The sequence below is a fragment of the Streptomyces sp. NPDC093071 genome, assembly GCF_044754545.1.
Classification (GTDB): Bacteria; Actinomycetota; Actinomycetes; order Streptomycetales; family Streptomycetaceae; genus Streptomyces.
The window spans coordinates 166,464-222,723 of sequence record NZ_JBIVPH010000006.1 but is presented as its reverse complement, the minus strand read 5'-3'; the positions used below and the strand labels follow the sequence as shown (position 1 = coordinate 222,723).

Genomic DNA, 56,260 nt, shown 5'->3' with positions numbered 1-56,260 from the left:
GCCCGCCTCGATCGCCGCGGCAGGGTCGACCGTCCCGTACCCCTTGGCGTCGCTGCGGCCGTCCTTCGGGCGGCTGCGCGCGGTGTCGATGAGCAGGGTCTTGATCTGGGCCGGGGTGAGGTCGGGGTGGGCGGCCCGGACGAGGGCGACGGCGCCGGAGACGAACGCGGCGGCGGCGCTGGTGCCCCAGCCCTCGTAGTAGCGGCGGTCGGGGTCGGCGATGACGATGTCGACGCCGGGGGCGCTGACGGTGGCGTACCAGCGGCGGGTGGAGAAGGAGGCGCGGGTCCCGTAGCGGTCGACGGCCGTGACGGCGATGACGCCGGGGTAGGCGGCGGGGTACGAGACGTGGTCGCCCTTCTCGCCGCCGTTCCCGGCGGAGGCGACGACGGAGACCCCCTTGGAGAGGGCGTACTGGACGGCGGCGTCCTCGCCCGCGTCGGGGTGGGCGGACTCGGAGTCGTCGCCGAGGGAGAGGTTGATGACGTCGGCGCCGTGGTCGGCGGCCCAGCGGATGCCCTCGGCGAGGGCGGTGCCCCGGCTCTTGCGGGCCTTGTCGCGGGCCTTGTCCGAGGACTCCAGGATGACCCGTACGGGGAGGATCTCGGCCTCGGGGGCGATCCCCAGGACGCCGCTGCCGCCGTCGGGGCCGTGGCCGTGCCCGGCGATGATCCCGGCCATGGCGGTGCCGTGCCGGGCCCAGGCGCGGTCGCCCCGTTCGGCGCCGAAGCCGATGAGGTCGTGTCCGGGCAGGACGGAGCCCTCGAGGTCGGGGTGGTCGGCGTCGACGCCGGTGTCGAGGACGGCGACGGTGACGCCCTCGCCCTCGGTGGTGCGCCAGGCCTCGTCGGTGTGGAGGGCTTCGAGGCCCCACTGCCGGGCCCGGATGGTGTCGGCGTGCGCGGGCGCGGTGGTGGCGGGCAGGACGGAGAAGGCGGCGGCGAGCAGGACGGCCGCGCCGCCGCGCGCGTGTCGGCGGGCGGATCGGTTCACCGGGTCTTCTCCTTCGCCGCCGCGGTGGCGGTCGTGCGCAGCAGGCGCTCCAGGTGCTCGGTGATGCCCTTGGCCTCGTGGCCGAGGCCGGACTGGGCGACGGCGTCGGTACGGCCCTTGGCCATGGCCCGGTCGGCGGGCTGGGGGGCGTCGACGGTCCGGCCGTCGGCGAAGCCGGAGACGGCGGTGACGACGACGGGGAGGTCGGCGGGGGCGCTCGTCCACCAGCTCGCGCGCTGCCGGTCGCCGAAGCGGGCGGCGACGGTGGAGGGGCCGGGGAGGGCCGGGGGGACGTCCTGGCCGAGGCGGGCGGTGAGGCCCTGGCCGAGGGTGCGCTGCGCGGCCGCGTCGGCGCGGGTGAAGACGAGGCCGACGGTGATCACGCTGCTGGCGGTGGCGTCGGTGTACGTGGCGCGCAGGACGCGTTCGCAGCCGAGCGGCTCGACGGTGGCGAGCAGGCCTTGGGCGAGGACGGCGGGCGAGCAGGCGGCGTCCGGGGCGACGACGATCCGGGTCCAGGTGCGGGCGGCGGAGCCGGGGCCCGCGCCGGGGCCCGCGAGGGTACGGGGGAAGAGGACGTCGACGGGGGCGTTGTGCCAGAGCTCCCGGGCATCGGCGTACCCGGCGGGTTCGGCGGGCTTCCCGGGCTCGGAGGCCGCCAGCCACACCCCGGCGAGGGCGCCGCCGATGAGCCCGAACCCGAGCACGGCGCAGGCGGCGACCACGGCCGTCCGCCCGGCGCTCCTCCGGTCCCGCACGGGCCGCAGCCGCGTGGTGATCTCGACGGGCGCTTCGGGCGGCACGGTGGCACGGCCGTAGGAGGAGGTGAAGTGCGCGGGGGCGGCTTGCGCCGGGGCGGACGAAGGAGAGCCCGGGAGCACCGGGCCCGGCGAAGGCGCGCCGGGACGGAGCCGGGTCGCCTGCGGCGGGGCGGGTGCCGGGCGCGCCGGGCCGGGCCGTCCCTGCGGCGGTACGGAGGGCGCGGCCGGGGGCGCCTGCGGCGGTGCGGGCGGGCCGGACGCCGGGCGGGCGGGCCGTACGGGCACGGGAGGCGGGGACGACGGCCGGGGCGGGGTGGTCCGCGGGGACGCGGACGGCCCCGGCCCCGGGGCGGGAGGCGTGGGCCCCGGGCGGGACGGGGGCGCCTGCGGCGGCGCGGGGGCCGGGCCGGGCCGTCCCTGCGGGGGTGCGGGGGCCGTGGAGCGGGCGGGGCGGAGGCGGGCCGCCGTCTCGACGGTGAGCGGGTCGGCGCCGGGCGCCGCCGGACGGGGGGCGGCGGGGGCTCCGGGGGCGGCGGTCGTCGCCGGACGAGGGACGGCGGAGGTTCCGGAAGCGCCCGCCATCGCCGGACGGGGGGCGGTGGGGGCCCCGGGAGCGGCGGTCGTCGCCGGACGAGGGACGGCAGGGGTTCCGGAAGCGCCCGCCGTCGCCGGACGGGGGGCGGCGGGGGCCCCGGGAGCGGCGGCCGTCGCCGGACGAGGGACGGCGGAGGTTCCGGAAGCGCCTGCCGTCGCCGGGCGGGGGGTGCCGGGAGCCCCGGAAATGCCGGCCGTCGCCGAGCGGGAGGCGGCGGGAGCCCCGGAAGCAGCGGCCGTCCCCGGACGAGGGGCGGCAGGGACCCCGGAAGTACCCGCTGTCGCCGGACGGGAGGCGGCAGGAGTCCCGGAAGTGCCCGCCGTCGTCGGGCGGGAGGCGGCAGGAGTCCCGGAAGTGCCCGCCGTCGCCGGACGGGAGGCGGCAGGGGCCCCGGCAGGGGCGTCCTGTGTCCGGCCCGCAGGGGCGTCTGGGCCCGGGTGGGCCGGGGGGACGGGCGCGTCGGGGTGGGGCGGGAGGAGGTCGGTGATGCGGGAGGGCGGGGGGCGGTGCTCGCTGGTCATCCCCGTCTCCCGCTCGTGTCGACAATGCCCGTCACTCTACGGGCTGTTCCCGGCCGCGCGGGAACTCAGGGGCTACCCACCCGTAAACCTGTCTGGCAAGCTCGGGCCATGACTCCCCGTGCCGGCGACCGGGCCCGTTACGACCGGGCCACCGCTCACCTCGACGCGCCCGTGGCGATCGTCGACCTCGAAGCCTTCGACGCCAACGCGGCGGACCTCGTGCGCCGGGCCGGGGGCAAGCCCGTCCGGGTCGCGAGCAAGTCCGTGCGGTGCCGGGCGCTCCTGGAGCGGGCGCTGGCGCGGGAGGGCTTCGCCGGGATCATGTCGTTCACGCTGGACGAGTCGCTGTGGCTGGCCCGGGCCGGGTTCGAGGACGTCCTCCTCGCGTACCCGTCGGCGGACCGCGCCGGGTTCGGGGAGCTGGCGCGGGACCCGAAGCTGGCCGCGGCCGTGACCGTGATGGTGGACGACGTGGCGCAGCTGGACCTGATCGACGCCTCCCGCGCGGGCGGCACGGAGGAGGTCCGGGTCTGCCTGGAGCTGGACACCGCGCTGAGCCTGCTCGGCGGCCGGATCCGGGTCGGCGCCCGCCGCTCCCCGCTGCGGGAGCCCTCCCAGCTGGCGGAGCTGGCCCGCTCGGTGGTGCGCCGCCCGGGCTTCCGGCTGGTCGGGATCATGGCGTACGAGGGGCACGTCGCGGGGGTCGGGGACGCGGTCGCGGGCCGGCCGCTGCGGTCGCGGGCGATCCGGCTGATGCAGTCCGCCGCCCGCCGGGAGCTGGCGGAGCGCCGGGCGGCCGTGGTGCGGGCCGTGCGGGCGGTGGCGCCGGACCTGGAGTTCGTGAACGGCGGCGGCACCGGCAGCGTGCAGCACACGGCCGCCGAGGACGCGGTGACGGAGATCGCCGCCGGTTCGGGGTTCTTCGTGCCGCGCCTCTTCGACAACTACACGTCCTTCAGCGGGCGCCCGGCCGCGCTCTTCGCGCAGCCGGTGGTCCGGCGGCCGGGCATGGGCGTGGTGACCGTCCTCGGCGGCGGCTACCCGGCCTCCGGGGCGGCGGGCCCGGACCGGCTGCCCGTGCCGTACCTGCCGGAGGGGCTGCGGTACGACCCGCAGGAGGGGGCCGGCGAGGTGCAGACCCCGCTGCTCGGCTCGCCGGCCGACGACCTGCGGATCGGCGACAAGGTGTGGTTCCGGCACGCGAAGGCCGGCGAGCTGTGCGAGCGGTTCGAGAGCCTGCACCTGGTCGAGGGCGACCGGATCACGGCGACCGTGCCCACGTACCGGGGCGAGGGCCGCACCTTCTTGTAGCCGCCCTAGTACACGGTGTCATCCTGGTCCGGGATCACGCTGCCGTCGGCCCGGCGGACCGGCCGGGCCGTGCCGTCGTCCGCCGTGTAGCCGGTGGTGGCGCAGGGGTACGGGGTGGTCTTGCGGGCCTTCGGCTCGATGAACAGGGGGTTCACGAGCCAGCGCCCGTCGCCGTTCTCGTACGCCCGGCACATCAGTTCGTCCTTGTTGCGGTTGAGGACCAGGCGCAGGCCCGTGGCGTCCCGCAGGAAGGAGACGTCGGTGTCGGAGTCCCCGGCGGCGAGGACCTGGCGGCGGGAGGCGGGCTGGACGCGTTCGGCGGCGGGGCCCCGGACGCCGAGGATCTCCTGGTTGATCCAGCAGCGCTTGCCGTCGATGTAGGTGATCATCGTGTCCTCGCCGTCCCGGACGGTGCCGCAGCCCTTGAAGTGGGAGGTGAGGCGGCCGCGCTCGGTGGTGTTGCGGATGCCGATCGCGTGCGCGGGGTCGATCCCGATGCCCCGGGCCCAGACGTCGACGACGGGTTCGGGCGAGGCGGAGACGATCCAGACGTCGAAGCCGGCCCGCCGGAGCGTGTGGATGAGGTCGCGCTGCTGGTCGTAGTGGCGGATCCAGCCGGTGACGCGGGCGGTGCCGACCCGCTGGGTGGCGCCCTGCGGGGCGGCGAGGTTCTCGGCGCGGGCGGCGGCCGCGAAGGACTCGACCTCGCGGGTGGTCCAGCCGCGCAGGAGCTGGGCGAGCCAGGCGTACTGGGGTTCCGTGCGGCGGTGGTCGAAGCCGGCGAAGGCGGCCGCGCCGCCGGTGGTGGCTCCGTCGGAGTAGACGGAGCGGATCTCGTCGGCGCAGCGGGTGTCGGTGGCGGTGGGCAGGGTGCGCCCGCCGGCGGGACAGGCCGCGCGCAGGGCGGTCGCGGCGGCGGGGGTGAGGTGGCGGCTGGTGGTGGACCAGTCGTCGTTCCGGGGCGGCCGGACGCGGTCATTGCGCAGGAGCCAGTAGAGGGTGGCGTCGCCGACGTCGTTCTTGATGACGGTGTTGTCCCAGTCGAAGACGGCGAGGGGCTTCTCCCCCTTCCTCCTCGCGTCGGCGCAGTGGTCGGCGATCAGGCGGTCGAGCCGGGCCTTGTTGTCGCCGTACCAGCCGGTGGAGACGGTCAGGGTGGGGCACGGGCGGTGCTTCGCCTGTGCCGGGACGGCCGGGACGAGGGGGGTCGCGGCGAGGGCGAGCGCGACGGCGGCGGCGGACGTGCGGAGACGGTGGTTCACGGACACGCTCCTGTCGGTACGCGGACAGCCGGGCGCCTCGCGACGCCCGGCTGTCGGAGGGGTGGGCTGCTAGAGGGGCGTCACGTACGCGCCCGCGATGCCGCCGTCGACGAGGAAGTCGGTGGCGTTGACGAAGGAGGAGTCGTCGCTGGCGAGGAAGGCGACGGCGGCGGCGATCTCGTCGGCCTCGGCGAAGCGGCCGACGGGGATGTGGACGAGGCGGCGCGCGGCCCGCTCGGGGTCCTTGGCGAACAGCTCCTGGAGGAGCGGGGTGTTGACGGGCCCGGGGCAGAGGGCGTTGACGCGGATGCCCTCGCGGGCGAACTGGACGCCCAGCTCGCGGGACATGGCGAGCACGCCGCCCTTGGAGGCGGTGTAGGAGATCTGGCTGGTGGCGGCGCCCATGATCGCGACGAAGGAGGCGGTGTTGATGATGGAGCCCCGGCCCTGGCGGCGCATGTAGGGCAGGGCGGCCTTGCAGCAGAGGTAGACGGAGGTGAGGTTGACGTCCTGGACGCGCTTCCAGGCCTCCAGGCCGGTCTCCAGGATGGAGTCGTCGTCGGGCGGCGAGATGCCGGCGTTGTTGAAGGCGATGTCGACGGAGCCGTAGGTGTCGAAGGCCGTCTTGAACAGCGCCTCGACCTGTTCGGGGTCGGTGACGTCGACCCGTACGAAGGTGCCGCCGACCTCCTCGGCGGCGGCCTTGCCCGCGGTCTCGTCGATGTCGCCGCAGACGACGTTCGCGCCCTCGGAGGCGAGGCGGCGGGCGGTGGCGAGGCCGATGCCGCTGCCGGCGCCGGTGATGACGGCGGTGCGGCCGACCAGACGGCGGCAGATGATCTCTTCGGTGGTCATGCGGTTCAGGCCTCCGTGCTGATGAAGACGTTCTTGGTTTCGGTGAAGGCGGTCAGGGCGTCGGGGCCGAGTTCGCGGCCGAGGCCGGACTGCTGGTAGCCGCCGAACGGGGTCCAGTAGCGGACGCTGGAGTGGGAGTTGACGGAGAGGTTGCCGGCGCGGACGGCGCGGGAGACGCGCAGGGCGCGGCCGACGTCCCGGGTCCAGATCGAGCCGGACAGGCCGTACTCGGTGGCGTTGGCGAGCCGGATCGCGTCGGCCTCGTCCTCGAAGGGGAGGACGACGGCGACGGGTCCGAAGATCTCCTCGACGGCGCAGGGGGCGTCCTCGGGCAGGCTGGTGAGGACGGTCGGCGGGAACCAGAAGCCGGGGCCCTCGGGGGCCTTGCCCCGGATGCCGGGGAGGTCGTCGGGGACGTAGGAGCGGACGCGGTCGAGCTGGGCGCGGGAGATGAGGGGGCCCATCTGGGTGCGCTCGTCGGCGGGGTCGCCGACGACGATCTCCTCGATCGCGGGGGCGAGCAGCTCCAGGAAGCGGTCGTACGCGCTCCGCTGGACGAGGATGCGGGTGCGGGCGCAGCAGTCCTGGCCGCTGTTGTCGAGGAAGGACATCGGGGCGGCGGCCGCGGCGGCTTCGAGGTCGGCGTCGGCGAAGACGATGTTGGGGCTCTTGCCGCCGAGTTCGAGGGTGACCCGCTTCACCCGTTCCGCGCACTTGGCCATGATGGACTTGCCGACCCGGGTGGAGCCGGTGAAGACGATCTTGGCGACGCCGGGGTGTTCGACGAGGGCGTTCCCGGCGACCGGGCCGGTGCCGGGGAGGACCTGGAAGAGCCCTTCGGGCAGGCCCGCCGCCAGGGCGAGTTCGGCGAGGCGGAGCGCGGTGAGCGGGGTGGTCTCGGCCGGCTTGAGGAGTACGGCGTTGCCGGCGGCGAGGGCCGGCGCGGTGGCCCAGAAGGCGGTCGGCATGGGGAAGTTCCAGGGCGCGATGACGCCGACGACCCCGAGGGGTTCGAGGATCGTGACGTCGAGGCCGCCGGCCACCGGAATCTGGCGCCCGTTGAGGCGCTCCACTCCCCCGGCGGAGAATTCGAGCAGGTCGCGGACGTTTCCGGCCTCCCAGCGGGCGTTGCCGATGGTGTGGCCGGCTTCGGTGACCTCCAACCGGGCCAGTTCCTCGGCGTGTTCGTCGACGGCGGCGGCGAAGCGGCGAAGCAGCCGGGCGCGGTCGGCGGGCGCGGCGGCGGCCCAGCCGCGCTGGGCGGCGGCGGCCCGGGTGACGGCGGCGTCGACGTCGGCGGGGGTGGAGGCCTCGACGGTGGCGACCTCTTCCCCGGTCGCCGGGTTCAGTACCTGGAGCAACTCTTTCCTCACTAGCGTTCGCCTCACAAGCGTTCGAAGGAGCGGCGCAGTTCCCAGTCGGTCACCGCAGCGTCGAAGGCGTCGAGTTCGACACGGGCCATGTTGCGGTAGTGGGCGACGACCTCGGGGCCGAAGGCGGCCTTGGCGATCTCGCTGGTCTCCCAGAGGTCGGCGGCCTCGCGCAGGGTGGTGGGGACGTGGGCGTAGTCGGCGGCGTAGGCGTTCCCCGTACAGGGCTCGGGCAGTTCGAGGCGCTGCTCGATGCCGTGGAGACCGGCGGCGACCAGGCCGGCGACGGCGAGGTAGGGGTTGACGTCGCCGCCGGGGAGGCGGTTCTCGAAGCGGGTGGAGCGGCCGTGGCCGACGACCCGGAGGGCGCAGGTGCGGTTGTCGTGGCCCCAGGCGGCGGCGGTGGGGGCGAAGGAGCCGGGCTGGAAGCGCTTGTAGGAGTTGACGTTGGGGGCGTAGAGGAGGGAGAAGTCGCGGAGGGCGGCGAGCTGTCCGGCGAGGAAGTGCCGCATGGTCGCGGACATGCCGTGCTCGTCGTCCCCGGCCATCACGTTCGTGCCCTCGGCGTCCTGGAGGGAGAGGTGGATGTGGCAGGAGTTGCCCTCGCGCTCGTTGTACTTCGCCATGAAGGTGAGCGAGTAGCCCTCCTGGGCGGCGATCTCCTTGGCGCCCGTCTTGTAGACGGCGTGCCGGTCGCAGGTGACGAGGGCCTCGTCGTACTTGAAGGCGATCTCATGCTGTCCGGGGTTGCACTCGCCCTTGGCGGACTCGACGGTCAGTCCGGCGGCGGTCATCTCGTTGCGGATGCGGCGCAGCAGGGGTTCGACGCGTCCGGTGCCGAGGACGGAGTAGTCGACGTTGTACTGGTTGACGGGGGTGAGGCCGCGGTAGTTCGCGTCCCAGGCCTGCTCGTAGGTGTCCTTGAAGACGATGAACTCCAGCTCGGTGCCGACGTGCGCGGTGAGCCCGTGCTCCGCGAGACGTTCGAGCTGGCGGCGCAGGATCTGGCGGGGCGCGGCGACGACGGGGGTGCCGTCGCCCCAGGCGAGGTCGGCCGTCACCATGGCGGTGGCCTCGTTCCAGGGGAGGCGCCGGAGGGTGGCGAGGTCGGGGTGCATGGCGAAGTCGCCGTAGCCGCGGTCCCAGGAGGACATCGCGTAGCCGTCGACGGTGTTCATCTCGGTGTCGACGGCCAGGAGGTAGTTGCAGCCCTCGGTGCCGTGGCCGAGGACGTCGTCCAGGAAGAACTGCGCGGCGAACCTCTTGCCCTGGAGCCGGCCCTGCATGTCGGGGAAGGCGAGGACTACGGTGTCGATCTCGCCGCTCGCGACGAGGGCGCGCAGCCCCTCGACGTCGAGCGGGGGTGTGCGGTCTGCCACGGGATTGCTCCTCCTTCGGCCTGCCGGAAGCCATAAGGTATTGCGGAAGACCATTGCTTGGGAAGTGCCGGCGGAAAGGAAACGAGAACGTGGCCAGTACGAGTGAATCGGCGGACCGGCTGACGCCCGTGCTGCGGCCGGTGCGGGCGGGCAACGGATTCGAGGAGGCCCTGGAGCAGATCCTCCAGGTGGTGCGGCTCGGTCTGGTGCCGGACGGGGAGCGGCTGCCCGCCGAGCGGGAGCTGGCCAACCGGATGGGGATCAGCCGGGTGACCCTGCGCGAGGTCCTGAAGGTCCTCCAGGAGCAGGGGCTCGTGGAGAGCCGGCGCGGCCGGTACGGCGGGACGTTCGTGCTGCCCCGGACGCGGACCGGCGACGAGGACGAGCTGCGCCGCCGAATCGCCTCGGTCGACATGGAGGACACCCTGCGCTTCCGGGAGGTCCTGGAGGCGGGGGCCGCCGGGCTCTGCGCGGCCCACGGGCTCGACGCGGCGGGCTCCGGGCGGCTGCGGTCCGCCCTCGCGGCGACCCACGACGCCCCGCTCGGCGACTACCGGCGCCAGGACACCCTGCTCCACCTCACGCTCGCGGAGCTGTCCGGCTCGCCGACCCTGACGGCCCAGTACGCGGCGGTCCGGGCGACCGTGAACGACCTGCTCGACTGCATCCCGCTGCTCGTGCGGAACCTGGAGCACTCCCAGCACCAGCACACCGCGCTCGTGGAGGCGGTCCTCGACGGGGACGCGGACGCGGCGCGCGAGGTGATGCGGGAGCACTGCGCGGGCACGGCGGCGCTGCTGCGGGGCTTCCTGACGTGAGGGCGGGGGCCGGGCCGGCCGGGTCCCCGTAACCCGAAAGTAACGCACGGGGGTTGCGCCGCACCGGCGGCCGACGCAAAGGTATGGCCTCAATCCATTGGTCCCGTTGCGGGGAGCTGACGCTGCCATGACGCTCGAAGACACCACCGGGAGCACGTCCGGGAAGACGCCCGGGGACGGGAAGACACCCGGAGCCCCGCCGGAGGACGACTACCTGAAGCGGCGGGCGCTGCGCCGCGGCAGCGCCGGCTGGCTGCTGCTCACCGGTCTCGGCGTGGCCTACGTCGTCTCCGGGGACTTCTCCGGCTGGAACATCGGCCTGTCGAAGGGCGGCTTCGGCGGACTCGCCGTCGCCACCGTCCTGATGGGCGCGATGTACGCCTGTCTGGTCTTCGCGCTCGCCGAACTGTCCGCCATCCTGCCCACGGCGGGCGGCGGCTACGGCTTCGCCCGCCGGGCGCTCGGTACCTGGGGCGGCTTCCTCACCGGCACCGCGATCCTCATCGAGTACGTCCTCGCCCCCGCCGCGATCTCCATCTTCATCGGCGACTACGTCGAGTCCCTGGGGCTCTTCGGCCTGGAGTCCGGCTGGCCGGTCTACCTGGTCTGCTTCGCGCTCTTCATCGGGATCCACCTGTGGGGCGTGGGCGAGGCGCTGCGGTTCAGCCTGGTCGTGACGGCCATCGCGGTCGCGGCCCTGGTCGTCTTCGCGCTCGGCGCGTTCACCGACTTCCGCGTGGACGGCCTGAACGACATCCCGGTGGACGGCGAGGCCTTCGGGTCGAACTCCTGGCTGCCGTTCGGGCTGCTCGGGATCTGGGCCGCGTTCCCCTTCGGCATGTGGTTCTTCCTCGGCGTCGAAGGGGTGCCGCTGGCCGCCGAGGAGGCGAAGGACCCGGTCAGGTCGATGCCGAAGGCGCTGGCGATCTCGCTCGGCGTCCTGGTGCTGCTCGCCGTCATGACCTTCTTCGCCGCCACCGGGGCGCGTGGCGCGGCCGCCGTCCAGGAGGCCGGGAACCCGCTGGTCGTGGCGCTCCAGGGCGACGGGGAGCCGACGGCGCTCAGCCGGTTCGTGAACTACGCGGGCCTGGCCGGTCTGGTCGCCTCCTTCTTCTCCCTCATCTACGCCGGGTCGCGCCAGCTGTTCGCCCTCTCCCGGGCGGGCTACCTGCCCCGCTTCCTCTCCCTGACCAGCCGTCGCAAGTCGCCCTACCTGGGGCTCCTCATCCCGGGCGCGATCGGCTTCGCGCTCGCGGCCGGCACCGGGGACGGGGCGCGGATGCTGAACATCGCGGTCTTCGGCGCCACCATCTCGTACGCCCTGATGGCGCTCTCGCACATCGTGCTGCGCCGCCGCGAGCCGGGCCTGCACCGGCCGTACCGCACGCCCGGCGGGATCGCGACCTCGTCGACGGCCTTCGTCCTGGCCCTGTCGGCCCTGGTGGCGACCTTCCTGGTGGACCGGACGGCGGCGCTCATGGCGCTCGGGGTGTACGTCGTCGCCCTCGCCTACTTCGCGTTCTACAGTCGGCACCACCTGGTGGCCAAGGCGCCCGAGGAGGAGTTCGCGGCGCTCGCCGCGGCCGAGGCCGAACTCGAACGCGGCTGACGTCCCGACCTTTCTGGAGGAGTTGTCGTGTCCAAGCCGCTGATCGGCGTGACCACCTATCTGGACCGGGCCCGCTGGGGGGTGTGGGACATGGAGGCGGCGCTGCTCCCCGCCCCGTACCCCCGGCTCGTACGGGAGGCCGGGGGGCTCGCGGCGATGCTCCCGCCGGACGCCCCGGATGCCGCCGCGGCGGTCGTGGCCCGGCTCGACGGCCTGGTCGTGGCGGGCGGGGCGGACGTGGAGCCCGTACGGTACGGGGCCGAGCCCGACCCCCGGACCGGTCCCCCGGCCAGGGCGCGGGACTCCTGGGAGCTGGCCCTGATCGACGCGGCCCTCGCCTCCGGGACCCCGCTCCTGGGCGTCTGCCGGGGGATGCAGCTGCTGAACGTGGCCCTGGGGGGCACGCTGGTCCAGCACCTGGACGGGCACGTGGAGGCGGTCGGGGTGATCGGGCGGCACGCGGTCAAGCCGGTGCCGGGCACGCTCTACGCCTCCCTGGTGCCGGAGCTCGCCGAGGTGCCGACCTACCACCACCAGGCCGTGGACCGGCTGGGCGCGGGGCTCGCGGCCTCGGCCCACGCGGAGGACGGCACGGTGGAGGCGGTGGAGCTGGCCGCCCCGGTCTGGGCCCTCGGCGTGCAGTGGCACCCGGAGATGGGCGAGGACACGCGCGTGATGCGGGGGCTGGTCGGAGCGGCAGCCGCCCGTGGGCGTTCCTGATCAGGCGGCCGCGCGGGCGGCGAGCACCGTGCGGTCGCCCCGCATCAGGAGGGCGTAGAGGCCGGCCGAGACGCCCATGCCGACGGGCAGGGAGAGGTCGAGGCCGCCGAGGGCCGCGGCGACCGGACCGGTGTAGAGGGTGTCGACGCACAGGGCCGCGGCGGCGACGCCGGCGACCAGGGCGAGCGCCCCGGCCCGGTTGACCCCGGCGGTGTACCAGAAGGGGCCGCCGGGGGTCTCGTCGGAGAGGGCCGCGCCGTCGTAGCGGCAGCGGCGCAGCAGGACGTCGGTGGCGTACACGGCCATCAGGGGGCCGACCAGGACCGTGATCAGCTGGAGGGCGTTGCTGACGGTGTCCAGGAAGCCGGAGACGAGCACGCCGTACAGGGTCAGGGCGACGGCCACGGCGCCGTCGAGGAGGACGCTGACGGAGCGGCGGACGCGCAGGCCGACGGCCTGGAGCGCGAGTCCGGCGCTGTAGGCGGTCAGGGCGTTGATGGCGACGGTGCCGAGGACCAGGGCGAGCAGGAAGACCGGCACGAACCAGCCGGGCAGGAGTTCCTGGAGCGCGGTCTGCGGGTCGGTCATGTCGACGGCGGTCGCCGCGAGGGCGCCGAGCGAACAGACGAGGACGCTGGGCAGGAAGGCGCCGAGCGCGGTCCAGCCGACGATCGCCCGCTTCGAGGCGGTACGGGGCAGGTAGCGGGAGAAGTCGGCGCTCGTGGTGTACGAGAGCGGGCCCGAGGCGATCATCGTGGTGCCCGCGAGGAGCAGGGACCACAGCTCGGTCCCGGAGGGGCGGGCGGCGGGGGCGTACGAGAGGTCGGCGTGCCGCAGGACGGCGAACGCGACGACGGCGAAGGCCGCGGCGAGGACGAGCGTGATCGGCAGGTACAGCTTGATGATCAGGCCGTGCCCGTAGACGCTGATGACCAGCGTGAGGGCGGCGATCACCACGATGACGGCCACCTCGACGGGGACGGTGACCGCGATGCCGGTCCTCTCCACGAGCGCGAAGGCGGCGGTGGCCGCGGCGGCGAGGTTGAGCGCGAAGTAGCAGACGGAGACCAGCCAGCCGCCGATCGCGTTGTTCACGCGGTTGCCGCGGACGCCGTACACGGCCCGGGTGATCACCTCGCTGGGCGCGCCGGCGACCGGGCCCGGGGTGGCGAGCAGGCCGGTGAGCACCCAGAAGAGGTTGCCCGCGACGATCACGCCGACGGCCTGCCAGAGGGTCAGCCCCATGAGGACGAGGGCGCCGCCGATGACCAGGCTCAGGTAGTTGACGTTCGCCGCGGCCCACACGGAGAAGAGCTCGCGGGGGTGTCCGCGGCGCTCGTCCTCGGGGATGCGGTCGATGCCGTGGGCCTCGACGCGGCCGGGCCGGCCGGCGGCCGGAGGGGTGACCTGGGCGGCCCGGGAGGCCGGGTCCTGGTCGGGGATCGTGGAAGCCATGCGGCCCTCCGGAAGCGTGTGGTGCCCACCTGGTTGCTTATTGGTCGCACACTCAATAGCATCCCCGGTATGTCGTCAAGCGTCGAGCGCAAACGCATTCGGAAAACTCCGGAAGCCCGGCGGGCCGAGATCGTGGAGACCGCGGCCCGGGTCGCCCTGACCGAGGGCCTGGAGTGCGTCACCCTGCGGCGGATCGCCGAGGAGCTGGCCGTACGACCGGGTCTGATCAGCCACTACTTCCCCTCGGCGGAGGATCTGGTGGCCGAGGCGTTCGCCGTGGCCTCCACCGGCGAGCTCGACTCCCTGCTGCCCGCCGAGCGGCCGCACGGCACGCCCGCGCAGTACCTCGCGCGCTACTTCGCGCTCTCGGCCGGAGAGGCGTACGACGACATCAGCCGGCTGTGGATCAACGCCCGGCACCTCAGCCGCTACCGGCCCGTCCTGCGCGACCGGGTCGCCGTGCAGGAGCGCGCCTCCGACGACCGCCTCGAAGGGCTCATCCGCGAGGGCGTCGAGCGGGGCGAGTTCCGCACGGACGACCCGCGCACGACGGCCATCCAGATCCTGGTGGTCCTCGACGGCCTCGGCGCCCACGCCAACACCGACCGGGGAAACCGGCCGGAGGCCGTGACCCGCATGGCCGTCACCACGGCGGAACGCGAACTCGGCCTGATGGCGGGGACGCTGACGGAGACGGAGCTGCCGGGGGTGCCGGACTGATCGGCCCGTAGGGGGCCGGGCGGCGGGCGGGGCTCGGGGGACCTGCCGGATCTGCCGAAGCTTCCCGGGGGGGCCGGTATCGGGTCCGGCCCCGGCGTCCCGTACGGGTTCACCTGTCCACGCGACCCGTCCCCCGTACGGGGCCGCCCGTCCACGGACCCGCCGCCCCCTCCCGTACGGGTCCACCCGTCCACACGACACGCCCCCGTCCCCGTCCTCCGTCCCCGTACGCGTATCACCGAAGAAAACCCCCGCGACCCCCTCCTGGAGCCACCGTGCGCACCCGTCTCGTCCTGCTCTCCGCCCGTCTGCTCGACCCCGGTACGGGGGCGTTCCTGCCGGAGACCGCGCTCGCCGTCTCCGAGGACGGCCGGATCGCGGCCCTGGGCGACGACCGCGAGATCCGCACGCTCGCCGGGCCGGCGACCACCGTGATCGACCTCAAGGGGGCCGTCGTCACCCCCGGCCTCGTCGACGGGCACGTGCACCCGGTCACCGGGGCCGAGCTGACGCACGGCCTCGACCTGTCGTACTGCGCCGACCTCGACGACGTCCGGGAGGCCCTCGCCCGCGAGGTGCGGACCCTGGAGCGCGGGGCGTGGCTGTGCGGCTGGGGCCTCGACCCGAACGTCTTCGGCGACCACCCCGTCGGCACCGCCCCCTTCGACTCCGTCCTCGACGGGGTGCCCGCCTTCCTGCTGCTCTTCGACGCCCACTCGGCCCTCGCCAGCCGCCGGGCCCTCGAACTCGCCGGGGTCGACGGCCCCCGCACCTTCCACCAGGCCTCCGCCGAGGTCGTCTGCGACGCCGACGGGCGCCCGACCGGCCTCCTCCAGGAGGACGCCGCGTGCGAGCTGGTCGAGCGGGTCGCCCCGAAGCCGACGCGCGAGGAGAGCCGGGAGCGGCTCGCGGCCGCGCTGCGCGCCATGGCCGCCACGGGCCTGACCGGCGGGCACGCCATGGACGCCAACGGCGACAGCCTCTCCCTGTACGGGGAGCTGGACGCGGCCGGCGAGCTGGCGCTGCGGCTGCGGGTGGCGCCCTGGTGCCAGCCCGGGACCGACGTGGACGGCGTACGGGCCCTGATCGAGCGGCAGGGCACCGGCGGGGCCCTGTGGCGGGTCGCCGGCGTGAAGCTCTTCATGGACGGGACCATCGACAACGGCACCGCGTGGCTGGAGCGACCCGACTGCCACGGCGAGTCCACGCACGCGTTCTGGCCGGACCCGGAGGCGTACACGAGGATCGTCGGCGCGCTGCACCGGGCGGGCGTGCCCACCGCGACGCACGCCATCGGGGACGCGGCCGTACGGCACGTCCTCGACTCCGTCGAGAAGGCGCGGGCCTCGGGCGGCGGCGAGGTGCGGCACCGGGTCGAGCACATCGAGACCGTCCCCGACGACACCCTGCGCCGCTTCGCCGAGCTGGGCGTCCTCGCCTCCATGCAGCCCACCCACTGCTGCGACTTCACCCGCGCCGACCACACCGACAACTGGTCGCGGAGGCTCGGCGAGGAGCGCGCCTCGCGCGCGTGGCGCTGCCGGGACCTGGTGGACTCCGGGGCGGCCGTGGTCCTCGGCTCGGACTGGCCGATCGCGCCGTTCCCTCCGCTGGGCGTGATGGCGGGGGCCCGGCACCGGCGGCCGAGCCGCGACCTCGGGCAGGCGCCGCACGGGCCCGAGCAGGCGCTGACGCCGCTGGAGGCGCTGCGGGGCCTGACGACGGCTCCGGCGTACGCGGCGGGCGAGGAGCACGAGGCGGGCCGGATCGCCCTCGGCCACCGGGCCGACCTGGCGGTCTTCGGGGACGACCCACTGACCACGGCCGCGACCGAACTGCCGGACCTGCCGGTCCTGCTGACGGTCCTCGACGGCCGGATCACCCACCGCGCGGCGACCGTCTGATCAGCGGGGCCGGTCGTGGGGCCGGTCGCGGGTCAGGGAGAGCAGGTCGCGGGCCGGACCCGTGGGGCGGTGTCCCGAGGGCCAGACGGCCCGCAGGTCCCGGCGCAGCGGCACGCCCGCGACGGGGACGGCGACCAGGCGACGGGAGGCCAGCTCCTCGGTGATCGCGAGTTCGCTGAGGACGGCCGGGCCGGCGCCGCTGACGGCTGCGGCCTTCACCGCGGTCGTGGAGGCGAGTTCGAGGAGCGGCCGCGCGAGGCCGCCGTGGGCGGAGAGGGCCGCGTCGAGGACCTGGCGGGTGCCCGAGCCGCGCTCCCGCAGCACCAGCGGGGTCGCGGCCAGCTCGGCCGGGTCCAGCGGGGCGCGGCGGCGGGCCCAGGGGTGCGAGGGGGCGGCGACGATCGCGAGGCGGTCGTGGGCGACGACCACGCCGTCGAGGCCGTCCGGCACGGCGAGGCCCTCGACGAAGCCGACGTCCGCGTCGCCCGCGAAGAGGCGTTCCGCGACGGCGGCGGAGTTCCCGGCCTGGAGCGACACGGCGGTGTCGGGGCGCTCGGCGCGCAGGGCGATCAGCCAGCCGGGCAGCAGGTACTCGGCGATCGTCATGGACGCGGCCACCCGCAGCCGCGAGTCGCGCCGGCCGCGCAGGGCCTGCGCCCCGGCGTCGAAGGCCTCCGCCGCCTCCACGATCCGCCGCGCCCAGTCCGTGACGAGGGCACCCGCGTCGGTGAGCCGCGAGCCGCGCGGCGAACGGTCGACCAGGGCCATCCCGAGCTGCCGCTCCATGGACCGGATCCGGCTGCTCGCGGCGGGCTGCGTGATCCCGACCTCCCGAGCGGCGGCCCCGAGACTCCCGTGCCGCGCGACGGCGAGCAACAGTTCGAGCGCACCGAGATCGGGAACGCGGTGGGAGAGGTGAGGACGGGCACCTGCGGCACCGGGCACGGGGGCACCACCGGGGGTGGGACCGCCACCGGCCACCGGATCGCCAACGGACACCGGGCCGCCACCAGCCCTCGGCACCCTCCCGGCCACCGGACCGCCGCCGGGCGCGGAGCCGTCCCCGGCCGCCGGGGCGGCACCGGCCACCGGACCGCTACCGGGCACCGAGCGGCCACCGGCCAGCGGGCCGTCGCCGGGCCCCGTAGCGCCGAGGACCCCCGAGTCGCCGGCCGCCGGTCCCCTCCCGCCCGTAGGGCCCGCATTAGGCGTCGGGCCGCGCCCGGGTGTCGGAGCCGTGCCGTCCGGAGCCGTGTCCGACCCGCCTCCGTTCTCGTGGGCGTCGCCGCCCCGTGTTCCCCTGGTCATAAAGCCAGCTTATGACGTCATAGCCGCATGATCCCTGGTCCGGGCGGGAGAAGGGGGCGACGGTGGAGGCATGGCAAGCGTCGCACCTCTCCGCACGGCTCCCCTTCCGGTCCTCCGCGCCGCCCGGCCCGGGCCACGGTTCCGGGGCGTCCGGCACCTCGGGCCGAACTGGTACGCCTCCGTGATGGGCACGGCGATCGTCGCCACCGCGGGCGCCGGCCTCCCGGTGCGCGTGCCCGGTCTCCGTACGGTCTGCGCGGCGGTCTGGGCCCTGTCGCTCGCGATGCTGCTCGTGCTGCTCGCGGCCCGCGCGCTGCACTGGATCCACCACCGCGACCAGGCCCGCGCCCATCTCATGGACCCGGCCGTGGCCCCGTTCTACGGCTGTCTGTCGATGGCACTGCTCGCGGTCGGCGGCGGGGCCCTGGTCGTGGGCCGGGACTGGATCGGGCTCCCGGCGGCCGTCGCCCTCGACGCCGTCCTGTTCGGCGCGGGGACGCTGATCGGCCTGGCGGCGGCCGTGGCCGTCCCGTACCTCATGGTGGCGCGCCACCGGATCGAGGGCGCGTCCCCGGCGTGGCTGCTGCCGGTCGTCGCCCCCATGGTCTCCGCCGCCCTCGGCCCGCTGCTCGTCCCCCACCTGCCCGCGGGGCAGGCGCAGCAGACGCTCCTGATCGCCTGTCACGCGCTGTTCGGCGTCAGCCTGCTCGCCACCCTGGTCATGCTGCCCCTGGTCTTCGGGCGGCTCGTCACCGCCGGTCCGCCGCCGCTCGCGCTCACCCCCACCCTCTTCCTGGTCCTCGGCCCCCTCGGCCAGTCGACGACCGCCGCGAACAAGTTCGCCGACGCGGCCCCGGGCGTGCTGCCCGCGCCGTACGCGCACGGCTTCGCCGCCTTCGCCGTCCTCTACGGGGTGCCCGTCATGGGCTTCGCGCTGCTGTGGCTGGCGCTCGCCGGGGCGATGGTGCTGCGGGCGCGGCGCCGGGGCATGGGCTTCGCGATGACCTTCTGGGCGTTCACCTTCCCGGTCGGGACGTGCGTGACCGGCGCCGAGGGGCTGGCGCGGCACACCGGCCTGGCCGCCTTCCGGTGGCTCGCCGTCGGCCTGTACGCGTTCCTCGTGGCGGCCTGGCTGCTGGCCGGGGCCCGCACCCTGCGCGGGCTCGTCAGCGGCGCGCTGCTCGCAGGGCCCGGGACAGTACCGCCGGGGCCTCGGCCAGCGACGGCCCGTACCAGGTGAGCATCCGCCCGTCGACGAGGGCGGCGGCGGTCCCGGGGAAGGCCTCGGGGCCGTCGTCGCGCGTGAAGCGGTAGGGCTCGTCGGGCAGGACGACCAGGTCGGGGGCGGCGGCCCGGAGCTCGTCGAGCGGAAGGCGGGGGTAGCGCTCGGGGTGGCCCGCGTACGCGTTGCGGACGCCGAGGCGGGCGAGCAGGTCGCCAGCGAAGGTGTCGCGGCCCAGGACCATCCAGGGGCGGCGCCAGATCGGCACGACGGCGGTGAGCGGCGCCTCCGGGCGCAGCGGCTCGACCGCCGCCCAGGCCTCCCCGGCCTCCGCCAGCCAACGGGGGCGGCGGGGCGCCCCACAGGCGGCGAGGACCCGTTCCAGCTCGCTCAGTCCCTGGTCGAGGGTGCGGACCTCGGTGACGAGGACGTCGAGCCCGGCGGCCCGCAGGGCGTCGAGGTCGGGGGCCCGGTTCTCCTCCTCGTTGGCGAGGACGAGGTCGGGGCGGAGCGCGGCGATCGCGGGGACGTCGGGGTTCTTGGTGCCGCCGATCCGGACGACGTCGAGCCCGGCGGGGCGGACGCACCAGTCGGTGGCGCCGACGAGGGCGCCGGGCAGCGTGACGGCGACGGCCTCGGTGAGGGAGGGCACGAGCGAGACGACCCGTGGTCCCATGGAGGTGCCCGGCCCTGCGGAGGTGCGCGGCCCCGCAGAGGTGCCCGGTCCCATGGAGGTACCCGGCCCCGCAGAGGTGCGCGACCCTACGGAGGTGCGCGGCCCCCCGGAGGTGTCCCGGTCCCTCACTCCTCCTCCGCCTCCACGTGCTCCCCGACCGCCACGACCAGGAGCCGGGTGCCGGGCTCGGTGGCGCGCCAGCGGTGCCGTACCCCGCCGGAGAGGTAGAGGGTGTCCCCCCGGTCGAGCCGGTAGGCGCGGCCCTCGGCCTCGACCTCGGCGGCGCCGTCGGCCACGTAGAGCAGCTCGTCGTTGCGGTGCTGGAACTCGCGGCCCGCGTCCTGCTCGCCGGTGAACTCCAGGGCGTGCAGCTGGTGGCGGCCCCGGACCAGGGACCGGACGCCCTCGGGCAGGCCGGGGGAGGTCTCCCCGGACCGTACGACGTCGACGGTCCGGGAGGCCTCGGCGACGGCGAGGAGCTCGCCGGCCGTGGTCTCCAGGGCCCCGGCGACGAGTTCGAGGGAGCGGCGGCTGGGGCGGGCCCGGTCGTTCTCGACCTGGCTGAGGAAGGGCACGGACAGGCCGCTGCGGGAGGCGACGACGGCCAGGGTGAGCTGGAGCGCTCTGCGGCGCCTCTTGACGGCCGCGCCCACGCGGGGTGATTCCTTCTCGTCCATGTCGGCTCCCTCCCTCGCGCCTCGTGCCCGTCGCGATCCTCGTACCGGTCGGTTACCTGAACCTTACGCAGCTTTGGGGCGGGGTTTCGCGTCGTGCGGAAAAGGGGTGGTCGCCGAACACGTTCGGCGACCACCCCTTTTCGGACAGGAACCGTTCCGGTCCCGTCGTACGGCTACCGCGGGGTGAGCTTCTCCGCGAGGCCGGGGTTCCGGTCGAGCCAGGTGCGGACGGCCTGCTGCTCCTTGCCCTTGCCGGTCTCCTGGATGACGGCTTCCAGGTCCGTGAGCTGCTTCTCGGTCAGCTCGAAGTCCTTCAGCCAGGCGCCGACCTCGGGGTTCTCCCCGGTGAAACCCTTGCGGGCGAGGGTGTGGACGCCGTCGCCCTTGCCCCAGCTGCCCTTGGGGTCCTTGAGCTTCTTCAGGTCGTGCGCGGAGTAGGCCCAGTGCGGGGACCAGAGGGTCACGGCGATGGGCTCCTTGCGCTCGTACGCGCGCTTCAGCTCGGCGAGCATCCCGGGGGTGGAGCCGTCGACGACCTTGTACTCGCCCTCCAGGCCGTACTCCTTGAGCACCTTGTCCTTGAGGATGCCCATCATCCCGGCGCTGGGCTCGATGCCGACGATCCGGCCCTTGAACTGCCCGGCCTTGCCCTTGAGGTCGGCGAGGGAGTCGACGCCCTTGACGTACGAGGGGACGGAGAGCTCCAGGGAGGTGGGGCCGTACCAGGAGCCGAGGTCCTCCAGCTTGTTCCGGTACTTCTCCCAGTACTGGGCGTGGGTGACCGGCAGCCAGGCGTCGGTCTGGAAGTCGAGCTGTCCGCCGGCCAGGCCGGTGTAGAGCGCGCCGGCCTCCAGCTGCTTGGTGTCGACCTCGTAGCCGCGCCGCTCCAGGAGCTCCTTCCACAGGTACGTGGAGGCGATGCCCTCGTCCCAGGGGATGTAGCCGATGCTGACCTTCTTGCCGTTGCCGGCGGCGGGTCCGGAGCCGGTGCCGAGGAAGCCGGTGCCGCCCGCGACGAGGGCGAGGACGACGACGCCGACGAGGGCGGTGACGGGCTGCGGCCGGTGGCCCCAGAGCTTGGCGCCGGGGCGCTTGGCGGTGGCGGCGCGCGCCTTGGCGGCGGCGCGGCGCCCCAGCGGGGAGACCTGACGACCGAGGGCGCCGGTCATCCGGTCGAGGTACATGGCGAGGACGACGATGGAGACGCCGGCCTCGAAGCCAAGGCCGATGTCGACGTTGCCGATGGCCCGGTAGACGGCGCCGCCGAGCCCGCCGCCGCCGACCATGCCGGCGATGACGACCATGGACAGGCCGAGCATGATGACCTGGTTGACGCCGGCCATGATGGTCGGGAGGGCGAGCGGCAGCTGCACGCGCAGCAGGGTGTTGCGCGGGGTGGTGCCGAACGCCTCGGCGGCCTCGACGAGTTCGCCGTCGACCTGGCGGATGCCGAGTTCGGTCATCCTGACGCCCGGGGGCAGCGCGAAGACGATGGTGGCGATGATGCCGGGGACCACGCCGACGCCGAAGAAGATGATGCCGGGGATCAGGTAGACCATGGCGGGCATGGTCTGCATGAAGTCGAGGACCGGCCGCATGACGGCGCTGACGGTCTTCGAGCGGGCCGCCCAGATGCCGAGCGGCACGGCGATCACCAGGGTGACCAGGGTGGCGACGAGGACGAGGGAGAGCGTCGCCATGGCCTCGTCCCACAGCTGGACGGAGTCGACGAGCGCGAAGCCCGCGAAGGCGAGGAGACCGGCGGCGAAGCCGCGCAGCCACCAGGCGACGACGGCGAGGATGCCGGCGAACAGCAGCGGCTGCGGCGCGGAGAGGACGGCGTCGATGCCGTCGTAGAGGCCGGTGACGCCGGTGGTGACGGCGTCGAACAGCCAGGAGAACTGGGACTGGAGCCAGTCGACGGAGGTGTCGACCCACTGCCCGAGGGGAAGCCTAGGCACCGGCGGTCACCTCCCGCCCGTTCTTGGCGGGGACGCTCCCGGGGGCGTCGTCGCCGCCCTTCGTGACGGCCTTGTCCGTCGTGGCGTTCCCTGTCGCGTCCGCGTCCGCGCCGTTCCGCGCGTCGGCCTTCTTCGCGCCGGTGCCCGTGGTGGCGGGGCCTTCGGCGGCGGGGCCCTTGATGGCGGCGCGCCTGTTCTCGACGCCCTTCGTGGTGACGTCGTGCGCGGCGGCGTCGTGCGTACCGAGGCCGCCCATCACGCCGAGGAGCCGTTCCGGGGACACGACGCCGAGGACGGTGCCGTCGGTGTCCTCCACGGTCACCGGGTGCGGGGCCCCGGCGGCGACGGCGCACAGGTCCGCGACGAGGGTGTCGGGCCCGACGGGCCGGCAGGCGCAGTCGTCGGGACAGTCGGGCGCGGGGGCGCCCGGCGCCATGACGGCGGAGGCGGTGAGCACCCGGGAACGGTCGACGTCCTGGATGAAGGAGGCCACGTAGTCGTCGGCGGGGCGGACGAGGATGTCCTCGGCGGTGCCGAGCTGGACGATCCTGCCGTCGCGCATGACGGCGATCCGGTCACCGAGGCGCATGGCCTCGTTGAGGTCGTGGGTGATGAAGACGATGGTCTTCTTCAACTGCTTCTGGAGGACGAGGAGCTGGTCCTGCATGTCACGGCGGATCAGCGGGTCGAGCGCGCTGAACGACTCGTCCATGAGGAGCAGGTCGGCGTCGGTGGCGAGCGCGCGGGCGAGGCCGACACGCTGCTGCATCCCGCCGGAGAGCTCGTCGGGCCAGGACTTCTCCCAGCCGGCCAGGCCGCACAGCCGGAGGGCCTCGGCGGCGCGGGTCTCGCGCTCGGCGCGGGGCACGCCCTGGACCTCCAGGCCGTAGGCGGCGTTCTCCAGGACGTTCCGGTGCGGGAAGAGCGCGAAGTGCTGGAAGACCATGCTGATCCGGCGGGAGCGGACCGCGCGCAGGTCGCGGGGGGAGAGGGCGGTGAGGTCGTCGCCGTCGAAGAGGACCCGGCCCGCGGTGGGTTCGAGCAGGCCGTTGAGCATCCGCAGGAGGGTGGACTTCCCGGAGCCGGACAGGCCCATCACGACGAAGATCTGGCCGGGCTCGACGACGAAGCCGGCGTCCACGACGGCTGCTGTCGTCCCCTCGGCGCGCAGCTCCTCGCGGTCCGCGCCGTCCACCAGCCTGCGGACGGCTTCGTCGGGTCGTCTGCCGAACACCTTGTACAGGTGGTCGGCCTGGAGCCTGGACACATACACCTCACGGGTAGCAACGAAGAACGGCCCCGCCACCCCCGCGAGGCCGGACCGTGGAGCGGGCGGAATCGGTCCGCGCCCCGTCGCGTACGGGACCTTTTCGTTGAATTCCGTACCGGGGCTCACTCCGGGCACGCACATGCCCGGGGCCGAAGGTCGCAAACGCAAAGGTGACGCGGGTCACGAAAGGGCGGGAGGGGAGGCCGGGTTCCGGCGGTCCGGCGGCGCACCGCGCCCTAAGATCGGCCGGGTGACGCGACGTTTGATGCTCCTCGACACCGCCAGCCTCTACTTCCGCGCGTACTTCGGCGTGCCGGACTCCGTCCGGGCCCCCGACGGCACCCCGGTGAACGCCGTGCGCGGGCTGCTCGACTTCATCGGCCGGCTCGTCCAGGACCACCGTCCGGACGAGCTGGTGGCCTGCTGGGACGAGGACTGGCGGCCGCAGTGGCGGGTGGACCTGATCCCGTCGTACAAGGCGCACCGGGTGGCCGTGGAGACGGAGACGGGCCCGGACGAGGAGGAGGTCCCGGACACCCTGTCCCCGCAGGTGCCGGTGATCGAGGAGGTCCTGGCGGCGCTCGGGATCGCGCGGATCGGGGCGGCGGGGTACGAGGCGGACGACGTGATCGGGACCCTGGCGGGCCGGGCGACCGGTCCGGTGGACATCGTCACGGGCGACCGGGACCTGTTCCAGCTGGTGGACGACGCGCGGGAGGTGCGGGTGCTGTACCCGCGCAAGGGCGTCGGCGACTGCGACCTGGTGGACGGGGAGCTGATCCTCACGAAGTACGGGGTCCGCCCCGACCAGTACGCGGACTTCGCCGCGCTGCGCGGGGACGCCAGCGACGGGCTGCCGGGCGTGAAGGGCATCGGCGAGAAGACGGCGGCGCAGCTGATCACGGAGTACGGGGACCTGGCGGGGGTGCGGGCGGCGGCGGAGGACCCGGCGTCGAGGCTGACCCCGGCCAAGCGGCGCGGGATCGTGGAGGCGGCCGCGTACCTGGACGTGGCGCCGACGGTGGTGCGGGTCGCCTCCGACGTACCGCTGCCGGAGTTCGACCCGGCCCTGCCGTCGGGACCCCGCGACCCGGCGGCCCTGGACGCCCTGGTGAAGCGGTGGGGCCTCACCGGGGCCGTGGGGCGGCTGCTGCCGGTCCTGGAACGCTGACCCGGACGGGCCGCGGGATGTTAACTTAGGCAGACCTAAGTACGCAGAGTCAGGGAGCACGTCGTGGCAGAGCAGCCGGCCCGCAGGTCACCGAAGGCCACCGAAGCGCGCGTGGTGCACACGGAGCGGATCACTCCGCACATGGTGCGGCTCGTACTGGGCGGTGCGGGGCTCGACGGCTTCGACGCCGGCGAGTACACCGACCACTACGTGAAGCTGCTCTTCGCGCCCGGGGGCGTCACCTACCCGGAGCCGTTCGACATGGAGCGGATCCGGGAGGAGTTCCCCCGGGAGCAGTGGCCGACGACCCGGACGTACACGGTGCGGGCCTGGGACCCGGAGCGGCGCGAGCTGACCATCGACTTCGTGGTCCACGGCGACGAGGGCCTCGCGGGCCCGTGGGCGGCGCGCGCCGAGGCGGGCGACACGGTGCGGTTCCTCGGCCCCGGCGGCGGCTACGCGCCGGACGAGGCGGCGGACTGGCACCTGCTCGCGGGCGACGAGAGCGCGCTTCCGGCGATCGCGGCGGCCCTGGAGCGGCTGCCCGCCGGGGCGCGGGCGCACACCTTCGTGGAGATCGCGGACGCGGCGGAGGAGCAGAAGCTGGAGACGGCGGCGGGCATCGACGTCACCTGGCTCCACCGGGGCGATCGCCCGGTGGGCGAGGCGCTGGTCGAGGCGGTGCGGGCGCTGGACTTCCCGGCGGGCGACGTCCACGCCTTCGTCCACGGCGAGGCGGGCTTCGTGAAGGAGCTCCGCCGCCACCTGCGCCTGGACCGGGAGGTGCCGCGCGAGCGCCTGTCGATCTCGGGCTACTGGCGCCTGGGCAAGTCGGACGAGGCCTGGCGCGCGATCAAGCGCGAGTGGAACGACCAGGTGGAACGCGAACAGGAGAGCTGAGCGGGTCCCTGGACGGGGGTGGCAGGGCCAAGGCCCTGCCACCCCCGTCGGCGTGTGGGGCGCTGGCTGGCTGCTGGCTGCTGGCTGCTGGCTGCTGGCTGCTGGCTGCTGGCTGCCAAGAAGATCAGGGCCGCCGGACCGACGGGGCCCTCGAACTCGCCGGGGTGGTGGGCTGGTGGGCTGATGAACACGGCGTACCTCGACCGGGCCAGCGGGCCAGCGGGCCACCGGGCCACCGGGCCACCGGGCCACCGGGCCACCGGGCCACCGGGCCACCGGGCCACCGGGCCACCGGGCGCAGTATGCCGGGTCGGACAGACCGTCAGGTCGTCACGTCGTTTCACCGAAGACCCGGTCCGACGCGTCCACGTGGGCGATCCGCCGCATGGCCGCGAAGACGGCGTCACCGATGACCGTGCCGACGACCACGCTCTCCACGAGATCCTCCCGCGCCACCCGCTTCGCCACATACTCCAGGTCGGCCCGCGCCACCTGTTCCGCCGCGTCCGCGTACGCGTCCAGGACCTCGACGAACCGCCCGTGGCCGACGTCGTCGAGCGCGGCGATCGCCGTCGCCAGCGCCTCCGCCGCGGGGCTCCCCTCGTAGGTGCGCCATCCGCGCGCCTCGATCAGCGCGGCGGCCCTCTTCCTCGCCTCGGCGATCCCGGCCCCGTCCCCGCGCTCGTACCGCGGCACCACCTGGTCCGCCGCCTCGCCCAGCACCAGGTGCAGCGGCCGGACCGGGTCGTCGATCGCCACGATCACCTCGCGGATCCCCGCCACCGACAGGCCGCCCACATCGAGGAGCGCCCGGATCAGGCGGAGCCGCCGTACATGCGTCTCTCCGTACGTGGCCTGGTTCGGGCTCGTCAGTTCTCCGGGCGGGAGCAGTCCTTCCCGTACGTAGAACTTGATCGTCGGCACGGACACCCCGGTCCTGCGACTCAACTCTCCGATGCGCACTGCCTGTTCACCTTTCCGGTCCTCTCCTCGGCCTTGCCGACCGACATCCACATCATAGATAGTGGCGCTATCAGATAGCGGCGAGTGCCACTATCCATACTTTCCCACGGGGGGATTCGTATGCCTGCGCCCCATCCACTCAACCCACTCCCTCAACTGCACCGGCCCCTGGTCTGGTTCGCCGCCTCGATGGGCGTCCTCGCCCTCGTCTCCGCCGTCGGCTTAGCGGTGGACGACCGCATCCTGGTCGGCGCCCCGATCTGGGCCAAACCGTTCAAGTTCTCGGTCTCGTTCATCGCCTACGCCCTCTCGCTCGCCTGGATGCTCTCGCTGCTCCCCCGGGGCCGCCGGACCGGCTGGTGGGCCGGAACGGTGGTCGCCGGCGCGAGCGCGGTGGAGATGGTGCTCATCACCCTCCAGGTGGTCCGGGGCACCCGGAGCCACTTCAACCAGGCGACCCCGTTCGACAACACCGTCTTCCAGATCATGGGCGGCACCGTCGTCGTGCTGTGGCTCGGCGCCCTGGTCATCGCCCTGCTCCTGCTGCGCGCCCGGATCCTCGACCGCGCCATGGCCTGGACCGTCCGCATCTCCTCCCTGATCGCCCTGGCGGGCGCCGGAGTCGGCTTCCTGATGGTGCGTCCGACGCCGGAACAGCTCGCGACCGACAACCCGCCGATCGTCGGCGCCCACAGCGTCGGCGTTCCGGACGGCGGCCCGTCCATGCCGGTGACCGGCTGGGCCACCACGGGCGGCGACCTGCGCGTGGCGCACTTCTTCGGAATGCACGCGCTCCAACTGCTCCCGCTGGTCCTGCTCGTCCTGGCCGCCCTCGCGACCCGCTCCGCCCGCTTCCCGCGTCTCGCCCGCCTCGCCCACCTCGCCGACGAACGGGTCCGGCTGCGCCTCGCCCTCACCGCCTCGGCGGCCTACGCGGCGGCCTTCGTCCTGCTGACCTGGCAGGCGCTGCGGGGCCAGGCCCTGTTCGCCCCGGACGGCGCGACCCTGGCCGGCGCGGGAGCGATCGTGCTGCTCGGCGGTGCGGCCACCGCCTTCTCCCTCCGCCCGACTCCCGAGGGCCCCTCCCCCTCCCCTCCCTCCCCTCCCGCCTCCCCCGCCTCCCCCACCGAGGAGATCGCGGCATGACCGGATTCCTCTTCGAGCTGGCCTTCCTCCTCGTGGCTCCCGTCTGGTTCCTGATGGTCCTCGCGCCCCGGTGGCGGTTCACCGAGCGCCTCGCGGCCTCGCCGCTGACCGTCCTCCCCCTCCTGACCCTCTGGGCGGTGCTGGTCGCCCCGGTCCTGCCCGAGTTCTGGACGGCGGTCAGCAGCCCGGACATCGATGCCTTCCGGGACCTCGCCGCGCTCCCGAACGGCGCCGGCGCGATCTGGGCCCAGATCCTCGCCTGGGACCTGCTGCTCGGTCAGTGGATGTACCGGGAGGGCCGACGCCTCTCCGTACCGCCCCTCCTCATGGGTCCCCTGCTCCTCCTGACGATCCTCCTCTCCCCCGTCGCCCTGCCTCTCTTCCTGGTGGTCCGCGCCCTCTGGACCGCACGCGCACGGCACGAGGAACGCACCCCGGCCGCCCCCGCTCCGGCGGCCTGAACCGGTGGCTCCCCGTGCCCCGCCACCACGGCACGGGGAGCCACAACCCCCGGTCTAGAGTGGCCGGATGACGGACATCGACCGCGCCATGGGCGCCGTTCTGGGCTCCGCCGCGGGCGACGCCCTGGGCGCCCCCTTCGAGTTCGGCCTTCCCGGCGTCTTCCGGGAACGCTTTCCGGACGGCGCCGGCGAGCTGTGCGGAGGCGGCGGCTGGGACCCGGGCGAGGCCACGGACGACACGCAGATGGCCGTTCTGCTCGGGGAGTCCCTCCTCGAACGGGGCGGCCTCGACCCGCCGGACGTCTTCGACCGCTTCCGCCGCTGGGCGGCGGCCGAACCCAAGGACATCGGCCTCCAGACCGAGCAGGTGCTGCTCGGCGGCGACCCGTGGGACCTCGCCTCCTCCCTCCATTTCCAGGTCAACATGTATGCCGCCGGGAACGGTTCGCTGATGCGGGCCGCCACCTCGGCCGTGTACTTCGCGGCGCGGGGACGGACCGCGACCATGGACGCCGCCCGCCGCATCGCCGCCCTGACGCACGGCGACGGCGCGGCCTGGGAGGGCACGGCGATCCTCCACGAACTGGTCCGAGTCGCCCTCCTCGGCAAGGACCCGCTCGCCGCCCTGCCCGCCACCCTCGCCGAAGTGGACCCCGCCCACCGGGACCGCTGGGCGACGGTGCTCGCCCCCGGCTGGCACCCGGACGACGCGACCGAGTTCAACGGCGCCGTCTGGCCGTGTCTCGGCTCGGCGGTGTGGGCGCTGCGCACCACCCCCTCCTTCGAGGAGGCCCTGGCCGTGGCGGTCGACCTGGGCGGCGACACCGACACGGTGGCGGCGGTGACCGGCACGCTCGCGGGTGCGGTGTACGGCTCCGCCGCCGTCCCCGCCCGCTGGCTGTCCGCCCTCCACGTCCCCCTCCCCGGCTTCGGCGGCCGCGTCCTGCGCACCGACGACCTGCGGGAGCTGGCGAGGGCCCTGGCCACGGCCGGCTGAGGGCGCCGGTCCGGTCTCAGTCCCGGGCGCGGACCGTCGCGAGGACGTCGCGGTCCGGCTGGAGGGTGAGGCTGGGGACCGGGCGTACTCCCTCGGCGGTGACGTCCAGGTGGAAGCGGCGGGCGAGCACCGCGAGGACGAGGACGGCCTCGACGAGGGCGAAGCGGGTGCCGAGGCACACGCGGGGTCCGCCGCCGAACGGGAACCAGGCGTACTCGGGTATCTCCTCGGCCGATGCGCCGCTCTCGCCCTCCCCGCCGTCCTTGCCGTTCCCGGGGTCGCCGGTCAGCCAGCGTTCGGGGCGGAAGACCTCGGGGTCGCCGTACCAGCGGGGGTCGCGGTGGGTGGCCCACTGGCTGGACCAGACGCGGGTACCGACGGGAATGGGGGTGCCTCCGATGGTGGCGCCCTCCTTCGCGAGGCCGGTGATGAGCCAGATGGTGGGGTAGAGCCGGAGGGTCTCCTTGACGACGGCCTGGGTGTAGGGGAGGGAGGCGTAGTCGTCGTAGCCCGGTTCGTGGTCGGCGAGGACCCGGTCGAGCTCCTCGGTGAGGGCGTCGCGGACCCGGGGGTTGTGGGAGAGCAGGTGCCAGGCCCAGACGAGGGTGGAGCTTGTGGTCTCGTGGCCCCCGATGTAGAGGGTGACCGTCTCGTCGCGTATCTCCCGGTCGGAGAGGCGGGCGCCGGTCTCGTCCCGGGCGGCGAGGAGCCGGCTGAGCAGGTCGGGGCGCTCGGTGTCGCCGTCGCGGTGGCGGGAGACGACCCGGGAGACCTCGGCGTCGATGACGGCCGTGGCGCGCTTGATGCGGGCGCGTCCGGGCGTGGGGACCCAGTCGGGCAGCAGGGCTCCGATGCCGCTGAACTCGGCGCCGATCTCCTTCTGCGCGATGTCCATCGCCCGGCCGATGGACTCGGCGTCGGCGGCCGTGTCGACGCCGAAGATGGTGCGGACGGCGATGAGTTGGGTGAGGGCGGCCATCTCCTTCTTGATGTCGATCCGCTGTCCGTCGGTCCACCGGTCGGCGAGGTCGACGGCGCATTCGGCCATGGTCGCCGCGTAGGAGCGGACCTGCTTGGGGCGGACGGAGGGCTGGACGAGGGAGCGCTTGCGCCGCCAGTCGGCGCCCTTCGCGACGACGACGCCGTTGCCGAGGAGGGTGCGGAAGGCGATGCCGAGGTCGGGCTGGTCGAAGGTGCGCTCGACCTCGGTGAGGAGTTCGCCGATGTTGTCGGGATGGGCGATGAAGAGGGCGCGGCTGCGGCCGAAGCGCCAGCGGACGAAGTCCCCCCGTTCCCTGAGCTGTTCGAAGAAGGCGAGGGGGTCCTTGCCGAAGGCGGGCAGGTTCCCGAGGAGGGGCACGCCTCGCGGCCCTTCCACGAAGACCACCGGCTCCCGCGCCGTCTCCCCTCCCGGAGCCTCTCCTCCCGCCGGCTTCCGCGCCACCTCCCCTCCCGGAGCCTCCCCTCCCGGAGTCTCCGCCGGCCGCTCCTCGTCGCGCGCCCCGGCATCCGGACCGGCATGTGTGGTCATCCGTTTCCCCTCCCCAACTGCCCTTCCCTGCATGTGAGTCCATGCAAGCGGAAGGGCCGGGGTCCGCGCCACCCCTGTGGACGACGGCCTGTGGACAACGACGGTGGGAACACGACAGAGGCCGGGGCCCATGGCGTGATCGCCATGGGCTCCGGCCGGAACTCACCCGATGGGGTGAGGAAGGTCAGCCCACGGAGCTGTAGGCGACGACGCCCCGCAGCAGCGAGTCGACGGCCTTGCGGGCGTTCTTGGCTACGGTGCTGTTCTCCTTGGGCGCGGCGGCGGCGATCTGTCCGAGGACATCGATCACCTGCTTGCACCAGCGGACGAAGTCTCCGGCCGGCATCTCCGCCTCGCGGAGCACCTGGTCGAGGCCCTTGTCGGAGGCCCACTGGTAGGCCGCCCAGGCGAATCCGAGGTCGGGCTCGCGCTGGCCCACGCCCTCCGCCTGGTTGATCTTGAACTCCTCTTCGAGGGCGTCGAGGCGTCCCCAGATCCGGACCATCTCGCCGAGCGCTGCCTTGGCGTTGCCGGTGGGCAGCTTGGGCGCGACGGCGTCGTCGGCCTGGCGGGACTCGTAGACGAGGGCGGAGACGCAGGCGGCGAGTTCGGGCGGGGTGAGGCCTTCCCAGACCCGGTCGCGGAGGCATTCGCTCGCGAGCAGGTCGAGTTCGCCGTAGAGCCGGGCGAGCCGCTTGCCGTTGTCCGTGACCTCGTCGCCGCGCAGGTAGTCGAGCTCGGTGAGGAGCGCGACGATCCGGTCGAAGGTGCGGGCGATGGTGTTGGTGCGGCCCTCGATGCGCCGCTCCAGCTGCCGGGTGTCGCGCTGGAGGCGGTGGTAGCGCTCGGCCCAGCGGGCGTGGTCCTCGCGCTCGTCGCAGCCGTGGCAGGGGTGCGCGCGGATCTCGGTACGCAGCCGGGCGATCTCGCGGTCGTCGGCGGCTGCGGCACGGTTCTTGCGGTGCCGCTCGGGGTTGATGTGGCCGGCCTTGCTGCGCAGCGCGGAGGCGAGGTCGCGGCGGGACTGCGGGGAGCGCGGGTTGAAGGACTTGGGGATCCTCATGCGCTCCAGCGCCTCGACGGGGACGGGGAAGTCGATGGAGGCGAGCCTCTTGACCTGCCGCTCGGCGGTGAGGACGAGCGGGCGGGGTCCGTCGTGGTGCTCGAAGCCACGGTGTCCGTTGGTGCGGCCCGCCGGGATGCCGGGGTCGAGGACGAGGGCGAGGCCGGCGAACTTTCCGGTGGGGACGTGGATGACGTCGCCGGGCTTCAGCTTCTCCAGGGAGCCGGCCGCCTGGGCGCGGCGCTGGGCGGCGCCCTGCTTCGCCAGTTCCGTCTCGCGGTCCTTGAGGTCGCGGCGGAGCCGCGCGTACTCCTCGAAGTCCCCGAGGTGGCAGGTCATGCCCTCGCGGTAGCCCTCCAGGCCCTCTTCGTTCTTCTGGACCTGGCGGGAGATCCCGACGACGGAGCGGTCGGCCTGGAACTGCGCGAACGAGGTTTCGAGGAGTTCGCGGGACCGGTGCCGGCCGAACTGGTCGACGAGGTTGACCGCCATGTTGTACGAGGGCCTGAAGCTGGAGCGCAGCGGGTACGTGCGCGTGCCGGCGAGTCCGGCGAGGTGGCCGGGGTCGAGGCCGCGCTGCCAGAGGACGACGGCGTGTCCCTCGACGTCGATGCCGCGGCGTCCGGCGCGGCCGGTGAGCTGGGTGTACTCGCCGGGGGTGATGTCGGCGTGCTGTTCGCCGTTCCACTTGACCAGCTTTTCGAGCACGACGGACCGTGCGGGCATGTTGATGCCGAGGGCGAGGGTCTCGGTGGCGAAGACGGCCTTGACGAGGCCGCGGACGAACAGCTCCTCGACGACCTCCTTGAAGGTGGGGAGCATCCCCGCGTGGTGGGCGGCGATCCCCCGCTCCAGGGCTTCGAGCCACTCGTAGTAGCCGAGGACGTGCAGGTCCTCGGGGGGGATGGAGGCGGTGCGCTCCTCGACGATCTCGCGGACCCGCTGCCGGGCCTCGTCGTCGTTGAGCCGGAGTCCCGCGTAGAGGCACTGCTGGACGGCGGCCTCGCAGCCGGCGCGGCTGAAGATGAAGGTGATGGCGGGCAGGAGTCCCTCGGCGTCGAGCCGGTCGATGACCTCGGGCCGGCCGGGGGTCCAGATGCGGGAGCGCTGGCGGCGCTCGCGCTCGCGGTCGGCCTCGCGGACCATCTTGCCGCGCCGCCGTTCGCGCGGGTTGTACGTGCGCGTGTTCTCGGTGCGGGCGAGGCGGAGGAGGTCGGGGTTGACCTCGCGGCGGGAGGCGCCGCGGCCGCCGTGGTCGGTCTCCTCCTCGAAGAGGTCGTACATCCGGCGTCCGGCGAGGACGTGCTGCCAGAGCGGCACGGGGCGGCTCTCGGAGACGATGACCTCGGTGTCGCCGCGGACGGTGTCGAGCCAGTCGCCGAACTCCTCGGCGTTGGACACGGTCGCGGAGAGCGAGACGAGGGTGACGGATTCGGGGAGGTGGATGATCACTTCCTCCCAGACGGCGCCGCGGAAGCGGTCCGAGAGGTAGTGCACCTCGTCCATGACGACGTAGCCGAGGCCGGAGAGGGCCTGGGAGCCCGCGTAGAGCATGTTGCGGAGGACTTCGGTGGTCATGACGACGATCGGCGCGTCGCCGTTGACGCTGTTGTCCCCGGTGAGCAGGCCGACCTTGTCGGCTCCGTACCGCTTGACGAGGTCGGCGTACTTCTGGTTCGACAGCGCCTTGATGGGGGTCGTGTAGAAGCACTTGCGGCCCTGGGTGAGGGCGAGGTGGACGGCGAATTCGCCGACGATGGTCTTGCCGGAGCCCGTGGGCGCGGCGACGAGTACCCCCTTGCCCGCTTCGAGGGCCTTGCACGCCTCGATCTGGAAGGGGTCCAGGTCGAAGTCGTACATCTCGCGGAAGGGGTGCAGCGCGGTGGCCCGCTCGGCGTTGCGGGCGCGGGCGGCCGCGTACGCCTCGGCTGGTGTGAGGTCCTCTGTCATCTTGTTGTCGAGCCTACCCGCCACCTCTGACAGTGACGCGATCTTTATCGCGCGATGTGGAGGGACGGATCAACCGGCGGGCGGGGCGTCCGGCGCGAGGACGCGCAGGGCGCCGGGTACGCACTCCACGGCGAGGGGCAGCGGGCCGAGGGGCTCGCCGTCGGCGTAGCCGGTGGTGTCCGGGGCGTCGAGGACGAGGGTGCGGGTGCGGTACGTGGTGACCTTGGGGTGGTCGAAATGTGTGCCCTTGTAGACGCGGGGGAAGACCTTGATCAGGGTGGTGCGGTCGCAGTCGCCGACGACCGTGACGTCGAGGAGGCCGTCGTCGGTGCGGGCGTCGGCGCAGATGCGCATACCGCCTCCGTAGGAGGTGCCGTTGCCGACGGCGACGAGGGTGGCGTCGACCTCCACGACCCGTCCGTCGTCGAGGGTGAGGCGGTAGGGCACGGGCCGGAAGCCGGCGAGCTCGGCGAGGATCGCGAGGTCGTACTTGAAGCGGCCTGCGGGGACGCGCATGCGGTTGCCGCGGTCGTTGACCCGGGAGTCGAAGCCCGACGCCAGGACGGTCCCGTACCAGCGGGCGTCCCCGTCGTGCCCGGTGGCGCCGGCTCCTCCGCCGGCGCGGCCAGTGACGGTTCCCCCGTCGGCGAGCCCAGTGGGGGCTCCTCCGTCGGCGCGCCCATCGGCAGCTCCCCCGTCTCCGCCCGTGACGCGTCCGAGGTCGACGGTCCGGCCTCCGGTGTCCTTCAGGATTCCGGCGGCGACGCGGGCCGCGGCGGCCGGGTCGCGGACGGGCAGGCCGAGGGTGCGGGCGAAGTCGTTGCCGGTGCCCGCGGCGATGATCCCGAGGGGGACGGAGGTGCCGGCGACGACCCGGAGGGCGAGGGAGACCATGCCGTCGCCGCCGACGGCGACGAGGGCGCCGGTGCCGTCCGCGACGGCCTCGCGGACGCGGCGCAGGGCGTCGGCGGCGTCGTGTCCGAGGACGGTGCGGACGGAGAATCCGGCGTCCCGCAGCGCGTCGAGGGCGGGCCGGGCGGCCTGTGCACCCCGGCCGCGGCCCGCGGTGGGGTTGACGAAGAGGGTGATGTCGCTGGTCATTGGGGTCCCCCCGGACGGAGTCTGGGGGGACCCTACAAGATCAGGTGATGTCGTCGTAACCGTTGAGACGGCGCACGGCGCCGCCGTGCTCCCCGGTGGCCTGCTCGGGCAGGGCGCGGGGGGCGCCCACGGCCTCGACGGCGCCGACCGTCTCGGGGGTGAGGTCGAGGACGGAGGCCTCGTCGTCGTCGAGCTCGGCGTCGGGGTTCGCGCGCCTGCGCCGCCGGTCGTTGAGGAGGGCGAAGCCGACGGCCCCGAAGTACAGGATGGTGATGGGCCCGGCGAGGGCGATCATGCCGACGGGGTCGGTGGTGGGGGTGATGACGGCGCCGAAGACGAAGACGCCCATGATCACGCCGCGCCACCAGCCGGCCATGCGGCGGCCGGTGAGGACACCGGTGAGGTTGAGCATCACCAGGACGAGCGGGAGCTCGAAGGCGAGGCCGAAGACGAGCACCATGCGCAGGGTGAAGTCGAGGACGTCACCGAGCGAGAGGATGTTCGCGGAGCCCTCGGGCGTGAGGCTGATGAGGACCTTCACGCTGATGGGGAGGATGAGGTACGCGAGGTAGGCGCCGGCGGCGAAGAGCGGCACGGCCGCGCCGACGAAGGCGTACGTGTACTTCTTCTCGTTCTTGTGCAGTCCGGGCGCGACGAAGGCCCACAGCTGGTACAGCCAGATCGGGCTGGCGACGACGAGGCCCGTCGTCAGCGACAGCTGGATCGTCGTGCTGAAGGGGGCCATCAGCGTGTTGAAGGAGACGATCGCGCAGTTTCCGCCGTTGCTGGTGACGTCCGGTGCGCAGGTGGGCACCGACTTCGTCAGGAACTGCATCAGCTCCTCGCTGTACACGAGGGCGACGATCGTCACCGCGGCGATGGCGAGGAGACCCTTCGCCAGGCGGTTGCGGAGTTCGCGGAGGTGCTCCACGAGGGGCATCCGGCCCTCGGGGTCCTTCTCCTGTTTGCGGGCAGACTTGGGCAACCCACGTCCTCATCTCGTGCGGCAGGCCGCCGCCCGGTGCGGCGGCCGCGGCGGACCGGGTCAGCGCTTGGTGGTGTCCGTGGGCTCGGTCACGGGGCGAGCGCTGGTCACGTCGCCGGGGGCGGCCTGGATGGTGCGCGCGGCGGGCTGGTCCGGCGTCACGGTTCCGGTGTGCGGCGGGTCGGCGGGGGCGCTCTGCTGGTCGTCGGCCTTCATCGCCTTGGCCTCGCTCTTGAGGATGCGGGCCGACTTGCCGAGCGAGCGGGCCATGTCCGGGAGCTTCTTGGCGCCGAACAGGAGGATGACGACGACGAGGATGAGAATGATCTCGGTGGGGCCGAGCCTACCAAACATAGCTGTTTACCTTCTTCACCGAGGCGACATGGTGTGCGTGCCCGGCGGGTCGGACAGGTGTCCGGCCACCGCGCTGTCTGCGATCGTAACCCGCAGGAGTAAACGGGGGGCAATGCCCGTGCGTACTCCCGATTGCGTCCCGTGCGCCCCGGCCGGGGCCGCTTCCCGCAGCGTACGGCACGGGTTCAGCGGAGCGTCTCGCCGGTTCGGGCGAGGTCGGCGGCGGCGTCTTCGAGTTCTTCGGCGGCCCGGGTGATCCGCTGGGTGGTGTGGGCCACTTGACGGCCGAGGCGCTGGACCTCCAGGAAGACCTTGACGGCGAGGACGCCGAGGACGGCGATGCCGAGGAAGCCGAGGACGATGGCGAGCATGGGCCAGAACATGGGGCGAGCCTAGACGCTGGACGGTGGAGGGGCGTTCAGACGGTGGTGTGGAGGCGCAGTGTCCGGACGCCGCCGCCGGTGAGGAGTTCGACGATGCGGTCTCCGGCGGGCTTGCGGACGGAGCTTCCGCACTCGGGGCAGGTGAAGGAGTAGAAGGTGGTGCGGCGGCTGGCTCCGATGGCGAGGCGCAGGGCGTTCGCCGAGAGTTCGAAGCGGGAACGGCAGTCGGGGCAGGCGGCCTTGAAGAGGACGGGAGCCACCGTCGCCGCGAAACCGTGCATCACGGGCATGTCCCTCATTTCTCTCGCCCCGAGTGGCTCATTCCTGTTCGTTCCCGTCGCCGTTCTCGTACGCGGCGAGCGCGGCGGTGGCGGCCGTCCTGGCGCTGTCGGCGAGCTCGGCCGGTGCGACGATGCGTCCGTCGCTGCCGAGCCGGAGCGCGAGCCTGCGCAGCGAGGCGGGGTCCGGCGTCCGCAGGGTGATCCGCAGACCGCCGTCGGGCAGCTCGTCGGCCCGGTCGTGCGGGTAGTACTCGGCGACCCAGCGGCCGCCGGGGCCGACCTCGACCACGACCTCGGGGTCGTCGGCGGAGGGCTGGACCAGGTTCTCGGAGAGGTCCCGCAGCTCCAGCTCCGGCGGCGCGGCGGGCTCGTCGAGGAGGCGGATCTCCGCGACCCGGTCGAGCCGGAAGGTGCGGCGCGCCTCGGAGAGGCGGCACCAGGCCTCCATGTAAGTGTGGCCGACGGCGAAGAGCCGGATCGGGTCGACCTCGCGCTCGGTGAGTTCGTCGCGCGCGGGCGAGTAGTAGCGCACCCACAGGCGGCGGCGCTCGGAGATCGCCCGGTCGACCTCGGCGAAGACCCCGCCCTCGGCCTCGAAGGTGACCGAGAGCCGGGCGCTGGCCCCGGCGGCCTCGCCGGCCGCGGCCTCCAGCTTGGCGGTGGCGCGGAGCAGGGCCTCCCGGTCGCTCTCGCGGAGCCCCGGCAGGGTGGCGACGGCGCGGGCGGCGACGAGCAGGGCGGTCGCCTCGTCGGCGGCGAGGCGCAGCGGGGCGGCGACGTCGTCGGGGTTGTGCCACCAGATCCGGTCGCCGTCGGTGTCGATGTCGAGGAGGTCCCCGCCCCGGAAGCTGGTGCCGCACATGGGCAGCACGTCCAGGTCGGAGATCAGCTCGTCCTCGGTGATGCCGAAGGCGCGCGCCACGTCGGCGACGTGGGCGCCGGGGCGCTCGCGGAGGTAGGTGACGAGGGAGAGCATCCGCCTCGTCTGGTCGATCGCGTTGGCAGCCATGCGTCCGTCCTCCCCCTCAGCCCTTGGCCACGGCGCGCAGCCGGTCCATCACGTCGGCCCGCAGATCGGCCGGTTCCAGTACGACGACGTCGGGGCCGAACTCGACGAGCCAGGCGTCGAGGCCGTGCCCGTATGGGATCTCCAGCTCGTCCCAGCCGTCGGCGCCCTCCCGTACGGACTGGGCGCGGGCCCGCAGCGGGTAGCCGCTGCCGGCGCGGAGGCGGATCCGGGCGGAGCGGGTGGCGGTCTCGCCGGCCCAGCTCTCGACGGTCTCGCGGACGGTGACGACGTCGGGCACGGGCGCGGTGAAGGCGCCGGCCCGGGAGCGGACCTTGCCGGTGATCCGGGAGAGGCGGAAGACGCGCTCGGCGCCGCGGTCGCGGTCCCAGCCCGCGAGGTACCAGTGGCCGCGCCAGCATTCGAGGGTCCAGGGCTCGACGTGGCGGGTCCCGGGGCGGGCGGCGTTGGCCTTGCGGTAGTCGAAGACGACGGGCCGCCGGTCGCGGCAGGCGAGCATGAGGGGCTCGAAGGCGGCCTCGCGGACCGGGATGCGCGGTTCGAGGGCGCTGGGCTGGACGTCGTACGAGTCCTCCGCCTCGGGCATCCCGGCGGCGCGGAGCTTCTGGAGGGCGCCGCTGGCGGCTCCGGCGAGGCGGGCCTGCTGCCAGACCTTGGCGGCGAGGCCGAGCGCGGCGGCCTCCTCGGCGTCGAGGGTGATGGGCGGCAGCCGGTTGGAGTCGCGGCGGGCGAGGTAGCCGGTCTCGCCCTCCAGGTTCTCGACGGTCTCGATGACGAGGCCGAGCTCGCGGAGGTCGTCCTTGTCGCGCTCGAACATGCGGTTGAAGGCGTCCTCGCCGCTCGCTTCGAGGTAGGCCTCGATGGAGCCGCGGAGTTCGCGCTTGCTGAGCGGGCGGCGCGTCCCGAGCAGGCACAGCGCGAGATTCATCAGCCGCTCGGACTTGGCAATCGCCATCGACGCCCTGCACCTCTTCCGCCGGTTCCACTTCTCGGACGTCCGACCGTACCGTCCCGGGGTCTCGGGACAAAAGCGGAGGGCCCCCGCCGTGGACGGCGGGGGCCCTCAGGAGCCTCGTCGGTCGGGTCCGTGCCCGTCCGGCCGGCGGGTCAGCGCTTGCCGACGGCCACGAGGTCGCAGACGAAGATCAGCGTCTCGCCCGGGGCGATCGCGCTGCCGGCGCCGCGGTCGCCGTAGGCGAGGTGGGCGGGGATGATCAGCTGGCGGCGGCCGCCGACCTTCATGCCCTGGACGCCCTGGTCCCAGCCCTTGATGACCTGGCCGATGCCGAGCTGGAAGCCGAGCGGGGTGCCGCGGTTCCAGGAGGCGTCGAACTCCTCGCCGGTGGAGAAGGCCACACCCACGTAGTGGACCTGCACGGCGTCGCCGGCCTCGGCGACCTCGCCGTCGCCTTCCCAGACGTCCTTGATCTCCAGGTCCTTCGGCGGCTCGCCGCCCGGGAAGTCGACCTCGGGCTTCTCGATGCTCACTGCTGTGTGCTCCTTCTTGTGGTGCGTCGATCCGGAACAGTCTCACAGATCGGTGATCGCGACGGGAATCAGGCGACGCCCAGGATGTCGACGGAGAAGACCAGCGTGTTCTTCGCCAGCTCGCTGCTCGGGTTGGACCCGTAGGCCAGCGCCGGGGGGATCACCAGGAGCACGCGGTCACCGACGTTCTTGCCGACCAGGGCCTTGTCCCAGCCCTGGATGACCGAGCCGGTGCCGATCTGGAAGGCGGTGGCGCCCCCGTGGTCCCAGGAGGAGTCGAACTTCTTGCCGTCCTCCCACTTCACGCCGGTGTACTGGGCGATGAGTCCCTGCCCGGCCTCGACCTTCGGGCCCGTGCCCTTGATGAGGACCTGCTGCTTCAGCTCGGTGGGGGCCTTCTGGCCCTTCGGGACGGTGATCGTCGCGGCCGCCTGGGAGGGGGCCTTCACCTCCGGCATCCCGGCCTCGGGCGCCGCCTGGGTGCCCTTGACCTCGGCCTTGGAGTCCACGGCGGCGGCTCCCGCCACGTCGACGACCCAGACCAGGGTGTCGGTGGCCTTCAGCCCCGACTGCGGGTTCAGGTTCTCGCCGACCAGGTCGCCCGCGGTCCCCTGGACGAGGACGCGGGAGCCGACCTTCTTGCCGTCCACCGCGTTGAGGACCTTCTCCGGCAGCTGCTGGCTCGGCTGACCGAGCCGCTCGACGGCCTGCGGGTGCGCGCCCTTGGCGTCGGGCGTCTGCTGGGCCCAGGTGCCGCCGAGGGGCTTGTCCTCCTGCCACTTCTCGACCGTCCAGTCCAGCCTGACGAAGTCGCCCTTCTTGACCGTCGCCCCGCTGCCCTCCGTCACGGTCTCGATCACCGTCTTGTCGGCGGCCTTGGCGTCCTTGGGGACGACGACGTCGGGCTGCGCGCCGAACTTCCCCTTGACCTCGGCCACCGTGCCTTCCGCGGTGTCCTTCCCCGAGTCCGAGCCGCACGCGGCGGTGATCAGCAGGACGGGCACGGCGAGGAGCGCGGCGATACGTCGCTTCGTGTTGTAGTTCATCAGTCCAACTGGGAGTCGGGGCCATGGGAACGTCCACACTCTACGGTGCGGCCCCTGCCCCGCAGGGGTTCTGCCGTACGGGAGGTACGGAACCGGGGCCGCACCCTCGGAGGGGTACGGCCCCGGGCGCACGGGGTCGGGCCCGGGAGGCCGGGCCCGGCCGCGCGTGCCGCGTTTTCACCCTTGCGGTGGTCCCGTCACATTCCGGCGATCAGCTTCTCCACCCGGTCGTCGACGGAGCGGAACGGGTCCTTGCAGAGCACCGTCCGCTGTGCCTGGTCGTTGAGCTTGAGGTGGACCCAGTCGACGGTGAAGTCCCGCCGCTGCTCCTGGGCGCGGCGGATGAAGTCGCCGCGGAGCCGGGCCCGGGTGGTCTGCGGGGGCACGGACTTGCCCTCGAAGATCTTCAGGTCGTTGCAGATCCGGGCCGCCTGCCCGTTCTTCTGGAGCAGGTAGTACAGCCCCCGGCGGCGGTGGATGTCGTGGTAGGCGAGGTCTATCTGCGCGACCCTCGGGTTCGACATGGTCATGTTGTGCTTGGCCCGGTACCGCTCGATGAGCTTGTGCTTCATGACCCAGTCGATCTCGGTCTCGATGCGGTCGAGGCGCTCGTCCTCGATCGCGTCGAGCGTGCGGCCCCACAGCTCCAGAACCTGGGCGACCGTGCCGCTGCGGATGCCGCGGCGGTCGACGAAGTCCACGGCCTTCTCGTAGTACTCGCGCTGGACCTCCAGGGCGGAGGCCTCGCGGCCGCTGGCGAGCCGGACCTTGCGCTGGCCGGTGATGTCGTGGCTGACCTCGCGGATGGCCCGGATGGGGTTCTCCAGGGTGAGGTCGCGCATCACGGTGCCGGCCTCGATCATGCGGAGCACGAGGTCGGTGGCGCCGACCTTGAGCAGCATGGTCGTCTCGGACATGTTCGAGTCGCCGACGATGACGTGGAGCCTGCGGTAGCGCTCGGCGTCGGCGTGCGGCTCGTCCCGGGTGTTGATGATGGGCCGGGAGCGGGTGGTGGCGGAGCTGACGCCCTCCCAGATGTGCTCGGCGCGCTGGGAGACGCAGTAGACCGCGCCGCGCGGGGTCTGGAGGACCTTCCCCGCACCGCAGATGAGCTGCCGGGTGACGAGGAAGGGAATGAGGATGTCCGCGAGCCGGGAGAACTCCCCGTGGCGGGCGACGAGATAGTTCTCGTGGCAGCCGTAGGAGTTTCCGGCCGAGTCGGTGTTGTTCTTGAAGAGGTAGACGTCGCCCGCGATTCCCTCCTCGTGCAGGCGGCGTTCGGCGTCGACGAGCAGGCCTTCGAGAATGCGCTCGCCGGCCTTGTCGTGGGTGACCAGTTCGGTCACGTTGTCGCATTCCGGTGTGGCGTATTCCGGATGCGAACCCACGTCGAGGTACAGGCGGGCGCCGTTCCGCAGGAAGACATTGCTGCTGCGGCCCCATGACACGACACGGCGGAAGAGGTAGCGCGCCACTTCGTCAGGAGACAGTCGGCGCTGTCCCCTGAACGTGCACGTGACGCCGTACTCGTTCTCCAGCCCGAAAATGCGGCGGTCCATGTCTGAACATTACGCCTGACGGCCTGCGCTGAAACCGGGTTGGACACTCACGTTCGGATCATTTTCCGATCAGGGCGTGTTCTTTTCGCCGTGCGCGGCGGCGGGGCCGTCCGCGTCGACGGCGTGTCGCGCCTCGGCGCCGGGGGTGTTCGGGGCCGTCGGGGCGTCCAGGACGCGGGTGGTGGCGAGGAGGACGACGAAGGCGACGAGGCCGCCCGCTCCGGCGACGGCGAAGCCGGACGCCGTTCCGGCGAGTTCGACGGTGGGTCCGGCGACGGCGGAGCCGAGGGCCGAGCCGACGCCGAAGGTGGTGACGAGCCAGGAGAAGGCCTCGGTGACGGTGCCGCGCGGCGCGTGCCGGTCGACGACGAGGAAGGCGCAGGCGAGGGCGGGGGCCAGGAAGACGCCGGAGAGGACCGAGAGGCCCGTCATGGCCGCGGGGCCCGGGACGAGGATCAGCGGCAGGTAGCAGACCGCGAGGAGCAGCACGAGGACGCGCAGGCGGCGCTCGGGCGCCCCGGCCCACTGGCGGGCGCCGTAGGCGACGCCGCCGAGGAGCGCGCCGAGCCCGAGGGCGGCCATCAGCCAGCCGTAGACGGCGGGGGCGTTCCGGTCGTCGGCGTAGGCGACGGCGGCGACGGTGATGGAGCCCAGGGCGAGACCGACGAAGAAGAAGGAGCCGAGGAGGGCGAGGAGGCCGGGCGAGCGCAGGGCGCCCAGCCAGTGGGCCTCGCGGGGTGCGGAGCGCCAGGCGCGGGAGGGCTCGGAGAGGACGACGGCGAGGGCGCCGAGGACGCCGAGGGCGTTGATGACGAGGAGGGCGGCGGCGGGCGACCAGAGGGAGACCAGGAGGGTCAGCAGCAGGGGCCCGACGGTGAACATGACCTCCTGGGCGACCGCGTCGAGGGCGTACGCGCGGTGGACCCGGTCCGCGCGGCCGAGGACGCTCGGCCACAGGGCCCGCAGTCCGCCCTCCAGGGGCGGGGTGAAGAGTCCGGCGAGGACGACGGCGGCGTAGGCGAGGCCGAGGTGTCCGATGCCGGTGAGGGCGAGCAGGGCCATGCCGAGGGCGGAGAGGACGGCGGCGGGCAGCTGGACCCGGGGCTGGCCCTTGAGGTCGACGGCCCGGCCGAGGAGCGGCTGGCCGAGGGCGGTGGCGACGCCGTAGGCGGCGATGAGGCCGCCGGCGAGGGTGTAGCTGCCGCCCTGGTCGCGGACGAAGAGGGTGAGGGCGACGGGGCCGGTGCCGTTGGGCAGGCGCCCGACGAGGGTCCCGGCGAGGAGCCGGGCGGCGTGCGGCGCCCTGAGGATGTCCAGATAGCCGCCGCGTCCCGGTGCCTCGGTGGCCATGTCGGTCTCCCCTCGCCCGGGATCCCCCCGAGGTTTTACGTATAACGTCCGACGTCATACGTACCATGTCAGCTGTACGCGGGTCCACTCCGCGTGCCTGGGACCGTCCGACGCGGAGGCTTGTGTGCAGACCCCGGAGCCGCTCGGCGGCACGCGCCCGACCAGCAGGGACGTCGCCCGGGCGGCGGGCGTCTCGCAGGCCACCGTCTCCCTGGTGCTCGGCGACAAGTGGCGCGGCCGGGTCTCCGAGCGGACCGCCGACGCCGTGCGGGAGGCCGCCGGGAAGCTCGGCTACCGGCCCAACCTGGCCGCCCGCAACCTCCGGCTCGGCCGCACCAGGACGGCCCTGCTCGTCGTCCCGGCCCTCACCAACGAGTTCTTCGCCCACGTCTACACGGGCGCCGCCGCCGCGGCCGCCCGGCAGGGCTTCGGGGTCGTCCTCTACCCCTCCCCCGACGGCGTGGGCCCGGCCCGGGACCCCTTCGCCTCGGCGCAGGCCGCCCTCGACGGCGTGATCGCCTCCTCCATGGCGACCGACGCCCTGGAGGCCTTCCGGGGCACCGACCTGCCGCTCGTCATGCTCGACAGCGACCCGGCGGGCACCGGCGCCGCCGCCCACGTGAACCTCGACGTCGCGGACGGGATGCGCCGGGTGACCGAGCACCTGCTCGGCCTCGGCCACCGCCGCTTCCTGCACCTGGCGTCCGCGGCCCCGTCCTGGACCTTCGACGTCCGGGCCGACGTGCTCGCCCGGGCCCTGCGCGGTACGGAGGTCCGCACCGTGCGGTCGCCGCTGAACGTCGCGGACGCCCGGGAGGCGGCGACCCTCGCCCTGGCCGCCCCCGGGCCCCGTCCCACGGCGGTGGTCTGCGACGACGACATCCTCGCGGCCGGCGTCTACAAGGCCGCGCGCCGGCTCGGTCTGCGCGTCCCCGAGGACCTGTCGGTCACCGGCTTCGACGACATGGCCCTGGCCACGGTGGTCGAGCCCGAGCTCACCACCGTCCGGCTGCCCGCCGAGGAGTTCGGACGGCGGGGGATGGAGGCGCTCCTCGCCGTCCTCGCGGGCGAGCGGCCCCGCCCGGAGACCCTTCCCGTCGCCCTGGTCCCCCGGGGCTCCTCGGGACCCGCTCCGGCCCCCTGAGGCCCCTGGGCCCGTTCCCCGGGCGGACGTGCCGAGGGGCCCGGCCGCTCGCGCGCGCCGGGCCTCTCGGGCGGTGCCGTCTACTCCTCGGGAGCCTCGTCGGAGGGCTCGTCCGTCTTCGTCACCGCCGCGTTGTCCGCGCCCAGGAGGCGCGACAGCTGCCGGCCGACGATCCGCTTGAACTTGCGCTGCTGCGGACGCGTGCGGTCCAGGACCGCCACCTCCAGGCGCTCGGCGGGGATCTCCCGCTCGCTGCCGTTGGTGTCCCGCGAGAGCGCCTGCACGGCCAGCTTCAGGGCCTCGGCCAGGGACATGCCGTCCCGGTGCCGCTGGTCGAGGAAGGAGCTGATCTGCTCCGCGTTCCCGCCGACCGCGACCGAGCCGTGCTCGTCGACGATCGAGCCGTCGTGGGGCAGCCGGTAGATCTGGTCGCCCTCCGGCTCGGTGCCGACCTCGGCGACGACCAGCTCCACCTCGTACGGCTTCTCCCCCGCGCTGGAGAAGATGGTGCCGAGCGTCTGCGCGTAGACGTTGGCCAGGCCGCGCGCGGTGACGTCGTCCCGGTCGTAGGTGTAGCCCCGCAGGTCGGCGTAGCGCACGCCGCCGATGCGCAGGTTCTCGTACTCGTTGTACTTGCCGGCGGCCGCGAAGCCGATCCGGTCGTAGATCTCGCTGAACTTGTGGAGGGCGCGGGACGGGTTCTCGCCGACGAAGACGATGCCGTCGGCGTACTGGAGGACGACGAGGCTGCGGCCGCGGGCGATGCCCTTGCGGGCGTACTCGGCCCGGTCGGCCATGGCCTGCTGGGGTGAGACGTAGAACGGAGTGGACACCGGCGGTCCGTCCCTTTCTTCTGGGCTTCTGGAGCGACGAGTGGTCAGAGCAGGGCGGCGCGCGGCCCGTCGGGCTGCTCGAGCCGTCGCTCGGTGATCGACCGGGCAAGCTCGGAGGACTCGGCCTCGGTGAGCCTGCGGAAGCCCTCGTCGGTGATGACGGTGACGATCGGGAAGATCCGACGGGCCAGGTCCGGGCCGCCGGTCGCCGAGTCGTCGTCCGCCGCGTCGTACAGCGCCTGCACGACCAGGGTGGTGGCCTGCTGCTCGGTCAGGTCGTCGCGGTAGAGCTTCTTCATCGAGCCCCGCGCGAAGATCGAACCCGAGCCGGTGGCGGCGAAGCCGTGCTCCTCGGAGCGGCCGCCGGTCACGTCGTAGGAGAAGATCCGGCCCTTCTCCTTGCCCTCGTCCCAGCCCGCGAAGAGCGGCACGACGGCGAGGCCCTGCATGGCCATGCCGAGGTTGCCGCGGATCATGGTGGACAGGCGGTTCGCCTTGCCCTCCAGGGAGAGCGTCGCGCCCTCCACCTTCTCGAAGTGCTCCAGCTCCAGCTGGAACAGCTTGACCATCTCCACCGCCAGGCCGGCGGTGCCGGCGATGCCGACCGCGGAGTACTCGTCGGCCGGGAACACCTTCTCGATGTCCCGCTGCGCGATCATGTTGCCCATGGTGGCGCGGCGGTCGCCGGCGAGGACGACCCCGCCGGGGAACGTGGCGGCCACGATGGTCGTGCCGTGGGGGGCCTCGACGATGCCCTCCGGAAGCTTCCGGTTGCCGGGGAGCAGATCCGGCGAGTGCGCGGACAGGAAGTCCATGAACGAGGACGAGCCCGGCGTCAGGAAGGCCGCCGGCAGACGCCCGGTGCTACGAGGGTTGGCTTCCACGCGATTCCTTCCGGGTGGGAGAGTCGGCCCGCCGTGCGGAGCGCGGGCCGATCTTGCTTGCTGTGCACGGACCTTACCCGTGCCACGGCCTGTCACCCGTCCCCGGACCCACGGCTTTCTCCGGGGCTCCGGGGACGGAGGACGACAGGTGCGCGAGGCGGCTACTCGCCGCCCTTCTGCACGAACGATCGAACGAAGTCCTCGGCGTTCTCCTCCAGGACGTCGTCGATCTCGTCCAGGACGGAGTCCACGTCCTCGCTCAGCTTCTCCTGGCGCTCCTGGAGGTCGGAGTTCGCCTCCGTGGTGGTCTCCTCGACCTCCTCCGTGGAGCGCGTCGCCTTCTGCTGTCCGCCGCCGGTGTCCTTGGTCGCCATATCCCTCACCCCGCTCGAATCGGCCCGCTCGGTTGAGTCCTTACAAGATCAGACCCTATAGGTCGGGTCCGACTTCGGCCTCGTGGTTTCCACAACGCCCGGGCACTGGTTCCATGATTCCCAGCGCCGGGGCATTTCAGGCCCGTACCGGTCTTCCGGTTCAGTTGCCCGAGAGCACGCGCACCAGTTCCTCCGCCGTGCGGCAGCGGTCCAGGAGCGATTTCACGTGTGCCTTGGTGCCCCGGAGGGGCTCCAGGGTCGGGACGCGCTGGAGCGAGTCCCGGCCCGGCAGGTCGAAGATCACGGAGTCCCAGGAGGCCGCGGCGACGTCGTCCGCGTACTGCTCCAGACAGCGGCCCCGGAAATAGGCCCGGGTGTCCTCCGGAGGCGCCGTCTCGGCCCGTTCCACCTCGGTCTCGTCCAGGAGCCGCTTCATGCGCCCGCGGGCCGCCAGCCGGTTGTAGAGGCCCTTGTCGGGGCGCACGTCCGCGTACTGGAGGTCCACCAGGTGCAGCCGGGCGGCGTCCCAGTCCAGGCCGTCGCGGCGCCGGTAGCCCTCCATGAGCTCCCGCTTGGCGATCCAGTCCAGCTCGCCGGCCAGGCTCATGGGGTCGTTCTCCAGCCGGTTGAGGGTGTCCTCCCAGCGCGTGAGGACGTCCTTGGTCTGCTCGTCGGCGTCCGTGCCGTACCGCTCGTCCACGTACTTCCTGGCCAGCTCGAAGTACTCCATCTGGAGCTGTACGGCGGTGAGCGTCCGGCCGCTGCGGAGCGTGACCAGGTACTGGAGCGAGGGGTCGTGCGAGACCTGGTGGAGGGTGCGGACCGGCTGGTCGACGGCGAGGTCGACGGTGATGAAGCCGTCCTCGATCATCGACAGGACCAGCGCGGTGGTGCCCAGCTTGAGGTAGGTCGAGATCTCCGAGAGGTTGGCGTCGCCGATGATGACGTGCAGGCGGCGGTAGCGCTCGGCGTCGGCGTGCGGTTCGTCCCGGGTGTTGATGATGGGCCGTTTGAGGGTGGTCTCCAGGCCCACCTCGACCTCGAAGTAGTCGGCGCGCTGGCTGATCTGGAAGCCGTGCTCCCGCCCGTCCTGGCCGATGCCGACCCGTCCCGCGCCGGTCACGACCTGGCGGGAGACGAAGAAGGGGGTGAGGTGGCGCACGATGTCCGAGAAGGGGGTCTCCCGCTTCATCAGGTAGTTCTCGTGCGTGCCGTAGGACGCGCCCTTGTTGTCGGTGTTGTTCTTGTACAGGTGGATGGGCTGGGCGCCGGGGAGCTGGGCGGCGCGCTCGGCGGCCTCGGCCATGATCCGCTCGCCGGCCTTGTCCCAGAGGACGGCGTCGCGGGGGTTGGTGACCTCGGGGGAGCTGTACTCCGGGTGGGCGTGGTCCACGTAGAGGCGGGCCCCGTTGGTGAGGATCACGTTGGCGAGGCCGATGTCCTCGTCGGTGAGCTGGCTGGAGTCGGCCACCTCGCGGGCGAGGTCGAAGCCGCGGGCGTCCCGCAGCGGGTTCTCCTCCTCGAAGTCCCAGCGGGCGCGGCGCGCCCGGTGCATCGCCGCCGCGTAGGCGTTGACGATCTGGGACGAGGTGAGCATGGCATTGGCGTTCGGGTGTCCCGGGACGGAGATCCCGTACTCCGTCTCGATGCCCATTACTCGCCGTACGGTCATGCGGCCCTCCTTGCCCGGCGGCGCTCACTGTGCGCGACTCGGCGGTACCGAAGAGCCTAGATCGGCTCCGCGCTGGTGGGGAGATCGTTGCGCTATTTCCCTGTGATGCCGGGGGAAATGCTGGATGGAATGCGTCGGCTGCGGATGCCCGGGTTTCCGGACATCCGCAGCCGGTGGGCGTTTTACAGGTACTGACCGGTATTGGCCACCGTGTCGATGGAGCGTCCGGTGTCCGCGCCCTGCTTTCCGGTGACGAGCGTGCGGATGAACACGATCCGCTCGCCCTTCTTTCCGGAGATGCGGGCCCAGTCGTCGGGGTTGGTGGTGTTGGGCAGGTCCTCGTTCTCCTTGAACTCGTCCACGCAGGCCTGGAGGAGGTGGGAGACCCGGATGCCCTTCTGGTTGTGGTCGAGGAAGGCCTTGATGGCCATCTTCTTGGCCCGGTCGACGATGTTCTGGATCATCGCGCCGGAGTTGAAGTCCTTGAAGTACAGGACTTCCTTGTCGCCGTTGGCGTACGTGACTTCGAGGAAGCGGTTCTCCTCGGACTCCGCGTACATCTGCTCGACGACGGACTGGATCATTCCGTGGGCGGCGGCGGCCTTCGAGCCGGCGTGCTCGGAGACGTCGTCCTCGTGCAGCGGCAGGTTGCCCGTGAGGTACTTCGCGAAGATGTCCTTCGCCGCCTCCGCGTCCGGACGCTCGATCTTGATCTTGACGTCGAGCCGGCCGGGCCGCAGGATCGCGGGGTCGATCATGTCCTCGCGGTTGGAGGCGCCGATGACGATGACGTTCTCCAGGCCCTCCACGCCGTCGATCTCGGCGAGCAGCTGCGGGACGATGGTGTTCTCCACGTCCGAGCTGACACCGGATCCGCGGGTGCGGAAGAGGGATTCCATCTCGTCGAAGAAGACGATGACGGGGGTGCCCTCGCTCGCCTTCTCCCGGGCACGCTGGAAGACGAGGCGGATGTGCCGCTCGGTCTCGCCGACGTACTTGTTGAGGAGCTCGGGGCCCTTGATGTTGAGGAAGTAGGACTTCCCCGCGGGCTGGCCGGTCACCTCGGCGACCTTCTTGGCCAGGGAGTTGGCCACGGCCTTCGCGATCAGCGTCTTGCCGCAGCCGGGCGGGCCGTAGAGCAGGATGCCCTTCGGCGGACGCAGTTCGTGCTCCTTGAAGAGGTCCGGGTAGAGGTACGGGAGCTCGACCGCGTCGCGGATCAGTTCGATCTGGTTGCCCAGGCCGCCGATCTTCTCGTAGTCGACGTCCGGGACCTCTTCGAGGACGAGCTCTTCGACCTCGCTCTTGGGGACCACCTCGTAGACGTAGCCGGAGCGGGGGTCGAGCAGCAGGGCGTCGCCGGAGCGGATGGTGACGTCCAGCAGGGGCTCGGCGAGCCTGACCACCCTCTCCTCGTCCGTGTGCCCGACCACCAGGGCGCGCTCGCCGTCCTCGAGGATCTCCTTGAGGGTGACGATGTCGCCGGCGCGCTCGAATTCCATGGCCTCGACCACGTTGAGCGCTTCGTTGAGCATGACTTCCTGGCCGCGCCGGAGCTCTTCGAGCTCGATGCTCGGGCTGACGTTCACCCGGAGCTTCCGGCCGCCGGTGAAGATGTCGCACGTGCCGTCCTCATTGGCCTGCAGGAAGACACCGAAGCCGGCCGGCGGCTGTGCGAGCCGGTCGACCTCCTCCTTGAGGGCCACGATCTGGTCGCGGGCCTCACGGAGCGTGTTCGCCAGACGTTCGTTCTGCGCGGACACGCCGGCCAGGTTGGTCTGCAGCTCGACGATCCGCTCTTCGAGAATCCTCGTATGGCGCGGAGAGTCGGCGAGCTTGCGGCGCAGGACGGCGATTTCCTGCTCGAGATAGGCAACCTGACCGGCGGGGTCCTCAGACCCTCGCCCCGGCCGGATGCCGCGGTTGATGTCGTCGTCGTGGGCTGCCACGGTCCTCACCTCCTCCAAGGGGAGCTGGACGCTTCCTGACCCTACCTGCGTGGGTGGTGATTGAAACCCCTAGATCAAAAAGACTCCGGGGTGTGTCCGATCTTCACCCTTGCGCTTCCCCTCTCGCCAGGGGAATACCCACCCTTCACCGTCTGAAAGCGGGCGGTTGTATCGTCGTCATTGGCCAACACCCGCCAAGGGTGGCCCGACTTATCGCGCGAAGCAGAAACGGCAGGAGACATGACCGTGCAGGACGAGGCCCCGGCGACGGGCGCCGGCGAGGCGCTGGAGGTCTGGATCGACCAGGACCTGTGCACCGGGGACGGGATCTGCGCGCAGTACGCTCCGGAGGTCTTCGAGCTGGACATCGACGGGCTCGCTTATGTGAAGAGCGCCGACGACGAGCTCCTCCAGGACACCGGCGCCACCACCCCGGTGCCGCTGCCGCTGCTCCAGGACGTGGTGGACTCCGCGAAGGAGTGCCCGGGCGACTGCATCCACGTGCGCCGGGTCGCGGACAAGGTCGAGGTGTACGGCCCCGACGCGGAGTGACGGGTCAGGCGCTCCGCGCCTCCTCCTGGCCGGCGCGGACGAAGGCTCCGCCCCGCCAGCGCCAGCTGACCTGCTCCTTCTCGTCCGGGCAGCAGCGGGGCACGTCGAGGGACGAGTAGCCGAGGAGGGTGGCGAGGACCGCCCCGTCGCGTACGGCGAGCTCGGTGACGCTCCGGTGCTGGTCGGGTGCGACGAGCGTGGCCACCACGCGCGCGGGCGCGTCCGCGCCCCTGCCGCGGGTGAGGACGTAGACGCCGCTCGGCGGGGTGCCGGAGCCGGCTTCGCAGTGCACGACCGCAACGGTCTCGGGGTTCCCGTCGCCGTCGAGGTCCCCCGAGACCCGCTTGGCGACCGTACGGGGGCCTCCCCCGCACTCCAGGGGATAGGCGGCCGCAGCGGCCTCGGGGGCGGGTGCCGGGCGGGGTGCGGCGGTCGCCGTGGCGGTGGTTCCGGCGGGGCCGGGCTGGAGGAGTCCCGCGAGGGCGACGACCGCGGCGGTCGCGGTGGCGGTGGCCAGCCAGTGCATCGGCCCGGCGTGGGTGTGCGCGAGGTCGGTGAGGTCCGGGGCGGCGGGCAGCTGCACGCGAGACGTCTCCTGTGGGGTGGTGCGGCGAGGGTTTCCGGCATCGTGCCACACGTCACAGGGGGACGGAACACGTGGGGTGAGCGCCGGGCGGGCGTCTCCCGGCGGCCCCGCACCGTTTCCCGGGAGCCGCGGGCCGTTCCCGGCGGGTTCGAACGTCTCGAACGTCTCGAACATGAGGACGCCGCCGCCGAGTTCCGCCCGGGGGGGAACTCGGCGGCGGCGTGCCGCGGGTGTGGGGACGTCAGCCCTTGTTGGGGCCTTCGTAGTCCTCGCCGTAGGCGCCCTTGGCGGGGCGGCGGCGGCGCATCGGGGGCTCGACCCCGTCCGCGAGGCGGCGGGCGGTGACGAGGAAGCCGGTGTGGCCGATCATGCGGTGATCGGGGCGGACGGCGAGGCCCTCGACGTGCCAGTTGCGGATCATGGATTCCCAGGGCTGCGGCTCGGCGTAGCAGCCGAACTCGCGGATGGACTCCACGGTGCGGGCGAGCTGGGTGGTGGTCGCCACGTAGCAGCAGAGGATGCCGCCGGGGACGAGGGCCTTGGAGACGGCCTCCAGGCACTCCCAGGGGGCGAGCATGTCCAGGATCACGCGGTCGACGTCGGTGTCGGACAGGTTGTCCTGGAGGTCGCCGACGGTCAGCTGCCACGCGGGGTGGGAGCCGCCGAAGTAGCGCTCGACGTTGCCCTTGGCGATCTCGGCGAAGTCCTCGCGGCGCTCGTAGGAGTGCAGCATCCCGCTGTCTCCGATGGCGCGCAGGAGGAAGCTGCTCAGCGATCCCGAGCCCACCCCGGCTTCCACGACGCGTGCGCCGGGGAAGATGTCGGCGAAGGCCAGGATCTGCCCCGCGTCCTTGGGGTAGACCACGGCGGCGCCGCGGGGCATGGACAGGACGTAGTCGGGGAGCAGGGGGCGCAGCGCGAGGTAGGCGACGTTTCCGGTGGTGCGGACAACGCTGCCCTCGGGGGCGCCGATCAGTTCGTCGTGCGGGAAAGAACCCTTGTGGGTGTGGAAGTTCTTTCCCTCTTCGAGCGTGAACGTGTAGTGACGGCCCTTGGGGTCGGTCAGCTGAACCTGGTCCCCGACCTTGAAGGGCCCGCGTCGGCGGGCGGCACCGGTCGGTTCGGACATACGAGCAGGATACCGGGGTTACGAACCGGGTCGTGCCATGGCCCTGACGAAGGCCCGTTCGACGTCCGCGGTGGACAGGACGCCGTAGATCTCGCCGGTCTCCTCGACGACCAGGTACTCGGTGGCGGGGCTGGCGCGGAGGTGGTCGAGGAGGGGCTGTCCGGTGAGTTCGGCCGGGACCCTCATGCCGTCGGCGAGGTCCTGGGAGAGGGTGCTGACGGCGACCCAGGGGCGCCGGTGCTGGGGTACGGCGGCGATGGCGGCCTCGCGGACGATGCCGGTGGGCTCGCCGGCGGCGTCGACGACCACGAGGGCGCGGGCGCCCGCCTCGTTGGCGCGGCGCAGGGCCTCGGAGAGCGGGGTGACGGGCTCCACGGGGATGGCGCGCCGGGTGAGGGAGCGGGCGCCGAGCTCGGGGAGATGTTCGCGCAGCCGGGCCATGCGGAGGCTGTTGCCGGCGCCGGTCCAGATGATCGCGGCGAGGATCGCGGCGAGCAGGGCGTCGGTGACGGTGTCGAAGCCGCTGATGTCCTCGGTGGAGTTGCCGAGGAGTCCGGTGCGGGTCAGCAGGGGCAGGCCGACGAGGACGAGGACGGCGAGGGCGCGGCCGACCCAGGCGGCGGCGACGGTGCCGCTCATGGGCTTGCCGGTGATCTTCCAGATGACGGCGCGGAGCATCCGGCCGCCGTCGAGCGGGAGGCCGGGGAGCAGGTTGAAGACGGCGACGATCAGGTTGGAGATCATCAGGCCGGCGAGGAGGACGCCGGGGACGGTGCCGGGTTCGACGGCGTACAGGGAGAGGTAGAACAGGCCGGCGAGGACGAGGGAGAGGAGGGGGCCGACGAAGGCGAGGACGAACTCGCGGCCGGGGGTCTCGCTCTCCTTCTCGATCTCGGAGACGCCGCCGAAGAACTGGAGCTGGATGCGGCGCACGGGCAGCTTGAAGCGGAGCGCGGCGATCGTGTGGGCCAGCTCGTGGACGAGCACGGAGGCGTAGAAGGCGACCGCGAAGAAGAGGGAGACGAGGTAGCGGGCGGCGCCGAGGTCGGGCAGGACGCGTTCGATCTGGTCGCCGAAGACCCAGGTGATGAGGGCGGCGACCAGGAACCAGCTGGGGGCGACGTAGACGGGCACGCCGAAGGGCCGGCCCATGAGGATTCCTCCGCCGGGTTCCTCGGTCCGCTGCGGCTTGGGCTCGTCCTGGTTCACGGGTTCCTTTCGTCGCGCCGGTGTGACCCGCGTCGGTGCGTCACGGTTCGATCATGCAGTGCGACGGGGTCCCGGGTCGATGGTATGCGTCCGGTTGTCGGTGGCGGGTCGTAGGGTCGGGGTCATGAGTACGAGCGAGCGGGTGCCGGTGGAGCCCGGGGGCGTCTTGTCGATCGGGCCGGATCAGGGAGCGGGGTCCGGTGCCGTGCATCGCAAGGCGGAGGAGGGAGGCATGACGGAGTCATGGCGAGTGACGACAACGCGGCGAGGTGCGGTGCCGGACCCCGCGAGCCCGGCATGATCGGCGAGACGCCCCCCAGGGCACCCATGTCGTTGTCGCCTTCGCGGGCGAGCGATTTCATGCAGTGTCCGCTGCTGTACCGGTTCCGGGTGATCGACCGGCTGCCGGAGAAGCCGAGTGAGGCGGCGACCCGGGGCACGCTGGTGCACGCGGTGCTCGAGCGGCTCTTCGACGATCCGGCGGCGGAGCGGACGGCGCCGCGGGCGAAGGCGATGGTGCCGGGGCAGTGGGAGCGGCTGCTGGCGTCGAAGCCGGAGCTGGGCGAGCTGTTCGCGGAGGATCCGGAGGGGGAGCGGCTCGCGGGCTGGCTGGGCGAGGCGGAGCGGCTGGTCGAGCGGTGGTTCACGCTGGAGGACCCGACGCGGCTGGAGCCGGCCGAGCGCGAGCTGTTCGTGGAGACGGAGCTGGATTCGGGGCTGCGGCTGCGCGGGGTGATCGACCGGATCGACGTGGCCCCCTCGGGCGACGTGCGGATCGTCGACTACAAGACGGGCAAGGCGCCCCGACCGGAGTACCGGGACGGCGCGCTGTTCCAGATGACCTTCTACGCCCTGGTGGTCCGGCGGCTGAAGGGGGTGGTCCCGAGGCGGCTCCAGCTGGTGTACCTGGGCAGCGGGGAGGTGCTGACGTACGACCCGGTGGAGGCGGACCTGCTGCGGGTGGAGCGGAAGCTGCTCGCGCTGTGGGAGGCGATCCGGCTGGCGACGGAGACGGGCGACTGGCGGCCCCGGCCGACGAAGCTGTGCGGCTGGTGCGACCACCGGGCGGTCTGTCCGGAGTTCGGCGGGACTCCCCCGGTCTATCCGCTGGAGATCGTTTCGGTGCGGCCGCCGGAGTCCGGCGGATCGGGGCAGGGCAGAATGGACCCGGCCCCGCCCGCGCCGTAGGGGGGCCGCCCGCACCGCGGGGGCCGGGCCCGTTCCGCGGGGCCGGTCAGTGAACCCCGTGGGTCCAGCCCCGTGAAGGAGCCCCTGTGACGATCCGCGTCCTCCTGGTCGACGATCAGCCGCTGCTGCGCACCGGCTTCCGGATGATTCTGGAGGCGGAGCAGGACATCGCGGTGGTGGGTGAGGCCGGGGACGGTCTCCAGGCGCAGGAGCAGGTGCGCGCCCTCCAGCCGGACGTGGTGCTCATGGACATCCGGATGCCGCGGATGGACGGGGTGGAGGCGACCCGGCAGATCACGGGTCCGGGCCGGGACGGTCCGGCGAAGGTCCTGGTCCTGACCACCTTCGACCTGGACGAGTACGTGGTGGAGGCGCTGCGGGCCGGTGCGAGCGGCTTCCTCCTGAAGGACGCCCCGGCGAACGAGCTGGTGCAGGCGATCCGGGTGGTGGCGGCGGGCGAGGCGATGCTGGCGCCGTCGATCACGCGCCGGCTGCTCGACAAGTACTCGGCCCATCTGCCGACGGGCGAGGAGCAGGTGCCGGACACGCTGAACACCTTGACCGACCGCGAGGTGGAGGTGCTGAAGCTGGTGGCGCGGGGGCTGTCGAATGCGGAGATCGCGGCGGACCTGTTCGTCAGCGAGACGACGGTGAAGACCCATGTGGGGCACGTGCTGACGAAGCTGCGGCTGCGGGACCGGGTGCAGGCGGCGGTGTACGCGTACGAGAGCGGTCTGGTGCGGCCCGGCGGCAATCAGTAGCGGAAGGACCAGGAGCGGAAGAAGGACGACAGAGGGGCCCGGCGCGGGATGCGCCGGGCCCCTCTCGTCGTGGGGGATACGTTTCTCCGCCAGTCGCCGTCAGCCTGCGGTCAGCTCTTGCGGAGCTCCCAGAAGCGGAAGACGGTCGAGGCGTCGAGGGTCCATTCGAGGCCGGTGACGCCCGTGCGGGCGACGGCGTACTGCTTGCCCTGCCAGAGCGGCAGCAGGGGCAGTTCCTCGGCGACGATGTTCTGGAGCTTCACGTACTCGTCGGTGGTGCCGGCGCGGTCGGCCGCGGCGGCCGTCTTCGGGAGGAGGCCGCCGGTGATGGTGGCGTTCTCGTAGTGGTTGCCGAGGACGTTGCCCTCGCCGAAGAAGGGGGCGGTGAAGTTGTCGGCGTCGGGGTAGTCGGGGACCCAGCCCTTGACGTAGACGCCGTACTTGCCGGCCGCCATGTCCTTCTCGTACTGGTCGAAGGCGACGGACTTGACGTCGGCCTCGAAGAGGCCGCTGGCGTTGAGCTGGCCGGCGATGGCCTTGAGCTCCTGGTCGGTGGCCGGGCCGTAGCGGCTGGGGGTGGACCAGAGGGTGAGCTTCACCTTGTCGTTGACGCCGGCCGCGCGCAGGGCCTTCTTGGCCTTGGCGGCGTCGGGGGCGCCGTAGGTGTCGTAGAAGGCGGTGTTGTGGCCGTTGATGCCGGCCGGGACGATCGAGTAGAGCGGGGTGGCCGTCGACTTGTAGACGTCCTCGACGAGCGCCTCGCGGTCGACGAGGTGGGCGATGGCCTGCCGGACGCCGAGCTTGCCGACGACCGGGTCCTTCATGTTGAAGACGAG

At 73.0% G+C, this 56,260-nt stretch carries 51 protein-coding genes (2 of these 51 only partly in view); 16 read left to right on the top strand and 35 right to left on the bottom strand.

Annotation, left to right across the window (positions count from 1 at the left end; translation table 11 throughout):
- Positions 1 to 993: the 5' portion of a type VII secretion-associated serine protease mycosin gene (gene mycP / locus ACIQD7_RS23825; RefSeq protein WP_402444060.1), read on the bottom strand. The gene continues 189 nt to the left of window position 1, outside the view; only the first 993 of its 1,182 coding nucleotides appear in the window; its start codon is at positions 991 to 993; the stop codon falls past the left edge of the window.
- Entirely contained in the window at positions 990 to 1,796 is an 807-nt protein-coding gene (locus ACIQD7_RS23820; protein ID WP_402444058.1) for a hypothetical protein, read from the bottom strand. The genes mycP and ACIQD7_RS23820 overlap by 4 nt, the downstream gene beginning before the upstream one ends.
- 1,182 nt (positions 1,797 to 2,978) lie before the next feature.
- Between ACIQD7_RS23820 and ACIQD7_RS23815 the strand changes: the two genes are divergently transcribed.
- Positions 2,979 to 4,181 carry an amino acid deaminase/aldolase gene (locus ACIQD7_RS23815; RefSeq protein ID WP_121828699.1) on the top strand — a complete coding sequence of 401 codons (1,203 nt, stop codon included), beginning with the start codon at positions 2,979 to 2,981 and terminating at the stop codon, positions 4,179 to 4,181.
- A 5-nt stretch (positions 4,182 to 4,186) separates the two neighbouring features.
- Here ACIQD7_RS23815 and ACIQD7_RS23810 read toward each other — a convergent pair whose 3' ends face one another.
- From ACIQD7_RS23810 to ACIQD7_RS23795, 4 genes are all read right to left on the bottom strand, one after another.
- Positions 4,187 to 5,443 carry a haloacid dehalogenase-like hydrolase gene (locus ACIQD7_RS23810; RefSeq protein WP_402444056.1) on the bottom strand — a complete coding sequence of 419 codons (1,257 nt, stop codon included), beginning with the start codon at positions 5,441 to 5,443 and terminating at the stop codon, positions 4,187 to 4,189.
- Between the two features lie 69 nt (positions 5,444 to 5,512).
- Positions 5,513 to 6,298, bottom strand: coding sequence for a 3-oxoacyl-ACP reductase (locus ACIQD7_RS23805; RefSeq protein ID WP_121828697.1), 786 nt, complete (start codon positions 6,296 to 6,298; stop codon positions 5,513 to 5,515).
- A gap of 5 nt (positions 6,299 to 6,303) precedes the next feature.
- Complete coding sequence (locus ACIQD7_RS23800; protein ID WP_402444053.1) at positions 6,304 to 7,659, bottom strand: aldehyde dehydrogenase family protein; 1,356 nt, start codon at positions 7,657 to 7,659, stop codon at positions 6,304 to 6,306.
- Positions 7,660 to 7,682: 23 nt separating this feature from the next.
- Positions 7,683 to 9,047, bottom strand: a complete 1,365-nt coding sequence (locus tag ACIQD7_RS23795; RefSeq protein WP_402444052.1) for a glutamine synthetase family protein — start codon at positions 9,045 to 9,047, stop codon at positions 7,683 to 7,685.
- Positions 9,048 to 9,136: 89 nt separating this feature from the next.
- Here ACIQD7_RS23795 and ACIQD7_RS23790 point away from each other — a divergent pair, with 89 nt between their 5' ends.
- The 3 genes from ACIQD7_RS23790 to ACIQD7_RS23780 all read left to right on the top strand — a co-directional run bounded on the left by ACIQD7_RS23790 (position 9,137) and on the right by ACIQD7_RS23780 (position 12,194).
- Positions 9,137 to 9,865 carry a FadR/GntR family transcriptional regulator gene (locus tag ACIQD7_RS23790; protein WP_402444050.1) on the top strand — a complete coding sequence of 243 codons (729 nt, stop codon included), beginning with the start codon at positions 9,137 to 9,139 and terminating at the stop codon, positions 9,863 to 9,865.
- Positions 9,866 to 9,992: 127 nt separating this feature from the next.
- Positions 9,993 to 11,474: an ethanolamine permease gene (gene eat, locus ACIQD7_RS23785; protein WP_121828693.1), complete on the top strand. Its 1,482-nt coding sequence runs from the start codon at positions 9,993 to 9,995 to the stop codon at positions 11,472 to 11,474.
- Positions 11,475 to 11,501: 27 nt separating this feature from the next.
- Positions 11,502 to 12,194 carry a gamma-glutamyl-gamma-aminobutyrate hydrolase family protein gene (locus ACIQD7_RS23780; protein ID WP_402444049.1) on the top strand — a complete coding sequence of 231 codons (693 nt, stop codon included), beginning with the start codon at positions 11,502 to 11,504 and terminating at the stop codon, positions 12,192 to 12,194.
- Here the strand turns inward: ACIQD7_RS23780 and ACIQD7_RS23775 are convergent, their stop codons facing one another.
- The gene (locus ACIQD7_RS23775; protein ID WP_402444047.1) at positions 12,195 to 13,649 is read right to left on the bottom strand and encodes a purine-cytosine permease family protein; all 1,455 of its coding nucleotides are present in this window, start codon (positions 13,647 to 13,649) and stop codon (positions 12,195 to 12,197) included.
- Positions 13,650 to 13,718: 69 nt separating this feature from the next.
- On the opposite strand from ACIQD7_RS23775, the gene ACIQD7_RS23770 reads away from it, so the two are divergent.
- Positions 13,719 to 14,369 carry a TetR/AcrR family transcriptional regulator gene (locus tag ACIQD7_RS23770; RefSeq protein WP_402444045.1) on the top strand — a complete coding sequence of 217 codons (651 nt, stop codon included), beginning with the start codon at positions 13,719 to 13,721 and terminating at the stop codon, positions 14,367 to 14,369.
- Between the two features lie 275 nt (positions 14,370 to 14,644).
- Positions 14,645 to 16,273 carry an amidohydrolase gene (locus ACIQD7_RS23765; protein ID WP_402444044.1) on the top strand — a complete coding sequence of 543 codons (1,629 nt, stop codon included), beginning with the start codon at positions 14,645 to 14,647 and terminating at the stop codon, positions 16,271 to 16,273.
- Here ACIQD7_RS23765 and ACIQD7_RS23760 read toward each other — a convergent pair whose 3' ends face one another.
- Positions 16,274 to 17,218, bottom strand: coding sequence for a LysR family transcriptional regulator (locus tag ACIQD7_RS23760; RefSeq protein WP_402444042.1), 945 nt, complete (start codon positions 17,216 to 17,218; stop codon positions 16,274 to 16,276).
- A 433-nt stretch (positions 17,219 to 17,651) separates the two neighbouring features.
- Between ACIQD7_RS23760 and ACIQD7_RS23755 the strand changes: the two genes are divergently transcribed.
- On the top strand, positions 17,652 to 18,821 hold the full coding sequence (locus ACIQD7_RS23755) for a TDT family transporter (protein ID WP_402444040.1): 1,170 nt from the start codon (positions 17,652 to 17,654) through the stop codon (positions 18,819 to 18,821).
- Here ACIQD7_RS23755 and ACIQD7_RS23750 read toward each other — a convergent pair.
- The 4 genes from ACIQD7_RS23750 to ACIQD7_RS23735 form a co-directional block, all read right to left on the bottom strand.
- Positions 18,748 to 19,479 (bottom strand): helical backbone metal receptor, encoded by a 732-nt coding sequence (locus tag ACIQD7_RS23750; protein WP_402444039.1) that lies wholly within the window; start codon positions 19,477 to 19,479, stop codon positions 18,748 to 18,750. The genes ACIQD7_RS23755 and ACIQD7_RS23750 overlap by 74 nt on opposite strands.
- Positions 19,480 to 19,604: 125 nt before the next feature.
- Complete coding sequence (locus ACIQD7_RS23745) at positions 19,605 to 20,156, bottom strand: helix-turn-helix domain-containing protein (RefSeq protein ID WP_121828685.1); 552 nt, start codon at positions 20,154 to 20,156, stop codon at positions 19,605 to 19,607.
- Between the two features lie 173 nt (positions 20,157 to 20,329).
- Positions 20,330 to 22,117: an ABC transporter permease/substrate binding protein gene (locus ACIQD7_RS23740; protein ID WP_402444037.1), complete on the bottom strand. Its 1,788-nt coding sequence runs from the start codon at positions 22,115 to 22,117 to the stop codon at positions 20,330 to 20,332.
- Positions 22,110 to 23,384: a glycine betaine/L-proline ABC transporter ATP-binding protein gene (locus tag ACIQD7_RS23735; RefSeq protein ID WP_402444035.1), complete on the bottom strand. Its 1,275-nt coding sequence runs from the start codon at positions 23,382 to 23,384 to the stop codon at positions 22,110 to 22,112. Before ACIQD7_RS23735 ends, ACIQD7_RS23740 begins: the two co-directional genes overlap by 8 nt.
- 268 nt (positions 23,385 to 23,652) lie before the next feature.
- On the opposite strand from ACIQD7_RS23735, the gene ACIQD7_RS23730 reads away from it, so the two are divergent.
- Together ACIQD7_RS23730 and ACIQD7_RS23725 are read left to right on the top strand one after the other, a co-directional pair.
- Complete coding sequence (locus tag ACIQD7_RS23730) at positions 23,653 to 24,558, top strand: 5'-3' exonuclease (RefSeq protein ID WP_205613786.1); 906 nt, start codon at positions 23,653 to 23,655, stop codon at positions 24,556 to 24,558.
- A 63-nt stretch (positions 24,559 to 24,621) separates the two neighbouring features.
- Entirely contained in the window at positions 24,622 to 25,458 is an 837-nt protein-coding gene (locus ACIQD7_RS23725; protein ID WP_402444033.1) for a siderophore-interacting protein, read from the top strand.
- A gap of 330 nt (positions 25,459 to 25,788) precedes the next feature.
- Here ACIQD7_RS23725 and ACIQD7_RS23720 read toward each other — a convergent pair whose 3' ends face one another.
- Positions 25,789 to 26,421: a MerR family transcriptional regulator gene (locus ACIQD7_RS23720; RefSeq protein ID WP_402444032.1), complete on the bottom strand. Its 633-nt coding sequence runs from the start codon at positions 26,419 to 26,421 to the stop codon at positions 25,789 to 25,791.
- 189 nt (positions 26,422 to 26,610) lie between these two features.
- Here ACIQD7_RS23720 and ACIQD7_RS23715 point away from each other — a divergent pair, with 189 nt between their 5' ends.
- From ACIQD7_RS23715 to ACIQD7_RS23705, 3 genes are all read left to right on the top strand, one after another.
- Positions 26,611 to 27,567, top strand: coding sequence for a hypothetical protein (locus ACIQD7_RS23715; RefSeq protein ID WP_402444212.1), 957 nt, complete (start codon positions 26,611 to 26,613; stop codon positions 27,565 to 27,567).
- Complete coding sequence (locus ACIQD7_RS23710; protein WP_402444031.1) at positions 27,564 to 28,028, top strand: ABA4-like family protein; 465 nt, start codon at positions 27,564 to 27,566, stop codon at positions 28,026 to 28,028. Before ACIQD7_RS23715 ends, ACIQD7_RS23710 begins: the two co-directional genes overlap by 4 nt.
- 67 nt (positions 28,029 to 28,095) lie before the next feature.
- Positions 28,096 to 29,025, top strand: a complete 930-nt coding sequence (locus ACIQD7_RS23705; protein ID WP_402444029.1) for an ADP-ribosylglycohydrolase family protein — start codon at positions 28,096 to 28,098, stop codon at positions 29,023 to 29,025.
- Positions 29,026 to 29,041: 16 nt separating this feature from the next.
- Here ACIQD7_RS23705 and ACIQD7_RS23700 read toward each other — a convergent pair whose 3' ends face one another.
- The 13 genes from ACIQD7_RS23700 to ACIQD7_RS23640 form a co-directional block, all read right to left on the bottom strand.
- Positions 29,042 to 30,412: a cytochrome P450 gene (locus ACIQD7_RS23700; RefSeq protein ID WP_402444210.1), complete on the bottom strand. Its 1,371-nt coding sequence runs from the start codon at positions 30,410 to 30,412 to the stop codon at positions 29,042 to 29,044.
- 328 nt (positions 30,413 to 30,740) lie between these two features.
- The gene (locus tag ACIQD7_RS23695; protein WP_402444027.1) at positions 30,741 to 33,569 is read right to left on the bottom strand and encodes a DEAD/DEAH box helicase; all 2,829 of its coding nucleotides are present in this window, start codon (positions 33,567 to 33,569) and stop codon (positions 30,741 to 30,743) included.
- Between the two features lie 69 nt (positions 33,570 to 33,638).
- The gene (locus tag ACIQD7_RS23690; RefSeq protein ID WP_402444026.1) at positions 33,639 to 34,670 is read right to left on the bottom strand and encodes a diacylglycerol kinase family protein; all 1,032 of its coding nucleotides are present in this window, start codon (positions 34,668 to 34,670) and stop codon (positions 33,639 to 33,641) included.
- A gap of 40 nt (positions 34,671 to 34,710) precedes the next feature.
- Positions 34,711 to 35,610: a twin-arginine translocase subunit TatC gene (gene tatC / locus ACIQD7_RS23685; protein WP_402444208.1), complete on the bottom strand. Its 900-nt coding sequence runs from the start codon at positions 35,608 to 35,610 to the stop codon at positions 34,711 to 34,713.
- Positions 35,611 to 35,715: 105 nt separating this feature from the next.
- A complete protein-coding gene (gene tatA, locus ACIQD7_RS23680; protein ID WP_121828674.1) occupies positions 35,716 to 36,009 on the bottom strand; it encodes a Sec-independent protein translocase subunit TatA in 294 nt (97 codons plus the stop codon).
- A 185-nt stretch (positions 36,010 to 36,194) separates the two neighbouring features.
- The gene (locus tag ACIQD7_RS23675; RefSeq protein ID WP_402444025.1) at positions 36,195 to 36,392 is read right to left on the bottom strand and encodes a hypothetical protein; all 198 of its coding nucleotides are present in this window, start codon (positions 36,390 to 36,392) and stop codon (positions 36,195 to 36,197) included.
- A 35-nt stretch (positions 36,393 to 36,427) separates the two neighbouring features.
- Positions 36,428 to 36,691: a hypothetical protein gene (locus ACIQD7_RS23670; protein ID WP_402444023.1), complete on the bottom strand. Its 264-nt coding sequence runs from the start codon at positions 36,689 to 36,691 to the stop codon at positions 36,428 to 36,430.
- Positions 36,692 to 36,710: 19 nt separating this feature from the next.
- Positions 36,711 to 37,682 carry a helix-turn-helix transcriptional regulator gene (locus tag ACIQD7_RS23665; protein WP_402444021.1) on the bottom strand — a complete coding sequence of 324 codons (972 nt, stop codon included), beginning with the start codon at positions 37,680 to 37,682 and terminating at the stop codon, positions 36,711 to 36,713.
- Positions 37,683 to 37,698: 16 nt separating this feature from the next.
- Positions 37,699 to 38,655 (bottom strand): helix-turn-helix transcriptional regulator, encoded by a 957-nt coding sequence (locus tag ACIQD7_RS23660; protein WP_402444019.1) that lies wholly within the window; start codon positions 38,653 to 38,655, stop codon positions 37,699 to 37,701.
- A 152-nt stretch (positions 38,656 to 38,807) separates the two neighbouring features.
- Positions 38,808 to 39,188, bottom strand: coding sequence for an FKBP-type peptidyl-prolyl cis-trans isomerase (locus tag ACIQD7_RS23655; RefSeq protein WP_121828670.1), 381 nt, complete (start codon positions 39,186 to 39,188; stop codon positions 38,808 to 38,810).
- A gap of 68 nt (positions 39,189 to 39,256) precedes the next feature.
- Positions 39,257 to 40,234 carry an FKBP-type peptidyl-prolyl cis-trans isomerase gene (locus ACIQD7_RS23650; RefSeq protein ID WP_402444017.1) on the bottom strand — a complete coding sequence of 326 codons (978 nt, stop codon included), beginning with the start codon at positions 40,232 to 40,234 and terminating at the stop codon, positions 39,257 to 39,259.
- Between the two features lie 197 nt (positions 40,235 to 40,431).
- Positions 40,432 to 41,793, bottom strand: a complete 1,362-nt coding sequence (gene pafA, locus ACIQD7_RS23645) for a Pup--protein ligase (protein WP_121828668.1) — start codon at positions 41,791 to 41,793, stop codon at positions 40,432 to 40,434.
- Between the two features lie 69 nt (positions 41,794 to 41,862).
- A complete protein-coding gene (locus ACIQD7_RS23640; protein ID WP_402444015.1) occupies positions 41,863 to 43,143 on the bottom strand; it encodes an MFS transporter in 1,281 nt (426 codons plus the stop codon).
- 124 nt (positions 43,144 to 43,267) lie between these two features.
- Here ACIQD7_RS23640 and ACIQD7_RS23635 point away from each other — a divergent pair, with 124 nt between their 5' ends.
- On the top strand, positions 43,268 to 44,287 hold the full coding sequence (locus tag ACIQD7_RS23635; RefSeq protein ID WP_402444014.1) for a LacI family DNA-binding transcriptional regulator: 1,020 nt from the start codon (positions 43,268 to 43,270) through the stop codon (positions 44,285 to 44,287).
- Between the two features lie 80 nt (positions 44,288 to 44,367).
- Here ACIQD7_RS23635 and prcA read toward each other — a convergent pair whose 3' ends face one another.
- From prcA to arc, 5 genes are all read right to left on the bottom strand, one after another.
- Positions 44,368 to 45,120, bottom strand: a complete 753-nt coding sequence (gene prcA, locus ACIQD7_RS23630; protein WP_121828665.1) for a proteasome subunit alpha — start codon at positions 45,118 to 45,120, stop codon at positions 44,368 to 44,370.
- A 44-nt stretch (positions 45,121 to 45,164) separates the two neighbouring features.
- A complete protein-coding gene (prcB, locus tag ACIQD7_RS23625; protein WP_121828664.1) occupies positions 45,165 to 46,004 on the bottom strand; it encodes a proteasome subunit beta in 840 nt (279 codons plus the stop codon).
- A 161-nt stretch (positions 46,005 to 46,165) separates the two neighbouring features.
- Entirely contained in the window at positions 46,166 to 46,378 is a 213-nt protein-coding gene (locus tag ACIQD7_RS23620; protein WP_073818441.1) for a ubiquitin-like protein Pup, read from the bottom strand.
- 160 nt (positions 46,379 to 46,538) lie between these two features.
- Positions 46,539 to 48,050, bottom strand: a complete 1,512-nt coding sequence (dop, locus tag ACIQD7_RS23615) for a depupylase/deamidase Dop (RefSeq protein ID WP_351972147.1) — start codon at positions 48,048 to 48,050, stop codon at positions 46,539 to 46,541.
- Positions 48,051 to 48,232: 182 nt separating this feature from the next.
- Positions 48,233 to 49,999, bottom strand: a complete 1,767-nt coding sequence (gene arc, locus ACIQD7_RS23610; RefSeq protein WP_121828662.1) for a proteasome ATPase — start codon at positions 49,997 to 49,999, stop codon at positions 48,233 to 48,235.
- 240 nt (positions 50,000 to 50,239) lie between these two features.
- Between arc and ACIQD7_RS23605 the strand changes: the two genes are divergently transcribed.
- The gene (locus ACIQD7_RS23605; RefSeq protein WP_053640233.1) at positions 50,240 to 50,551 is read left to right on the top strand and encodes a ferredoxin; all 312 of its coding nucleotides are present in this window, start codon (positions 50,240 to 50,242) and stop codon (positions 50,549 to 50,551) included.
- Between the two features lie 4 nt (positions 50,552 to 50,555).
- Here ACIQD7_RS23605 and ACIQD7_RS23600 read toward each other — a convergent pair whose 3' ends face one another.
- The 3 genes from ACIQD7_RS23600 to ACIQD7_RS23590 form a co-directional block, all read right to left on the bottom strand.
- The gene (locus ACIQD7_RS23600) at positions 50,556 to 51,134 is read right to left on the bottom strand and encodes a hypothetical protein (RefSeq protein ID WP_121828661.1); all 579 of its coding nucleotides are present in this window, start codon (positions 51,132 to 51,134) and stop codon (positions 50,556 to 50,558) included.
- 244 nt (positions 51,135 to 51,378) lie between these two features.
- Entirely contained in the window at positions 51,379 to 52,266 is an 888-nt protein-coding gene (locus ACIQD7_RS23595) for a tRNA (adenine-N1)-methyltransferase (RefSeq protein ID WP_383367191.1), read from the bottom strand.
- A gap of 18 nt (positions 52,267 to 52,284) precedes the next feature.
- On the bottom strand, positions 52,285 to 53,418 hold the full coding sequence (locus ACIQD7_RS23590; protein ID WP_402444206.1) for a site-2 protease family protein: 1,134 nt from the start codon (positions 53,416 to 53,418) through the stop codon (positions 52,285 to 52,287).
- 354 nt (positions 53,419 to 53,772) lie between these two features.
- Between ACIQD7_RS23590 and ACIQD7_RS23585 the strand changes: the two genes are divergently transcribed.
- A complete protein-coding gene (locus ACIQD7_RS23585) occupies positions 53,773 to 54,663 on the top strand; it encodes a RecB family exonuclease (protein WP_402444204.1) in 891 nt (296 codons plus the stop codon).
- A gap of 86 nt (positions 54,664 to 54,749) precedes the next feature.
- Positions 54,750 to 55,424 carry a response regulator gene (locus ACIQD7_RS23580; RefSeq protein ID WP_390756538.1) on the top strand — a complete coding sequence of 225 codons (675 nt, stop codon included), beginning with the start codon at positions 54,750 to 54,752 and terminating at the stop codon, positions 55,422 to 55,424.
- Positions 55,425 to 55,534: 110 nt separating this feature from the next.
- On the opposite strand, the gene ACIQD7_RS23575 is transcribed toward ACIQD7_RS23580, so the two are convergent.
- On the bottom strand, positions 55,535 to 56,260 hold the final stretch of the coding sequence (locus ACIQD7_RS23575; protein ID WP_402444012.1) for an ABC transporter substrate-binding protein. Its footprint extends 858 nt past the window's final position; only the last 726 of its 1,584 coding nucleotides appear in the window; the start codon falls outside the window, past its right edge; its stop codon occupies positions 55,535 to 55,537.

Coding starts and splice junctions, on each gene's coding strand:
- ACIQD7_RS23815 (WP_121828699.1), top strand. CDS start 2,979: ATGACTCCCCGTGCCGGCGACCGGGCCCGTTACGACCGGGCCACCGCT.
- ACIQD7_RS23805 (WP_121828697.1), bottom strand. CDS start 6,298: ATGACCACCGAAGAGATCATCTGCCGCCGTCTGGTCGGCCGCACCGCC.
- eat (WP_121828693.1), top strand. CDS start 9,993: ATGACGCTCGAAGACACCACCGGGAGCACGTCCGGGAAGACGCCCGGG.
- ACIQD7_RS23775 (WP_402444047.1), bottom strand. CDS start 13,649: ATGGCTTCCACGATCCCCGACCAGGACCCGGCCTCCCGGGCCGCCCAG.
- ACIQD7_RS23770 (WP_402444045.1), top strand. CDS start 13,719: ATGTCGTCAAGCGTCGAGCGCAAACGCATTCGGAAAACTCCGGAAGCC.
- ACIQD7_RS23755 (WP_402444040.1), top strand. CDS start 17,652: ATGGCAAGCGTCGCACCTCTCCGCACGGCTCCCCTTCCGGTCCTCCGC.
- ACIQD7_RS23750 (WP_402444039.1), bottom strand. CDS start 19,479: ATGGGACCACGGGTCGTCTCGCTCGTGCCCTCCCTCACCGAGGCCGTC.
- ACIQD7_RS23745 (WP_121828685.1), bottom strand. CDS start 20,156: ATGGACGAGAAGGAATCACCCCGCGTGGGCGCGGCCGTCAAGAGGCGC.
- ACIQD7_RS23730 (WP_205613786.1), top strand. CDS start 23,653: ATGCTCCTCGACACCGCCAGCCTCTACTTCCGCGCGTACTTCGGCGTG.
- ACIQD7_RS23715 (WP_402444212.1), top strand. CDS start 26,611: ATGGGCGTCCTCGCCCTCGTCTCCGCCGTCGGCTTAGCGGTGGACGAC.
- ACIQD7_RS23710 (WP_402444031.1), top strand. CDS start 27,564: ATGACCGGATTCCTCTTCGAGCTGGCCTTCCTCCTCGTGGCTCCCGTC.
- ACIQD7_RS23705 (WP_402444029.1), top strand. CDS start 28,096: ATGACGGACATCGACCGCGCCATGGGCGCCGTTCTGGGCTCCGCCGCG.
- ACIQD7_RS23695 (WP_402444027.1), bottom strand. CDS start 33,569: ATGACAGAGGACCTCACACCAGCCGAGGCGTACGCGGCCGCCCGCGCC.
- ACIQD7_RS23690 (WP_402444026.1), bottom strand. CDS start 34,670: ATGACCAGCGACATCACCCTCTTCGTCAACCCCACCGCGGGCCGCGGC.
- tatC (WP_402444208.1), bottom strand. CDS start 35,610: ATGCCCCTCGTGGAGCACCTCCGCGAACTCCGCAACCGCCTGGCGAAG.
- tatA (WP_121828674.1), bottom strand. CDS start 36,009: ATGTTTGGTAGGCTCGGCCCCACCGAGATCATTCTCATCCTCGTCGTC.
- ACIQD7_RS23675 (WP_402444025.1), bottom strand. CDS start 36,392: ATGTTCTGGCCCATGCTCGCCATCGTCCTCGGCTTCCTCGGCATCGCC.
- ACIQD7_RS23670 (WP_402444023.1), bottom strand. CDS start 36,691: ATGAGGGACATGCCCGTGATGCACGGTTTCGCGGCGACGGTGGCTCCC.
- ACIQD7_RS23665 (WP_402444021.1), bottom strand. CDS start 37,682: ATGGCTGCCAACGCGATCGACCAGACGAGGCGGATGCTCTCCCTCGTC.
- ACIQD7_RS23660 (WP_402444019.1), bottom strand. CDS start 38,655: ATGGCGATTGCCAAGTCCGAGCGGCTGATGAATCTCGCGCTGTGCCTG.
- ACIQD7_RS23650 (WP_402444017.1), bottom strand. CDS start 40,234: ATGAACTACAACACGAAGCGACGTATCGCCGCGCTCCTCGCCGTGCCC.
- pafA (WP_121828668.1), bottom strand. CDS start 41,793: ATGGACCGCCGCATTTTCGGGCTGGAGAACGAGTACGGCGTCACGTGC.
- ACIQD7_RS23640 (WP_402444015.1), bottom strand. CDS start 43,143: ATGGCCACCGAGGCACCGGGACGCGGCGGCTATCTGGACATCCTCAGG.
- ACIQD7_RS23620 (WP_073818441.1), bottom strand. CDS start 46,378: ATGGCGACCAAGGACACCGGCGGCGGACAGCAGAAGGCGACGCGCTCC.
- dop (WP_351972147.1), bottom strand. CDS start 48,050: ATGACCGTACGGCGAGTAATGGGCATCGAGACGGAGTACGGGATCTCC.
- ACIQD7_RS23605 (WP_053640233.1), top strand. CDS start 50,240: ATGACCGTGCAGGACGAGGCCCCGGCGACGGGCGCCGGCGAGGCGCTG.
- ACIQD7_RS23595 (WP_383367191.1), bottom strand. CDS start 52,266: ATGTCCGAACCGACCGGTGCCGCCCGCCGACGCGGGCCCTTCAAGGTC.
- ACIQD7_RS23590 (WP_402444206.1), bottom strand. CDS start 53,418: ATGGGCCGGCCCTTCGGCGTGCCCGTCTACGTCGCCCCCAGCTGGTTC.
- ACIQD7_RS23585 (WP_402444204.1), top strand. CDS start 53,773: ATGATCGGCGAGACGCCCCCCAGGGCACCCATGTCGTTGTCGCCTTCG.